The sequence below is a fragment of the Bradyrhizobium sp. Leo114 genome, from assembly GCF_055229415.2.
The window spans coordinates 340433-395291 of the sequence record NZ_JBUYEN020000002.1 but is presented as its reverse complement, the minus strand read 5'-3'; the positions used below and the strand labels follow the sequence as shown (position 1 = coordinate 395291).

The window sequence follows — 54859 nt, the reverse complement described above, 5'->3', positions numbered from 1 at the left end:
GCCGCTGCGGGCGATTGCCGGAACAGCCGATGCCGCGATGCCCGAGGTCGGCCACATCGGCACCGATGCGGAGGCGCGCACCGACGCGCAGAAGCAAGTCGCCGCCTGGCTCTCGCGTTAGTGCCAGGTGAGGGCTCTCTTTCCCCACTGCCGTAGCCCGGGTGAAGCGCCCGCGTAACCCGGGGCCGCTCGCAACGCGGACACAGGTGTCCCGGGTTACGCGTTCCACCCGGGCTACAGGCTAGAACAGGCTGCCCTGGTCGACCGGCTTTACGAGCCGCTTCGGCGCGGGTTTCGACTCGCGCGTGACCGGCTTCGGCTCAGGCGTCGGTGCCGCGATGGCCGGGCGATCGCCATCGGCGGTAGCAGCCACGCGGCCGTCGGCGAATTCGATCGACAGAAGTGCATTCGGCGCGACGCTGGCCGCGGCATGTACCGGATGTCCCGCGTCGTCGCGCACCAGGGCAAAGCCGCGCGCCAGCACGCTGCGATAGGAGAGCGCCGCCAGCAATTTTCCGCTCTGGCCGACGCGTGCATCTAACCGCTGCAGCAATGTGACCATGGCGCGCTGCGCGCGCTCGGCGAGCCGATGGGTGCGTTCGCGCTGCCGTGCGATCGCGTTCCGCTGCGCCTGTGCATTGGCGAGCTTGGACGCCTTGAAGCGAACCTCCAGCCCCGTAAAGCGCTCGCGCCGGCTGCGCAGCAGTGAGCGTGCCGAGAGCGCGATGCGCTCGCCCGAGACGGTCAGGCGCTGCCTGGCATGCGAAATCTGCCCGTGCAGCACGCGCAGCGTCAGCCGGCCGCTGGTGGAGGCGAAGCGGCGGAAATGCGCGTGCGTGTTTGCCTTCAATCCGCGCGGCAATGCTGCGCCGAGATGGTCGAGCCGCTGCCGCGGGATCGCCAACAGCTCGCTCGGCGCCGGCAGCGCGCGCGCCGCGGCCCGCAGTTCGTTGCGGCGGGCTTCCTGGCCGCGCTGCCAGCACACCGAGACACGCCGGGCCAGTGCAGCGACTTCGGTGAGCAGTTCGCTGCGCACCGGCACCGCCATCTCGGCGGCCGCCGTCGGCGTCGGCGCCCGCTTGTCGGCGGCGAAATCGATCAGCGTGATGTCGGTCTCATGGCCCACGGCCGAGATCAGCGGGATCATGCTGTCGGCGGCGGCGCGAACCACGATCTCCTCATTGAAGGACCAGAGGTCTTCGAGCGAACCGCCGCCGCGCGCGACGATCAAAAGATCGGGTCGCGGAATCCTTCCGCCTTCGGGGAGTGCGTTGAAGCCGCGGATCGCGGCGGCGACCTGCTCGGCGGAGCCGTCGCCCTGCACCTTTACCGGCCACACCAGCACGCGGCGCGGAAAGCGGTCTTCCAGGCGATGCAGGATATCGCGGATCACCGCGCCGGTCGGCGAGGTGACGACGCCGATCACTTCCGGCAGCCAGGGCAGGAGCTGCTTGCGCGCCTCGTCGAACAGGCCCTCGGCGGCGAGCTTCTTCTTGCGCTCCTCCATCAGCGCCATCAGCGCGCCGATGCCGGCGGGCTCCAACGCCTCGATCACGATCTGGTATTTGGAGGAATTCGGATAGGTCGTGAGCTTGCCGGTCGCGATGACCTCGAGCCCCTCCTGGGGCTTGAAGCGCATGCGGGCGTGGGCGAACTTCCAGATCACCGCCTCGATCTTGGCGTTCTCGTCCTTCAGCGCGAAATAGCAATGGCCGGAGGAATGCGGGCCCCGGAAGCCCGTGATCTCGCCGCGGACCCGGACATGGCCGAACCGGTCCTCCACCGTTCGCTTCAGCGCGGAGGACAGTTCCGAGACGGTGAATTCGGGCGCGTTGAGCAGATTCGGTGCGGCGGTCATCACTTGTTAGAATCGGGCTTTTTAGGCGCGGGCGCAAGGTCCTGGGATGCCAACCAGCCCGTCAGGCCACATATCCACATCAGAGCGGAGCCATTCCTTGCGGCGGCGTGATGCCGTGCTAAACCGTCGCGCTACGGCGCGGCAACCCTTAATTCTGACTGCAATCGCATGAACATTCTCCTGATCGGTTCCGGCGGCCGCGAACATGCGCTGGCGTGGAAGATCGCCGCCTCTCCATTGGTGACAAAGCTGTGGTGCGCCCCGGGCAACGCCGGGATCGCGCGCGAGGCTGAATGCGTGGCGCTCGATGTCGCCGATCATTCCGCCGTGATTGAGTTCTGCAGGCGCAACGCCGTCGATCTCGTCGTGGTCGGTCCGGAGATCCCGCTCGCCGCGGGGATCGTGGATGATCTCGCTGCCGCCGGCATCAAGGCGTTCGGCCCGAGCAGGCTCGCGGCGCAGCTTGAGGGGTCCAAGGGGTTCACCAAGGACCTCTGCAGCGAGTTCAACATTCCAACCGGTGCCTACCGCCGCTTTGACAATGCCGATGATGCGCTGGCCTATGTGCGGGCGCAGGGCGCGCCGATCGTGGTCAAGGCCGACGGGCTCGCGGCGGGCAAGGGTGTCGTGGTCGCCAAAACGCTGGGCGAGGCGGAAGCCGCCATCGCGATGATGTTCGAGGGTGGATTCGGCTCGGCTGGCGCTGAGGTCGTGATCGAGGAGTTCCTGTCCGGCCGCGAGATCAGCTTCTTCGCGCTGTGCGACGGCGAGACCGCAATCCCGCTTGCCTCCGCGCAGGACCACAAGCGCGTGTTCGATCACGACGAGGGGCCGAACACCGGCGGCATGGGCGCCTATTCGCCGACGCCGTTCGTGACGCCTGAGATCCACGACCAGATCATGGCGCGGATCATCCTGCCGACCGTTGCCGGCATGAAGCAGCGCGGCACGCCGTTCCGCGGCGTGCTCTATGCCGGCGTGATGCTGACGGAGCAGGGCCCGAAACTGTTCGAATACAACGTCCGCTTCGGCGATCCCGAATGCCAGGTGCTGATGCTGCGGATGATGTCCGACATCGTGCCGGCCTTCCTCGCTGCCTGTGACGGGCAGCTCAAGAATTTTGACCTGCGCTGGTTCCCCGAGCCGGCGCTGACGGTGGTGATGGCGGCGAAGGGCTATCCCGGCGATTACAAGAAGGGCACGCGCATCGAAGGGCTCGACGAGGCCGCTCAGATCGAGGGCGTCGAGATATTCCATGCCGGCACGGTCGAGAAGGATGGCGCCATCCTCGCCAATGGCGGCCGCGTGCTCAACATCTGCGCGTCGGGCAACACCGTCACTGAGGCCAAGCAGCGCGCCTACGCCGCCATCGACCGCATCCGCTGGCCGGACGGCTTTTGCCGCCGCGACATCGCCTGGCAGGCGGTGGAGGCCGAGAAGGGCGTCTGACGAACTCGTCATATGCGGGCTTGACCCGCGTATCCATCTTCAAAGAATCTCTTGGTAGGATGGATTGCCGGGTCAGGCCCGGCAATGACACCGCCGCAGGAGTGTTCGCGAATGTCCGATCTCGCCGATCTGTTTCCCGGTTATGCCTCTGAATGGATCAATACGTCCTCAGGCCGCATCTTCGCGCGTGTCGGCGGCAAGGGGCCGCCGCTGCTGTTGCTGCATGGCTTCTCGTCCACGCATGTGATGTGGCATCCGGTGGCGCCAAAGCTCGACGACAAATTTACGCTGATCATCGCCGACCTGCCGGGCTATGGCTGGTCCGACATGCCTGACAGCGACAAGGACCACACGCCCTATACCAAGCGTGCGATGGCCAGGACGATGATCGAGGCCATGGAGAAGCTCGGCCATGTGCATTTCGCACTTTCCGGTCACGACCGCGGCGGGCGCGTCTCCTATCGGCTGGCGCTCGACCATCCGGGCCGGCTATCGAAGCTTGCCGTGCTCGACATCCTGCCGACCTATAATTACTGGGAGCGCATCAACCGGCTCTATGCGCTGAAGATCTATCACTGGACCTTCCTGGCGCAGCCGGCCCCGTTTCCGGAGACGCTGATCCTGGGCGCGCCGGATTTCTTCCTCCGCCACAAGATGGCGAGCCAGACCAAATCGAAGACGCTGGATGCCATCGATCCGCGCGCGCTGGAGCATTATCTGGCGCCGTTCCGCGATCCCTCGCGCGTGCATGCGATGTGCGAGGATTACCGCGCCGGTGCTTATGCCGATTACGAGATCGACAAGGCGGACTTCGAGGCGGGCAAGAAGATCACGATCCCGATGCTGGCGCTGTGGGGCGATGCCGGCATCGCGAGTGCCGCGGCGACGCCGCTCGACACCTGGAAGCAGTGGGCGACCAATGTCAGCGGCGCGCCGGTTGATTCCGGGCATTTCCTGACCGAAGAGAATCCGGAAGCGACGGCGAAGCTGCTACGGGAGTTTTTCCTGGCGGGGTGATCGTCATTGCGAGGAGCGAAGCGACGAAGCAATCCATGCCTCAGCAAGTGGCGGCATGGATTGCTTCGCTCCGCTCGCAATGACGGGCGGGCCCGCTACCGCCGCTCCCTGAAAAACTCCCGCAACAGCGCCGCGGCCTCTCGCTCGCCGATGGCGGGGTAGATTTCCGGCCGGTGATGGCAGGTGGGCTGCGAGAAGAACCGCACGCCGGATTCGACGGCGCCGCCCTTGGGGTCGGCCGCGCCGTAATAGAGCCGGCGGATGCGGGCGAACGAGATCGCGGCGGCGCACATGGTGCAGGGCTCGAGCGTGACATAGAGGTCGCAATCCACCAATCGCTCGGTGCCGATCGCCTCGGCGGCCTGCCGGATCGCCAAAATCTCGGCATGCGCGGTCGGGTCGCGGTCGGTGAGGGTCTGGTTGCCCGCGGTGGCGATCACGTCGTAGCCTCGCACGATCACGCAGCCGATCGGAACTTCGCCGGCGTTTCCGGCGTTTTTGGCGGTTTTCAGCGCCAAATCCATGAAAGAAGGGGCAGTCATGCCTCGTATCATCGCAAGAAACCTGCTACTAGCTGCGCCTTCAGCAACAGTGGACACCCGGCTTTGCAAGAGATGCGGCCCGATAGCGGCGCACGCAAATGCCTTTTTGACCGACATTTGAGAAGCGAGACCTTTCATGCCCCGCGACCGCGACAAACACAACGACTCCCCGCGCGGCCGGCGGGACGGGGCGCCCGGCAAGGGCCGCTCCGGCGCGGCGCGCGGGCCGGAAAAGAAGTTCGCCAAGCGCGGCTATGGGCGGGACCGGGACGAGGGTGAGAAGCGTTCGTTTGGCGGCAAGCGCGAGGAGCGCCCATTCCGCCGCCGCGAAGAGGGCGATGCGCCGCGCCGCGAGTTTGGCGACCGGCCGCGCTTCAAGCGCGACGACCGCCCGCGCGAGGATCGCGGCGAGCGCACCTTCAAGCCGCGCGGCGATCGTCCGAAATTCGGTCGCGATGATCGCGCGCCGCGCGATGATGCCCGACCGGCCGGCCGCTTTTCGGACCGGAAGTTCGGCGACAGGAAGCCATACGCTTCACGCGACCGCGACGGCGAGAAGCGACCGTTCCGCGAGCGCGGTGAGGGTCCTCGCGGCGAACGCTCATTTGGCGAGCGTTCCGAGAGAAAATTTGGTGGCGACAAGAAATTCTCCCGCGGCGGGGATCGCAAGAGCGACCGCGGACCGCGCAAGAATTTCGGCGACCGTCCGCCGCGTGGCGAGTCCAAGCCGTGGGAGAAGCGCGAGCGCGATTTCGACCGGCCGAAGTTCGACAAGCCGCGCTATGACCGGCCGCGCGACGATCGTGGCGGCGACGAGCGCCCGCGCTTTTCGCGCTCGCGCGACGACCGTCAGCAGGGCGATCGTCCATTCCGTGAGCGGCCGAAATTCGATCGCCCGCGCGAGCGCGATGATCGCAAGTTCGATCGTCGCAGCGAGCGCCCCGAGGGGCGGACCGATTGGCAGGAGCATCCGCGCAGCGAAGGCCGTTTCGGCGCTCGTCCGCGCCGCGACAATGAGGATGACAGCAAGATCTTTGCGAAGCGCCCGGCCTTCGGCGGCCGCGGCGCCTATCGCGAACGTCCGGCGGACTTCGAGAGGCGGCCGCGTCCGGAGCCGAAGCCGAAAAAGTCCGGCGAGCGGATTGCAAAAGTGCTGGCGCGTGCCGGCCTGGCCTCACGCCGCGATGCCGAGGAGATGGTGACGCAGGGCCGCGTCACCGTGAACGGCCGCGTCATCAATTCGCCGGCCCTCGACGTCACCGCGAACGATGTCGTCGCCGTCGACGGCAAGCCGTTGCCGCCGCGCGAGCGGACGCGATTGTTCATGTATCACAAGCCGCGCGGCCTGATGACGACCCATGACGATCCCGAAGGGCGTCCGACCGTGTTCGACAATCTGCCCGAAGGCCTGCCGCGGCTGATCAGCGTCGGCCGGCTCGATTTCAACACCGAGGGATTGCTGCTGCTCACCAATGACGGCGGGCTCGCGCGCGTGCTCGAACTGCCCGACACCGGCTGGCTGCGCCGCTATCGCGTCCGCGCCCATGGCGAGGTGACGCAGGCGCAGCTCGATGAACTGAAGAAGGGCGTCGAGGTCGAGGGCGTCAAATACGGTCCGATCGAGGCGACGCTGGAGCGCGACCAGGGCTCGAACGTCTGGCTGGTGTTTGCGATCCGCGAGGGCAAGAACCGCGAGGTGCGCAATGTGATGGCGCATCTCGGCCTCGAGGTGAACCGGCTGATCCGGATCTCCTACGGTCCGTTCCAACTCGGCGAGCTCGAGGAAGGCAAGGTCGATGAGGTCAAGACACGGGTGCTGCGCGAGCAGCTCGGCGAGAAGGTCGCCAAGCTTGCGGGCGCCGACTTCGCCCGGCCAGAGCACCATGCCGGCGGTGACGACGATGCGCCAGGTGACAGGAAGCCGCCCAAAAGCAAGCGCGCGGTGATTGCCGACAGCAAGGGCCGCCGCGTGCTGGTGCAGCGCTCCGGCAGCGAGGAGGCGCGCATTCGTAACGAGGAAGAGAATGCCGGCTACGGCCCGCCGCGCCGCGTCAAGCGCGCCTATCACGGCAAGCGCGACTTCAAGCCGAAGGACGAGTAGGCGGGCCGATGCGTAGCGGCAATCGGTCCGCTCTCAGTGCTTCGTCATGGCCGGGCTTGACCCGGCCATCCACGGCTTTCTCGCGCCGCGGACTGAAGCACGTGGATGCCCGGGTCGAGCCCGGGCATGACGGAGAGTTGTGAATGCGCGTCGTCGGGGGACGATTGAAGGGCCGCAACCTGGCCGCGCCATCTTCGCGCGACATTCGCCCGACCGCGGATCGATTGCGCGAGTCCGTGTTCAACATCCTCGTCCACGCCTATGACGATCCGATTGAGGGCGCGCGGGTGCTGGACCTCTTTGCCGGCACCGGCGCGCTCGGCATCGAGGCGGTGTCGCGCGGCGCGAAGTTCGCGCTGTTCGTCGACAACGGCGCCGAAGCCCGCGCGCTGCTGCGTAACAATGTGGAGTCGCTGGGCCTCGGCGGCGTGACAAAAGTATTCCGCCGCGACGCCACCAATCTCGGGCCTGCGCATCCCGTCGAGCCGTTCTCGCTGGTGTTCCTCGATCCGCCCTATGGCAAGGGATTGGCGGATAAGGCGCTGGCGTCCTTACGCGACGGTACGTGGCTGACGCCGGGCGCGCTCGTGGTGGTGGAAGAGGCGAAGGCCGCCGCATTCGCCGCGCCTGACGGATTCGAGGAGCTGGAGCGCCGCGCCTACGACGACACCGAGTTCGTGTTCTTGAAGGTGCCGTAGGGTGGGCAAAGCGAAGCGTGCCCACCATTGCGAGCGCAGTGCTGATGGTGGGCACGGCGCAAGCGTGCCTTTGCCCACCCTACCGCATCTCACGCCTCATCTTCTCCCGAACAGCTTCTCGATATCCGACAATTTCAATTCCACATAGGTCGGGCGGCCGTGGTTGCACTGGCCGGAGTTCGGCGTGTCTTCCATCTCGCGCAAGAGCGCGTTCATCTCTTCCGGCTTGAGGCGGCGTCCGGCGCGCACTGAGCCGTGGCAGGCCATGGTGGCGGCGACATGCATCAGGCGCCGCTCGAGCGGCAGCGCCTCGTCCCATTCGGCCATGTGCTCGGCGAGGTCGCGCAAGAGCCCGGCCGCGTTGGCCTTGCCGAGCAGCGACGGCGTCTCGCGCACCGCGACCGCGCCGGGGCCGAAGGACTCGATCGCAAGCCCGTAACTGGCAAGCTCCTCGGCGCGATCGAGCAGCTTCTCGACGGTGGATTCATCGAGCTCGACGATTTCAGGAATCAGCAGGATCTGCCGCTGCACGCCGTTTTTGGCCAGCGACGCCTTCAGCCTTTCATAGACGATGCGTTCATGGGCGGCGTGCTGATCCACCACGACGAGCCCGTCGCGGGTCTGCGAGACGATGTAGGTCTCGTGGATCTGCGTGCGCGCTGCGCCAAGCGGGCGATCGAGCAGGTCGGCCGCCAGCTGCGCCTCGAAGCGGACATCGGCGGTGGGCGTGCCGACGTCGAAGGCGGCCTGGCCGGGTTCGGCCAACGCGTTCGCGGCCGCGCCGTCGAATGAAGGCATCGGCCGCACCGGATAGGCCGGCGACTGGCGCCAATCCCAATTGCTCGGCCGTGGCGGCGCGAACGAGGGACGGAAGGCGGAGAGCGCTGCGCCGTCAGTATTGGCCGCGGTGCGCCTTCCCTCGCGCGCGAGGCCTTCTTTGAGCGCATGCACGATCAGGGCGCGGACCAGGCCGGCATTGCGGAAGCGCACCTCGGTCTTGGCCGGATGCACATTGGCGTCGACCTCCTGCGGCGGCAGCGTGACGAACAGCGCCACCACCGGATGGCGGTCGCGCGGCAGGTAGTCGGCATAGGCCGCGCGCACCGCTCCCAGGATCAGCTTGTCGCGCACCGGGCGACCGTTGACGAACAGATATTGGCCGAGCGCATTCGCCCGCGTCAGCGAGGGCGCGGCGGCAAAGCCTTCGACCACGACGCCCTCGCGCTCGGCGCGGACCTCGATCGCGCAGGAGCGAAACTCGCCCCCAAGGATATCACCGAGCCGCGTCAGCCGTCCGGCGACGCCGGGCAGTGCCGCAGCCCAGGTCACGGGCGCGCGCTCCTCGCCGGCGAGGGTGAAGGCGATGTCGGGCCGCGCCATCGCCAGCCGCCGCACCACCTCGCGGATCGCTTCCGCTTCGGTGCGGTCGGTCTTGAGGAATTTCAACCGCGCCGGCGTCGCATAGAAGAGATCGCCGACCTCGACGCGGGTGCCCTGGCCGAGCGCCGCGGGCATGATTTCCGACTTCGCGCCGGCTTCGACCGAGAGCGACCATGCATGCGGCTCGCTCGCATGTCGCGTCACGATGTTGAGCCTTGCCACCGCGCCGATCGAAGGCAGCGCCTCGCCGCGGAACCCCAGCGTCCGGATCCGCAGCAGGTCCTCGTCGTCGAGTTTCGACGTGGCGTGGCGATCGACCGCAAGCGTGAGGTCGGCGCGGGTCATGCCGCCGCCGTCATCGGTGATACCGATCCGCCGCCTTCCGCCGCCATCGGTGAAGATGTCAATCCGGCTGGCGCCGGCATCGATCGCATTCTCCACGAGTTCCTTGACCACGCTCGCGGGACGTTCGACCACCTCGCCGGCGGCGATGCGATTGACGACCTGTTCGGGAAGCTGACGGACGGGCATGGCGTGGGATCGATTCGGGTTAAGGCCGCATTCTAGGCGGGCGCCGCAGCAAATGCATGCGTCCGGTCCGGAAATCCACGCCATGCTGGGGACGGGACCTGCCTATCGTCTTGAAGAGATTGGCATTCGCTGGACGCTGCCTGTGCAGCGCAGGATTGTCGGGTCGCACAGCCGGGTATATCGTTTAGAAAAATTATAATCTGGCGGGAGGATCCCATGTGCCATCTGTTCGCCCATCAGCCGCAACGCGATTACGAATCGCAGACCAGATCGCTGCGACTTGGCGGCCATTGCACCTCGATCCGGCTGGAACTGGCATTCTGGGACACACTGGAAGAGATCGCGGCGAAGGAGGGGATGAGCCTGGCGAAATTCCTCACCACGCTGCATAACGAGGTTCTCGACCATCACGGCGAGGTCAATAATTTCGCCTCGCTATTGCGCTGCTCCTGCCTGATCTATCGCTCCAAGAGCGCCGCATCGCCGGAGTTGCGCGACAGGCCCGCCATTCTCGACGCGGCGGAGTAGGGCGGCTCCCTCTCCCGCTTGCGGGAGCGGGCTGGGGTGAGGGTGTCTCTACGATGGGACTAGCCGTGGGGGGGAGAGCCCCCACCCGCCGCGCTGCGCGCGTCGGCCTCCCCCGCAAGCGGGAGAGGCGGAGCGAGTGCGCGGTTGGAGCGATTCGTCCAACCTAAATCTCCTTCCGCTGCATCGCGCCGGCGATATGGTCCGCCTGCCGGATCGCGAGCGACACGATCGTCAGGGTCGGGTTGCACGCCGCACCGCTGGTGAACTGGCTGCCATCCGAGACGAAGAGGTTCTTGATGTCGTGGGTCTGGCCGTATTTGTTCACCACGCCATCTTTCGCCTTCTCGCTCATCCGGTTGGTGCCGAGATTGTGCGTGCTCGGGTAGGGCGGCGTCGGATAGGTGACGGTGGCGCCGACCGCCTCGTAGACCGCGGCGCCCTGCTTATAGGCATGGGCGCGCATCGCGAGATCGTTCGGATGATCGTCGAAATGCACGCTCGCGACCGGCATGCCGAACTTGTCCTTCGCCTTGGGATCAAGCGTGACACGGTTGGTCTCCTGCGCCATGTCCTCGCCGACCAGCCACATGCCGGCCATCCGCGGATAGCCTTCCATCGCACTGGTGAACGGGCGTCCCCATGCGCCGGGACTGAGGAAGGCCGCCATGAATGGCAGGCCGAGCGACAGCGTCTCCATCTCATAGCCGCCGACGAAGCCGCGTGAGGGATCGTTCTTGGCCTCGTCGCGGATGATGCCGGCCATCGTGGTGCCGCGATACATGTGCACCGATTTCTCGAAGGTCGCATACACGCTGCCAGTCATGTGCCGCATGTAGTTGCGGCCGACCTGGCCGGACGAGTTGGCGAGCCCATCCGGGAACATGTTCGATGCGCTGTTGAGCAGCAGCCGCGGGCTCTCGATCGAATTGCCGGCGACCGCGACCACGCGGGCCTTCTGGCGCTGCATCGCGCCGCTCTCGTCGGCATAGACCACGCCGGTCACCTTGCCGGATTGATCATGCTCGATCTTGATCACCATGCTGCCCGGGCGCACTTCGAGATTGCCTGTGGCTTCGCCCTTCGGGATTTCGGTGTAGAGCGTCGACCATTTCGCGCCCGACTTGCAGCCCTGGAAGCAGAAGCCGATCTGCTGGCAGGAGCCGCGGCCGTCACGCGGCTCGCTGTTGATCGCCATGTTGCCGGTGTGCACGGTCTTGTAGCCGAGCTTCCTTGCGCCGGCCTCCAGCACCTTGAAATTGTTGTTGCCGGGCAGGCCCGGAATGCCGTTGGTCCGCGTGACGCCCATCTTGTTTTCGGCCTTGGCGTAATACGGCTCCATCTCGGCGAGCGTGATCGGCCAGTCCAGCAGATTGGCGCCGGGGATGCCGCCATAGGTGCTCTTGACCTTGAATTCGTGCTCGTCGAAACGGAGAGAGGCGCCGGCCCAGTGCGTGGTCGAGCCGCCCACCGCCTTCACGATCCACGCCGGCAGGTTCGGAAAGTCCTTGGCAACGCGCCAGCTTCCCGACGTCGTGCGCATGTCCGACCAGGCGAGCTGCGCAAAGCTGTCCCACTCGTCGTTGATGAAGTCCTGATTCTCGATGCGCGGTCCGGCTTCGAGGATGACGACCTTCACGCCCTTCTGCGCCAGCTCATTGCCCAGCGTTCCACCGCCCGCGCCGGAGCCCACGATCACCACCACGCCACTGTCATTGAGATCGAATTTTGCCATGTGATCCTCCCAGAGCGTTACTTTGTTTTGAGCATGATCTCCGCGCAAACGCTTCGCGTTTGTCGCAGGGAAAACCGGTACCCACTTTTCCGGATCATGCTCTAAGCTTTCGGGAGCCAGTCGATGTCGGCGAAGCCGCGCTTTATGTAGCCGCCATGTTCGGCGGACGAGCCCTCATAACCGAACTTCGGCCAGACCTCTTTCTGGTTGTAGAGCGAGACGACGAGATCGCCGCGGATCTTCTGGAAGAATGCGCTTTGCTCGATCCCTTGCAACAGCACCACGCGGTCAGCTTCCCAGGGCACCTGGACGTAGGGGACCTTGTGGCGGTCGTTGGCCTCCTGGTCCAGTCTGACGACTCCCTCGTTGATCAGCGACTTGATCGCGGGATCCTTGGCCGCCTTGCCGTCCCAGGGCTTGATCGCGATGATGTAATAGCTGTCACCCAGGAAATCGTGCGGATAGATGTCGCGCGCCATCTTCACCAGTGTCTTCAAGGTCGCCGGCGTCAGCGTGGTGGCGTCATCGGCCCAGGCATCGCTGATGGTCAGTCCCGCGCTGGTGGCAATGGCGACGGTCGGTACCGCCGTCGCCGCGCCCTTCAGGAAGACGCGGCGATCATATTTGCTTCGACGATCGACTTCTCTCATGGGTTTCCTCCGTGGAATGTTTTGTCTTTGTTGATTGCTTGTTATTTCTTCGTCCCGGCTAGCGCTCTAGCCAAACCGGCCGCCGCGCTGGATCACCTCGATCTTGTAGCCATCGGGATCGGCGACGAAGAAGAAGCGCGCCAGCGTCTTGCCGTCATGCTTGAAATCGCGCAGCGGTCCCGGCGCGAGCTTCTCCCGCTCGAACCGCGCATGCTCGGCATCGACATCGTCGACGAGCACAGCGAGATGGCCGTAGCCGTCGCCGAGCGTATAGGGCTCCTTGCGGTCGAAATTGACGGTCAGCTCGACCTCGAAGGGGGAGGACGGGTGGCGCAGGTAGATCAGCGCGAAATCGTCAAACTTGAGATGATCGGCGACCTTAAGGCCGAAGGCGCGCGCGTAGAAATCGAGCGACTTCGCCTCGTCGAGCACGCGGATCATCGAGTGAACGGGTTTTGCCATTCAGTTGAGCTCCTTCAGATAGGCGATGATGGCGGCGCGGGTCTCCGGTTTGGCCTGGCGATAGGCCATGATGGAGCCGGGGATCATCGCCTGCGGGTTGGTGAGCCAGGCGTCGAGCCTGGCGTCGTCCCAGATGAAATCGGCTTGCGCGAAGCCGGACGAATAGTGAAAGCCCTCGGCCTTGCCCGCGGGGCGGCCGACGATCTTGAACAGAGGCGGGCCTTGGCGGACCGGATCGGACAGGTTCGTGGTGTGGCAGGTCCCGCATTGCTGCTTGAACAGCGCAGCACCATCGGGCGGCTTGGCGGCAGGCAATGGCATCTGCGCAGCCGCGATCGTCGCGAGCAACGCACTGCAACATCCAAGCCCGATTGCTGCCGTTGCGCGTAACCTTCTCATCCACATCACCGCCTGTACGCGGTAACTCTAGGTCGCGCACGAAAGGCGGTGGTAGTAGCGGGCTGTTTCACCGCAGAACAAAACGCGTCGATGACCTGCGGCTAGGAAAATCGTGCCGGCCAAACCGCTTGATGCCGCCGCATATGTGAAGCGCAATTTCGCGAAATTGCCCCGAAATCCCTGCACGATCTCCACACGACGCAGATTGCATGGCGCACGCGTCGTTTGCGAGACGTTCAATCCGCGTGAAGGGGAGACCGGCGCAGCAGGCGGCGTATGGAACCGCCGAACCTTCCCGCACGAACAAAATCCAGGAGCAATGGATGAAGCTAGCGAAAACCTCTGTGATCGCGCTTGCCCTCTCGGCTGCACTTGTCGGCCCTGTCCTTGCGCAAGGTGCTGCCACCGGCGGCACGATCCGCGGCGGCGCGCAGGAAAGGGGCGCGGCGCCGGGTGGGATGACGGGCAGCGGCGATGAGGAGATGAACGCGCAGACGGCCGCTCCGACCGGAAAGGCCGGCGCAAAGGCCGGCGCCAAGGGCACGGTGGGTGCAGGCGCCGGATCTGGAGCGCACAAAGGCACGGCAACGGAGCCCGCTGCTCCCGGCAGCAAGCGCTACTAGCCGCGCAACCTCTTCACCTCTCCCGCTTGCGGGAGAGGCATAGGCCGCCTTCGGCGGCCGTTCTCCCAGTGCGGAGACACCTCACCCCAACCCTCTCCCGCAAGCGGGAGAGGGAGCGCAGCATCCGCGCGTTTGGCATCAATCCTCAAACCCTCTTGCGCCGCGCCGTGCCTTGATGTCGCCGCGGCGCTTCTTGCCTTCCAGGCGCCGCTGCTTGGAGCCGAGCGTCGGCTTGGTCGGTCGGCGCGGGGTTGGCCGAACCATGGCTTCGCGCAACAACTCGAGCAGGCGCTCAATCGCGTCGGCGCGATTGCGCTCCTGGGTGCGGAAGCGCTGGGCGTGGATCACGATCACACCATCCTTGGTCATGCGCTGGCCGGCCAATCGGACCAGCCGCGCCCGGACATCCTCGGCGAGCGCGATCTTGTGCGTGTCGAGGCGTAGCTGCGCCGCAGTCGCGAGCTTGTTGACGTTCTGCCCGCCCGGACCCGAGGCGCGCACGAAACCGATCTCGATATCGTTCTCGTCAATGAAGAGGTCGCGGGCAACCCGCAGCATGGCATCACCGGTGGTCGATCAGAGCGAAGCTCTAAGGGAATCGTCCACCGCACCATAGCGGTTTTCCCATGCACATGCTCCGCGAGCACAGACCCTCATCCTGAGGAGCGGCCGTCAGGCCGCGTCTCGAAGGATGGCCGCGGGCGAGACCGGGGCCTCATGGTTCGAGACGGCGCTACGCGCCTCCTCACCATGAGGGACGGATAGTGTAGCTCGCGGGGCGAGCAGCCCGACTCAGTTCGGCGCGGACGGCTTTGCGGCTGACGGCGCGGCGGCAGGTGGGCTTGCGGCCGGCGGCGTTGCGGCTGATGGCGCGCTGGCCGGTTGGGCCGCGGCCTGCGGGGTGCGGCCGACAACGACCGTGAGCAGGCCCTGGCCCCAGAGCCGCTGCGACACCTTCCTGGCGTCGTCCAGCGTCACCGCGTCGACGATGGCGTTGCGCTTCTCGATGTAGTCGATCGGCAGCTTGTCGGTCTGATACTGCAGCATCGCCTGCGCGAGCTTCGAGGAGGTATCGAGCGCCAGCATCTGCGAACCCTTCAAATACGACTTGGCCTCGTCGAGCTCCTTCTGGGTCGGGCCCTCCTCGGCCATGCGGCGGACTTCCTTCTCGATCGCGTCCACCGTTTCGCCGGCGCGATCGGCGCGGGTGCCGGTATTGCCGATGAACAGCGAGGAGTGCTCCATCCAGACCAGCGCTCCATAGACGGAATAAGCCAGCCCGCGCTTCTCGCGCACTTCGCGGTAAAGCCGCGAGGACAATCCGCCGCCGCCGAGGATGTGGTTGACGACGTAGCCCGGCATGAAGTCCGGCTCGTGGCGGCGGATGCCGGGGCCACCGAAGGTCACGACCGTTTGCGGTACGTCGAGCGGAATGAGGGTGCGCTGCGGCGGCTTGGCCGCGACGACGTCGGCGACCGGCGTGAGCGTGGCCTTGGCCGGCAGCCCGCCAAAGGTCTTGTCGAGCAATTTGCCGAGCGTGTCCGGATCGACATCGCCGACCACGGCGACCTTGAGCGTGTCCTTGGCGAGGACGCGGCGGACATAGTCCTTGAGCTCGGCGATCTCGATCGTCGGCACGCTCTCGAGCGTGCCCTGGGCTCCCCGGCCGTAGGGATGGTCGCCGAACGCGACTTCGAGGAACTTGCGGCCTGCAAGCGAACTCGGGTTCGTGGATTCTCTGCGCAGGTTGGACAGCACCTGCGCGCGGATGCGCTCGACATCGCTCGGCTCGAAGCGCGGCGAGGTCAGCGCGGTGCGCAAGAGGTCGAAGGCCTCGTCCTTGTTGTCCTTGAGCATGCGCAGCGAGCCGCGGAAATTGTCGCGCTGCGAGGAAAAGCTCAATTCGATGGCGCGGCGATCGAGCCGCTCGTGGAAGGTCTTGGAATCGAGATCGCCGGAACCTTCGTCGAGCAGGTCGCCGACCAGATTGCCGACGCCGGGCTTGGCGGCGGGATCCTGGCTGGCGCCGCCACCGAAGGCGTATTCCATCGCGATCAGCGGCACGGTCGAATCCTGCACGAACCAGGCCTCGATGCCGCCGGGCGATACAAGACGCTGGATCTTGGTTGCGGCCTGCGACGGGCGCGATGCGAGCATGGTCGTCAGCGCGAGCGCGCTGCCGCCGACCAGGACCGAACGCCGAGTGAGAGAATAAGTCACGAGCGCTTCTCCTCGCGTTTGGGCGCAGTATCCTTGATCAAATAACCGGTCACGGAACGCTTCTTGTCGAGCCAGTTTTGCGCGGCTTCGCGGACCTGTTCGGCGGTGACGGCGCGGATGCGCTCGGGCCAGCTCCTGATATCGTCGACGCTCAAGCCCGTGGTGAGCGCGCCGCCATACCAGCGCGCCAGCGTCGCCTGGTTATCCTGCGCGTAGATCGATTCCGCGATCAACTGGGTTTTGACCCGTTCGAGGTCCTCGGCGCGCGGCGGGTTCTGCGCGATATCGGCAATGACCTTGTCGATAGCGTCCTCGATCTGCGCGAACTCGACGCCGGGCTTCGGTGTTGCGGCGATGATGAATTGCGAGGGGTCGAGCGCGGTGCCCTGGTAATTGGCGCCGGTCGAGATCGCGAGCTGACGGTCGATCACCAGCGAGCGGTAGAGATAGGAATTGGCGCCGCCGCCCATCAGTTGCGCGAGCACGTCGAGCGCGGGGCTTTCGCCCACCGCCGCGGTGGCGGCCGACGGGACGAGGTAGTAGCGGCGCATGGTCGGCTGCTCAACGCGCGGATCGGCCAGCGTCACCGTGCGCGGCGAGACCGGCGTCGGCTCCTGCGGCCGCAGCCGTTTTGCGGGGATCGAGGATTGCGCCGGGATGTCGGCGAAATTCTTCTCCACCATCGGGCGGATCTCGCTCGCCTCGACGTCGCCGGCGATGATCAGGATCGCGTTGTTCGGCGCATAGAAGCGCTTGTAGAAGGCGAGCGCGTCCTCGCGGTCGAGCTTTTCGATTTCCTGGTGCCAGCCGATCACCGGACGGCCATAGGGATGGTTGAGATAGAGCGCCGCCATGATCTGCTCGGTGAGCCGCGCATCCGGATTGTTGGCGACGCGCATGTTGTATTCTTCCAGCACGACATCGCGCTCCGGCAGCACGTTCTCGTCCTGCAGGATCAGGCCGGTCATCCGGTCGGCCTCGAATTCCATCATCTTGCCGAGCTGCTCGCGCGGCACGCGCTGGAAATAGCCGGTGTAGTCGGTGGAGGTGAAGGCGTTCTCATTGCCGCCGACCCGCAGCACCGTCTGGGAGAATTCGCCGGCCGGATGCTTGGCGGTTCCCTTGAACATCAGGTGTTCGAGGAAATGCGCCAATCCCGATTTGCCGGGGGTCTCGTCGGCGGAACCGACCCTGTACCACATCATCTGCGTCACGACCGGAGTGCGGTGATCGGGGATCACCACCACCTGCAGGCCGTTGTTCAGCGTGAAGCTCGCGGGGCGTTCCGAGGTGACCGCGGTCTGGGCAATGGCGCTGGAGGCGGAGAGGGATGCCGTCGAAAGCAATCCGGCAAGAAGCGAAACCACAAGGCGGTGCTTGGACATCAGGACCTATCTAAAAAACCCGGAGCAAGATTGCCCCGGGTATGCCGACATCATATGGCGCGCGTAAAGCCACCAACCTCACGAACGCGAGAGACGAGGTTAATTAATCGCCATACTTGCCCTGCGACGGGTTGTATTCCTTGTTGAGCGATTCCTTCGGGCCGGTGCCATAGGCGAAGTTCGGCGACGGCGTCTGGTAGCCGGGCGGAGGCTGGGTCAGGGATTCCCGGGTTGGCTCGCTCTTGAAGGGGGCCGTCTCAGTCTTGCTGCCGCCGAACAGGCCGCTGAAGCCGCCCTCATAGCCGAGCTGCGAGGGCGAGAGGATCGCGTTGGCGCCGGGGTTGCCGCCGGGCTGGTCGACCGACTCGCCGCCGCTGGACTTTTTGTCGCTCTTCTGAGCGAGCTCGCTCGGCGTCAGGATGCGGCTGGCTTCGCGCGGATCCTTGTTCGTGTTCTTCCGCGCCGCGATTGCCGCCTTGCGGCGCGCCTCGTCGGGATCCTTCGGCCAGTTCGGCACCTTGGCCTCGGCGGAAGCTGCCGGCGCGGGCAGGTTGAGGTTGGGGGGCACGACCAGCGGCGAGCGCTCGCGGTAGTCGATGCCGCGGTTTTCCATGTTGGTGCCGCCGAGGCCCTTCATGATGCCTTCGATGACCTTCTCCTCGAAGGTCTTGTCGTCCTCGTCGTCCCCATCATCGCCGGCCCGCACGGGACCTGCGGCCATCACGAGGCCGATGCCGAAGGCGACCGCGGCGAGCCGCAATCCATGCATCAGCGCTTTCCAGGAAGTCGAGGTATCGGCTTGTGGAGCGTTGGCTTCAGTGTGGCGCATCGCGCTCTTCCCCACTCTTTAAATTCGCTAGGGTGATCACCGGCTTAGGCACGGTTCCGCCCTTGAAATCCTACCCGCTTGCAGAGCCGTATCGGCCGCGATCAGGGCGCTTTTGCGGCGGGGACCCCCAGAAAGGAATCATACAATAGTGCGGCTACCCCGACAACGATCGCCACGTCCGCGAGGTTAAAGACGTACCAATTGAGGGTTTTTTCCCCGATCTGGATGTGAAACAGGGCGAAATCGACCACTGCGCCATAGGCGAAGCGGTCGATGGCGTTGCCGATCGCGCCGCCGATGATCAGCCCGAGCGCAATTGTCGCAAGCAGGGTGCGTGAGTACGCCATCCAGATCGCCAGCGCCACCACCGCGATCGCCTTGACCGCCATCAGCACGAGCTGGGCCGTCGGGCTGTTGCTCTGGAACCAGCCGAAGCTGATCCCGACGTTCCAGGCCAGCACCAGGTCGAAGAACGGCGTCACCTTCACCACGCCGCGCCCGGGGAGGTCGAACACGAACAGCAGCCAGAGCTTCGATGCCTGGTCGAGGATCAGCGTGATGACCGCCGCGATGATGCCGGCGCGCAGGGGAGGGCTCATGCGGGCAGTTACACGGCTACCCCGAGCGCCTTCCACTCCCGCAACGCCTGCGCGTCGCGCGGGGAGACGTCGGGATATTCGGCATCCTCGCCGACGGTGGGCAGGATCTTCCACGAGCGCGCGCATTTGCGGCCGACCGCTTTCTCCACCACCACCGCAACGCCCGGCACCTCGTTGAGGCGGAATGCATGCTCCGGCGCGTCCTGGTTGGTCACCATCGCGTTCGATGTGATGCAGACTTCCGCAAGATCGACGTTGAACAGCGTGTCGAGCATCTCCTGGTCGGAGACATAGACCAGCGGCGAGGCTTCCAGCGAGGAGCCGATGTTCTTGGCCGCACGCTCGATCTCGAGCGCGCCGGTGACGACGCGCCTGATGTCGCGGACGGTCTCCCATTTGGTGGCCAGCCGCTCGTCGCGGAATTTCTCCAGCCCCTCGGGGAACAGCGTCAGGTGCACGGAAGGTTCCGCCTCCGGCCGGTACATCCGCCACGCCTCGTCGGCGGTGAAGCTCAGCACCGGCGCCAGCCATTTCAGGACCGCATCGCAGATCATGTCGATCACGGTCAGCGCCGCCTTGCGCGCGACCGAGGACGGCGGATCGCAATAGAGCGTGTCCTTGCGGATGTCGAAATAGAAAGCCGACAATTCCGTGTTCATGAACGTCGCAAGGCTCGCGACCACGGTCTTGTAGTCGAATTCGGCGTAGGCCTTGCGGATGATCGCGGCCTGGCCGGCCAGCTCATGCAGCATCAGCCGCTCGAGCTCGGGCATCTCGCCATAGGCGACCTTCTCGCTCGGCTTGAAGTGATGCAGCGTGCCGAGCATCCAGCGCACCGTGTTGCGCAGCTTGCGATAGGTCTCGATGGTGTTCTTCAGGATTTCCGGGCCGATGCGCTGGTCGTCGGAATAATCGGTCGCGCAGACCCACAGCCGCAGGATGTCGGCGCCGGAATCCTTGATCACCTTCTGCGGCTCGACGGTGTTGCCGAGCGATTTCGACATCTTGCGGCCGTTCTCGTCCAGCGTGAAGCCGTGGGTCAGCACCACATCATACGGCGCACGGCCGCGGGTGCCGCAGCTCTCCAGCAGCGAGGAATGAAACCAGCCGCGATGCTGGTCGCTTCCTTCCAGATACATCACGGTGTCGTCGCCGCCCTCGATCTTGCGCTTGATGCCGGCAAGCCCCGGGAAGTGCACGGGGTCTTCCAGCACGAAGGCGTGCGTCGAGCCGGAGTCGAACCAGACGTCCAGGATGTCGTCGACCTTCTTCCAATCCTCATTGGCGAGCGAGCCGAGAAAGCGCTCGCGCGCGCCATTGGCGTACCAGGCGTCGGCGCCTTCCTGCTCGAATGCTTCTGCAATGCGCTGGTTGACCGCCTCGTCCCGCAGGATCTCGGCCGAGCCATCGCCTTTCTCGCGCACGAACACGGCGATCGGCACGCCCCAGGCGCGCTGGCGCGAGATCACCCAGTCGGGACGGTTTGCGATCATGCCGTTGATGCGGTTCTGGCCCGCCGGCGGCACCCATTGCGTCACCGAGATCGCCTGCAGCGCGCGGGCGCGCAGCGTATCCCCTGGCTTCGCCTTGCCGTCCGTTGCGATGTCCTTATCCATCGCGATGAACCATTGCGGCGTGTTGCGGAAGATCACCGGCTTCTTCGAGCGCCAGGAATGCGGATACTGATGCTTCAGCCGCCCGCGCGCGAGCAGCATGCCGCGCTCGATCAGGGCCTTGATCACGGCCTCGTTGGCGTCGCCCTTCTCGCCCTTGTCGTTGATCACGCGCTTGCCCTCGAAGCCCGGGGCCTGATGCGTGAAGGCGCCGTTCTCGTCGACGGTATAGGGGATCGTGGGGTTGATGCCGCGGCTTTCCAGTTCGCGCGCATTCGCGGTCCAGACGTCGAAGTCCTCGCGGCCATGGCCGGGCGCGGTGTGCACGAAGCCGGTGCCGGTGTCGTCGGTGACGTGATCGCCCGCGAGCAGCGGGACCGTGAATTCGTAGCCGCCGGCGAGGCCCTTGAGGGGATGCGCGGTCTCCACCGCGTCGAGCGTATCGCCCGGCAGATCGCGCACCTTCTCGTAGGCGGTGACGCGCGCCTGCTTGAACACGCTTTCCGCGAGCGCATCTGCGAGGATCAGGAGATCGCCCGTCTTCGCCCAATTGTCGGCGGGCGCATCGGTGACCTCATAGAGGCCATAGGCGATCTTCGGCGAGAAGCTGATGGCGCGGTTGCCGGGCAGCGTCCATGGCGTCGTGGTCCAGATCACGATGCTCGCCTTCGCCAAGACGCCATGCGCGGGCGAGGTGACCGGAAATTTCACCCACACCGTGTCTGAGGTGTAGTCCTCGTACTCGACTTCGGCTTCCGCCAGCGCGGTCTTCTCCACCACGCTCCACATCACCGGCTTGGAGCCGCGATAGAGCGTGCCGTTGGCCGCGAACTTCATCAATTCGCGCGCGATCTGCGCCTCGGCGGGATAGGTCATGGTCTCATAGGGATGATCCCAGTCGCCGATCACACCTAGCCGCTTGAACTCCTCGCGCTGCACGTTGATCCAGTGCGTCGCATAGGCGCGGCACTCTTTCCGGAACGCCACCATCGCCGCGGAGTCGCGGAAATCCGGCTTCTGCTTGCCCTTGCGGCGGTAGTTCTCCTCCTCGATCTTCCACTCGATCGGCAGGCCGTGGCAGTCCCAGCCCGGCACGTAGTTGGAATCGAAACCCAGCATCTGCTGGCTCTTGGTCACCACGTCCTTCAGGATCTTGTTCAGCGCGTGCCCGATATGGATGTTGCCGTTGGCATAGGGCGGGCCGTCATGCAGGACGAATTTGGCGCGTCCTTTGGCGGATTGGCGTAGCCTGTCGTAGAGATCGATCTCGTTCCAATATTTGAGGATTTCCGGCTCGCGCTGGGGCAGGCCGGCGCGCATCGGGAATTCGGTCTGCGGCAGGAACAGGGTCTTGGAATAGTCTTTGGCGTCGGACTTTTGCGGCTTTTCGGACATCGGACCAGGTTTGACTAGGATGGGCGCGTTTAGCGATCTATCGCGGGAGGAACATGAAAATCCCGGTCTCGCGCCGAGCCTTGAGAGCTCAGGCGGAAGCCGGGCCGCTAATGCCGATGATGCGCCGTATCAACATGGCGCCTTCCATAGCAGCCGGGAGGGGAAATCGCAAAGCCCGGCGAGTGGACCATGCCGACATCATTGCGGATTTTTTTGAGGATACTAATGTATTGATTATTGGAGAGAATTCATGAGTACCGAGCCACCGGCCAAGGTTGCCGCCCTCGAAATCCAAATGCTCGTCGATCGGGTCTTCGGCGAAGCAAAAAAGGGTGAAGTTTGGTTGCAACGGCCCAATATGTATCTGTCAGGCCGAAAACCTGCTGACCTCCTAAACGATGAAGCGGGCGCGATGGTCGTCCGCGAAATGCTCGAGCGAATTGATCACGGAATCTTCGCGTGAGCCTGTGGCGTTCGTCTAGACTCGTGGATCAGCGCACCGACGTTGCCGAACTTCAACTCATCACGGACGTGGCCGGGCCGGGTTTCCGGCGACAATCTGGCCTGCGGCGACGTCCCGCGTGACTACGCTGCCGGCGCCGATTACGGCGTCGTCGCCGATCGAGACGCCGGGCAGGATGATGGCACCGCCTCCGATCCAGACGTCGCGGCCGATCCGCACCGGTCGGCCGAATTCGAGGCCGGTGCGCCGGGTCTCGGCATCGCGCGGATGGTCGGCGGCATAGATCTGCACGGCGGGCCCGATCTGGGTGCGGTCGCCGATAACGACCTCGACGATGTCGAGAATGACGCAGTTGAAATTGAGGAAGACCTCCTCGCCCACGTGGATGTTGTAGCCATAGTCGCAGAAGAACGGCGGACGGATCACGGCGCCCTTGCCGACATGGCCGAAATGTTCCGACAGCAGCGCGTGCCGTTCAGATGCCGGCGCGGCCAGGGCGGCGTTGTAGCGCGCGAGCCAGGCCTTGTTGGCGGCCGCATCAGCCTGCAATTCCGGATCGCCCGGACGATACAATTCGCCCGCCAGCATCTTCTGTTTTTCGGTCTTGCTCAATCGATCGCTCCGAGTTTCGGGAACGCCTCAGGGGCGGCGGCGAGTTGCGCCCTGGCGCGGGCGCTGTCGTCGTCCATCTGCAGGATCAACGCTTCAATGTTGTCGAATTTCAGCTCATCGCGGATAAAGCCGATGAAGGCGACGTCAAGCACATTGCCGTAGAGATCGCCCTTGAAGTCGAACAGGAACACTTCAAGCAATGGCGCGCCATTGTCGAAAGTCGGGCGGCGGCCGAAGCTGGCGACGCCGTCGATGCGCTCCGAACCGCGGCCGACGCGCACCGCATAGATGCCGTGCTTCAGGCCGCAATTCTTGTCGAGGCGGATGTTGGCGGTGGGATAGCCGAGATCGCGGCCACGTTTCTCGCCATGGATCACCTCGCCGGTGACGAACCAGGGACCGCCCAGCATGGCGTTGGCGTCCGCGATCTGGCCTTCCGCGAGCGCCATGCGGATGGCGCTGGAGGAAACCGGCCGCTCCTCGATATCGACATGCGCCTGGACATCGATCTCGATGCCGAGCCGCGGCGCCTCGGCAACCAGGAGGCTCGGTGAGCCGACGCGGCCCTTGCCGAAATGGAAGTCGTAGCCGACCGCGATCCCGCTGATGCCGAGCCGTTCGATCAGGTCATGGTGGATGAAATCCTGCGCGCTGGTGCCGGCGCGGCCCTTGTCGAAGGTCATCACCACTGCGCCCGCAAGCCCGGTGCCTGCGAGCAGGCGCAGCTTGTTGGTCTCATTGGTCAGGCGGAACTGCGGCGTGTTCGGGCTGAAAAAGCTGCGCGGATGCGGCTCGAAGGTCAGCGCCAGCGCAGGTTTCCCATGCGCCTCGCCCATTCGCAGGGCGGCCTCGATCACGGCGCGGTGGCCGAGATGGACGCCGTCAAAATTGCCCATCGCCACCACGGCCCCCCTCGGGATCGCGCTCTGCGGGGTATTGTCGCGAATAACGGTAAAACCGGTCGTCATTTTTTCTTGCGTTCTTCAGGAATTCTTAAGGTCGATTGATGCCGGCGGACGGTGGCTTGTTGGCCCCACAGAAGTCAAGCGGGCGAAATCGCGTCAAAACGGATGCAATCCGTCCCCGGCCGGTTAACGCGCTGTTTAACGCCTGATGCTACTGCTTGGGGTGAGGAATGCGGGCCGCGCAGGCCTGTCGGTTTTTCTTGCAAGCGTCAGTCGCGTGTTTTGGGGGAGAGAAGATGGCGGTTGATTTATCCATGTCGGTCCTGGTGGTTGATGACTACAGCACCATGATCCGCATCATCCGGAATCTTCTGAAACAGCTCGGTTTCGAGAACATCGACGACGCGTCCGATGGTTCCGCGGCGCTGAACAAGATGCGCGCCAAGAAATATGGTCTCGTGATCTCCGACTGGAATATGGAGCCGATGACCGGCTACGATCTGCTCAAGGAAGTCCGCGCCGATCCCAACCTCGCCACCACGCCCTTCATCATGATCACGGCGGAATCCAAGACCGAGAACGTGATCGCGGCCAAGAAGGCCGGCGTGAACAATTACATCGTCAAGCCGTTCAACGCGGCGACGCTGAAGACCAAGATCGAGGCGGTCTTCCCGGACATGGCAACGGCGTAAGTCCAAGCCTCCGCTTTATCAGTTTCGTCATGCCCGGGCTTGTCCCGGGCATCCACGTTCTTGGGCCGCGTGCGCGGAGACGCGTGGATGGCCGGGACTAGCCCGGCCACGACGGCGGAGAGAGGGCGCGCCCTCTCAACTCACTACCACCTCAACTCCCGGATCAGCGCCTTCGGCGGGTGGCCGAACAGCTCCGTCACCGAGGCCGGATCGAGCTGGTCGACGCCTTCGAACTCTTCGGAATGGATGCCGCGGGTCACGAACAGGCAGTCGATGCCAAAGCCCTTGGCGCCCGCAATGTCGGTGCGCACGGAATCCCCGATCGCCAGCACGCGATTGAGTTCGACCGGATGGCCAGCCCGTTCGGCCGCCAGTTGCATCGCGCGCTCGTAGATCGGCTGGTGCGGCTTGCCGTAGAAGATCGCTTCGCCGCCAAGCTCGCGATAGAGCTCGGCGATCGCGCCCGCGCAATAAATCAGCCGGTCGCCGCGCTCGACCACGATATCGGGATTGGCGCAAATCAGTGAAAGCTTGCGTTCGCGCGCCTTCAGGAGCATCGCGCGATAGTCTTCCGGAGTCTCGGTCTCGTCATCGAACAGGCCGGTGCAGATGATGTAATCGGCCTGTTCCAGCGGCGTCAGCGGCGCATCGAGGCCGCGGTGGATCGAGGAGTCGCGCTCCGGGCCGACCCAGTGGATCTTCTTGCCGGGATGCTCGGCGACGAAATGCCGGGTCAGGTCCCCGGACGAGACGATCGCATCATAGGTCTCGTCGGCCACGCCCAATTTGCGCAATTGGCGCTGCACCGAGTCGGCCGGCCGCGGCGCGTTGGTGATCAGGATGACGGTGCCGCCCCGCTGGCGGAACGTGTGCAGCGCCTCGCAGGCCTCGGGAAAGGACTCGAGCCCGTTATGCACCACGCCCCAGACGTCGGAGAGCACCACGTCGACGTCGCCAACGACATCGCGCAGCCGCTCGACAAAGTGAAGTGAGGTCATGATCGCGCGTTGCCTAGAGTGAAGTGATTGTTGCGTCGAGTGCCGTGGCCGCGGGCTCCCACCTCTCCCCAGCGGGGAGAGGTCGATTTGCTCCTGGCGATGCGAAGCATTGTCCAGCGCAAATCGGGTGAGGGGGTACAGGTTCCACGAGAGAGTGTAACCCCTCACCCGCGCCTTCGGCGCGACCTCTCCCTGTGGGAGAGGTGGGCACCTCCGAGGCGGCAACACGTTGCTCTAACTGCATCATGCCCTAGCCCGGGCCCACGACGCGGCGCGCAAGCGCGGCATTGCCGGTAACCCGCTGTGGCGGGTCGATGGTCGGGCTATTCTGGGGGAGGGGAGTGTTGGCGCCATTGGCTTCCTGCGGCTTGGGCGGCGAGGCCCCGGCGGTAGCAGATGCGCCTTCGGGCCGCAACGGCCGCGGCGGCGCGAACAGGAACCCCTGGCCGAACCGTACGTCGTAGTCGAGCAGGTCGACGACGGCGCGCTCGCCTTCGATCTTCTCCGCGATCAGATCGATGCCGTAGCGGCCGAGCAGGTCGGACAGATCTGAGGGGTGAATATCCGAGGTCGAGCTCTGCCTGGGATCGAGCAACAATGCCGCCGGCACCTTGATGAAGCGCACGCCGCGGTCGGCGAACTCGCGCGGCTCGAAACGGAGGTCGCCGACGTTATCGATCGAGAAGCGATAGCCGCGCTGCGACAGCGCGGCGAGATGCTCGCTCTCGGTCGGGCCGAGATTGCGGAAGGTCGACTGCTTGAATTCGAGCACGAAGGATGGGGCCAGCGCCCGATTGGCTTCGAGGAAATCCAGGCACTGGGTGAAATTGACGGCGTTGCCGAGCGTCGCTGCGGAGACGTTGCAGAACACGCCGACATCCTTGTTGCGGACCATCAGCCGGCGCAGCACCTGCACACAGCGCAGCATCACCATGTGGTCGATGCGCCCGATCAGGCCGCCGGCTTCCGCCGCGCCGATGAAATCGTCAGCGGCGATGATCTGGTCGCGCTCGTCGCGCAGCCGCGTCACCGCTTCATAGTAGCGCACCTTGCGCTGCGGCAGCGTCACCATCGGCTGCAGGTAGAGGTCGAGCCGGTTGGCCTCGATCGCATTCTTGATGGTGGTGAGGAACTGACCCTGGCTGCGCGAGGCCTCGATGGCCTCGGCCGGAGTGGATACCGCCGGTGCCGGCGCCGCTGAGAAAACCTGTGGGGCCGTCGTCAGAGCTGCGGCCCTCCACACGGTGCCAGCTACCGGAGCTGGAGCGGTAGCGCGTGGCTCCGGTTCCGGCTCTGCCGCGGGCCCACTCGAAGGCGCGCCCGCAGCGGTTGCCAGCATGTCTTCATGGCTGGCGACGGAGGCCGCAAGCTGCTTCACCAGATTGCCGAGCTCGTTGATTTCGCCGACCACGGCCTGCAGGCGGTCCGCGCTGGCGGAATTGGCCGACACCACGCGGCCCTCGACGGCGGCGAGCCGGCGGCCGAATTCGGCAACCTGGCGGGCGAGATCGGCGGTGCCGCGGGAGAGGTCCGCGATCTGGCCGCCGACATCGGAGCGGTCGCGCAGCCGCAGCGACACGGCATTGTAGAGGATCATGAAGGTCAACGCGGTCAGCGCCACGATGGCCGATTCGGTACCGCTGATGCCAGCGACCGAATAGAGCACAAGGCCAAGCGAGGCCGCGACCAGAACCATGCAGATGGCGATGAAGATCGTCGAAATGCGAATCATGTCCGCGCGTTACGCCCTTAAGTTTGGCTGTCCACCTCGGCTGTCCCACCCGGGAAAACACGGGCCTCTTAGGCGCGGTCTTGTCTGCGTTCCCCCAAGCGGGACTACTGTACCATCAAGTTTGATTCGGCAGGCTAGCGTTCTTTGGGAGGCTTACGAAACCGCCGGTCCAACCGTGTCGGCGACCTCGGCCTTGCGGGTGCCAAGCGGCTTCGGGCGGCCTATGGTTGTGTCCACCGCGGTCTGGTGCTCGATCTCCGCATTCAGCTCCGCACCCAGCAACATGATGCTGGTCGACATCCACATCCACATCATCAGCCCGATGGCCGCGCCAAGCGATCCATAGGTAGCCGTGTAGTTTCCGAAATTCGATAGATACCAGGACAGCGCCGCTGAGCCGGCGATCCAGAGCAGCGCGGAAGCCAGCGTCCCGATGCTGAGCCATTCCCAACGCGGCGCGCGGCGACTCGGTCCATACCGGTAGAGCACCGCGAGCCCGGCCGCCAGGATCAGGAACAGCAGCGGCCATCGCCCAAGGCTGACGAGAAGCTGGCTTTCGGGCTTCAGCCCAAGACGATCGAGCAGCAGGGGAAGCATGACCACCGCGCTCACCATCACCAGGAGGGCTGCGATCGCGCTGAGGGTGAGGGCGAGCGAGATCAGGTTCAATCGAATGAAGCCGCGTGTCTCGCGCTCGTCATAGGCGACATTGAGCGCATCGATCACGGCCTTCATTCCGGCATTGGCGCTCCAGACCGCGAGCGCCAGCCCGAACAGGAAGGTCGCGCCCAATTCTCCGGTGCCCTTCGCGAGCACCCGGCCGATCTGATCCTGCACGATCTGGAACGAGCCTTCCGGCAGCATCAGCGCCAATGTCTGAAGATTCCTGGTGATGGTCGAAGGATCGGCATAGAGCCCGTAAAACGAGACCAGCGCGGTGATGGTCGGGAACACCGCCAAGAGGCCGTAGAACACGACGCCTGCGGCGGTGGCGAGCAGGCGGTCGTCATTGATGCGCTGATAGCAGCGCCACAGGATGTCCTTCCAGCCCGCGAGCGGGATCTGGAGCGGGCTCTCCGCGCGGCGTCCCCTGCCGGGTTCGGCCAGTTCGCGGGCGAGACGGCCAGGCGCTCTCGCCGGGTCTATAGCGTTGTGGGCGGGCGCGGGCTTCGGATCGGGTTGAAGAAAGCGATGGACGAGAAGGAGCAGGATCGTCGTCGCCGCGATCAAGAGCCAATTCTCGCCCGGTCCGGGGCGCGCGTCGGACATCGGATTCCTCCAGCGAGGAGTTGTCCCTGTTCGGGATGAACGTGAGCCGGATTTGAATGTTCCGGAACGACGACCCCCTCCGTCATTCCGGGGCGCGCCTCTTGGCGCGAGCCCGGAATCCATTGCGCCGCATGTTCTGTGGTTGGATGGATTCCGGGCTCATCGCTTCGCGATGCCCCGGAATGACGGAGAAAAATTCGCGAGCGATTTCAACCTGATTTGCCCCGCCCTCGCGCGAAAAACATTTCGCTTCCGTCGTCGGGCAAATCAGTGATTTAACTCCGCGCGTCTCACGCGAATGAGGGGCGGGTCGCGATCGTCACGAATGTTGCGGTGAGATGCGGTGGACGGGAGTGTCACGACTGACGAGCGTGGCATTCACGGACGGCGAAGTCGTGTGGTCCTGGCGCCCCGACGCTGGCGCTAAGTTTTTTTGCGCGAAGAAATCCGCGCGAGAGGCGATGGTGGCAAGAAAGCCCGGTCACCAAGGAGAGCACGAAGGAAACCGTAACACCATCGCGCAGGGAAAGCCGGAATGCTTCGGTTGAACCTGTGGTCCTACCCCCGTGCTTTTTGTTGCACGGGACCCATGGGTGCAACCAGCACCCGGCTTTCCCTGCGCCCTCTGTTCAATGAGGGTGGAACGAGACGCAAAGCTCGGACGCAACGCGCCGCGAGAATGCGGATTCACATCCTCTCCCTCACACTCCGTCGTCATGCCCGCCAACGGGTCGGCGCGTACGCGCCGCCCGATGACAGGCTCCGGCGGGCATCCAGTATCCCGCGGCCTCTGATTCAATCTCTGACGCCTCTGGAATACTGGATCGTCCGCCTTCGCGGACGATGACAACGGAGAGCTGTTTGAAAATTGAATCAGAATCGTAGGATGGGTAGAGCGTAAGCGAAACCCATTCGCGCGGCTTGCTCCATCGCGATGGGTTTCGCTTCGCTCCACCCATCCTACGAAGCCGCTGTTTGCGTCGAACCTTACGCCACCGCGCGGATGATCTTGCCGACCTTGTCGACGATCTCGCCGATCTGGTCCTCGCTGACGATCAAGGGCGGCGTCAGGCACAGCGAGTCGCCTGCGATCCGCAGCATCAGGTCGTTGTCGTGGAAGGCGCTGTTGAGTGCGGCGAAGCCGCGCTTGCCGGGGCCATCCGCGATCGGGGCGAGATCGATGCCGGCGGTGAGGCCGACGGTGCGGATATCGACCACGTTCGGCTGGTCGCGCAGCGACATCACGGCGTCGGCGAATTTCGGCTCGAGCTTGCTTGCGCGTTCGAACAGCTTCTCCTCGCGATAGATGTCGAGCGTCGCAAGGCCGGCGGCGCAGGCCAGCGGATGGGCCGAATAGGTGTAGCCATGGGTCAGCTCGACCACATGCTCAGGGCCATTCATGAAGGCGTCGTGGATGGCGCCGCGCACGATCACGCCGCCCATTGGAGCCGCGCCATTGGTGATGCCCTTGGCGAAGGTGATCATGTCGGGCGTCACGCCATAGCGCTCCGCAGCGAAGGCAAAGCCGAGCCGGCCATAGCCGGTGATGACCTCGTCGAAGATCAGGAGAATGCCATGTTTCTCGGTGATCTCGCGCAGCCGCTTCAGATAGCCCTTCGGCGCCGGCAGCACGCCGGTCGAGCCGGCCATCGGCTCGACGATCACGGCGGCAATCGTGTTGGCGCCGTGCAGGTTGACGAGGCGCTCCAGCTCATCGGCGAAATGCACGCCATAGTCCGGCTCGCCCTTGGTGAAGGCCTGCTTCTCGCGGTCATAGGTCGCCGGCAGATGATCGACGCCGGTGAGCAGCGAGCCGAACAGCTTGCGGTTGCCGACGATGCCGCCGACGGAGGTGCCGCCGAAGCCGACGCCGTGATAGCCGCGTTCGCGGCCGATCAGGCGGATGCGGCTGCCCTGGCCGCTGATCTGGTGATAGGCCAGCGCGATCTTCAGCGCGGTGTCGGCCGCTTCCGAGCCCGAATTGCAGAAGAACACGTTGTCGAGTCCTTCGGGCGCGAGGTCGGCGATGCGGCTGGCAAGCTCGAAGGCTTGCGGGATGCCGAACTGGAACGGTGGCGCGTAGTCCATCGCCGCGGCCTGCTTGGTGATTGCTTCGGCAATCTGGGTGCGGCCATGGCCGGCATTGCAGCACCACATGCCGGCGGCTGCGTCGATGATCTGGCGGCCGTCGACGGTGAAATAGTGCATATCCTTGGAGCCGGCGAGCAGCCGCGGCTGCTTCTTGAAGGCGCGGTTGGCGGTGAACGGCATCCAATGCGCGGCGAGGTCATTGGGAACGTTGACGGCGGCGGGGCGGGGGCTCTTGTCCAGCATGGGGGCCTCGTTGATGGCGGTGAGCTGATTTGCCTTGAAAGTATCAGCTTCGCTGGGCGAGGTGAACGGCGCGAGCTGCGATATTTCCGCCGCGTTGCACTGCGTCACGCGGCGTCATCGCGCGAAGCGGACACTCGTTGCGAAGAAAAGCGTCAAACCGACGAGAGATCGGATGCACTGATCCAGAACACTTCGCCTTCGGAATCCTCGGTATCGAGCCAGAGCAGCGGCAATTGCGGATAGGCGGCTTCCAGGACCTCGCGCCCGCGGCCGATCTCGCAGAGCAGCCCACCTTCCGGAGTCAGATGCTGCGGCGCCTCGTCGAGGATGCGCCTGACAATGTCGAGCCCGTCGGCGCCGCCGTCGAAGGCGAGTTTTGGCTCGGCGCGGCATTCGCGCGGCAGCGAGGCCATGCCGAGCACATCGACATAGGGCGGATTGGAGATGATGAGATCGTAGCGCCTGCCCACGAGCGGTTTGAACAGGTCGCCCTGGTGCAGCGTCAGCCGATCCTCGAGTCCATAATCCCGGACGTTGCGCGCGGCGACCGCCAGCGCGTCCTTGGAGATATCGACGGCGTCGATATCGGCATTCGGGAAGCTTTGGCTGGCGAGGACCGCAAGGCATCCGGAGCCGGTGCAGAGGTCGAGCACGGTCACGACGGACAAGGGATCGTCGATCAGCGAGCCGCCTTCCTCATCGCCGGCGAAATGCGAATCCAGCAGCTCGCCGATGAAGGAGCGCGGCACGATGGTGCGCTCGTCGACATAGAAGGGAAGGCCGCGCATGTAGATCTTGTTGACGAGATAGGCGGCCGGCTTCCGCGTCGCGATGCGGCGCTCGATCAGATCGAGGATCCGCTTGCCCTCATGCGCGGTGACGCGTGCGCCGGCGAACTGGTCGAACTGATCGGGATGCAGGTGCAGGGTTTCGCAGACCAGGAAAGCAGCCTCGGCCACCGGATCGGTGGTGCCGTGCGCGAACACGAGCTTTGACTCGGTGAAGCGGCTCACCGCATAGCGGACGAAATCGAGCAGGGTCTTGAGCTCGCGCGCGGCAACCTTGGGGGACTTCGCTGCAGATCGGCCGCGCTTGGCGGCCGGCGTGGGACGCTTGGCCATCAGGATTTGGTCCAGCGCGCGGCTGCCGCGTCATCATGGTCGCGCGCCTCGATCCAGCTCGATCCCCGCGCGCTTTCCTCGCGCTTCCAGAACGGCGCGCTAGTCTTGAGGTAGTCCATCAGGAATTCGGCGGCCTGGAACGCGGCCTGCCGGTGCTGCGACGCCGTTACCACCAGCACGATGTTCTCGCCCGGCGTGATGCGACCGACGCGGTGAATGACGGTAAGACCGGACAGCGGCCAGCGCGACATGGCTTCTTCCGCGTGACGCCTGATCTCGGCTTCCGCCATGCCGGGATAGTGCTCCAGCGTCAGCGCCGCGATCGGCTCGCCGTTCTCGCTGCCGCGGCAGATGCCACTGAAGCTGACAACGGCGCCGATATCGGTGCGGCCCTTGCCGAGCGCGGCAATCTCCTGCGCGATGTCGAAATCGGCGTCCTGGATGCGGATGGTCGCAATCGCGGTCATGCTGTGGCTCAGCCGCCTGTCATCGGCGGAAAGAACGCGATCTCGCGCGCGCCCGATATCGCGGCGTCCTGCTGGACATGGGCGTGGTCGATCGCGGCGCGGATCACCTTCGGCTTCTCGAAGGCATAGGCGGAGGCCTCGTCGCGCCCGGCAAGCCAATCGATCAGCTCGCCAATGGTGCGGATATCGGCCGGCGGCTCGATGGTCTCCTCGGCCCTGCCGATGCGCTCGCGGACCCAGGCGAAATATTTCACCTTCATCCTTCATCCTCCTTGATGAGATGATGGATGCCGGCGCGGAAATAATCGTAGCCGGTGTAGATCGTGACGATCGCGGAGATCCACAGCAGCGCCAACCCGATCAACGTCACTACCGGGACCATCTGATCGCCGGCCTCGCCCGCCAGCAGGAAGCCGATCGCGACGAGCTGCACCGTGGTCTTCCATTTGGCGAGCTTGGTCACGGGAACGCTGACGCGCAGGCCGGCGAGGTATTCGCGCAGGCCCGACACCAGGATCTCGCGGCAGAGGATCACGATCGCCGCCCACAGCGTCCAGCCGTGGATGATGCCGTCCGCGGCCAGCATCAGCAGGCAGGAGGCAACCAGGAGCTTGTCGGCGATCGGGTCCAGCATCCGGCCGAACGCCGACTGCTGGTTCCAGATCCGGGCATAATAGCCGTCGAGGTAATCGGTGATCCCGGCGGCAATAAAGATCGCGACCGCCACCCAGCGCAGCCAGAGCGGGCCGTCCATGATCGCCTGCACATAGATGCAGCCGACCACCACCGGGATGGCGGCGATGCGGGCGTAGGTCAGGATATTCGGGAGGGACAGGGTCTTGGGCTGCCCCCTTGTGGTCGCCATGTTCATCCGTCTTACCAATACCGCTGAAGCGTCGAGGTCAACCGTGCGCGCATAAGATGGTCCGCTGCAGGCGACGCCTTGATGACTCCATCTCTCTAGCCCCCCGGCTGGGAGTGGAAAAACTCGAAGATCTTCCGCGCACTCTCCGCGCTGACACCGGGAACCTTGCCAAGGTCGGCGATCGAGGCGCGCTCGATCTCCTTCAGCGTTCCGAAATGATGCAGCAGCGCGCGCTTGCGCGAGGGGCCGATACCGGGAATTTCCTGTAAGCCGGCCTCACGGATGTCCTTCTTGCGCAGCTTGCGGTGCGAGCCGATCACGAACCGGTGCGCCTCGTCGCGCAGCCGCTGGATGAAATACAGCACGGGATCGCGCGGCTCCAGCTTGATGGCCTCGCGATCGGGCATGAACAGCGTTTCGCGGCCGGCGTCGCGGTCCGGCCCCTTGGCCACCGCCATCAGCGATACCTGGGTCAGCCCGAACTGGTCGAAAATCTCCTTCACCGCGTTCAACTGCCCACGGCCGCCGTCGATGATGACGAGGTCCGGCCATTGCGGGAAGGAATCGTCGTCAGCCTTGACCTTGGCCTCCTCGCCCTCGGCGGGCTTCAGCAGCCGCTTGAAGCGCCGTTCCAGCACCTCGCGCATCATCGCGTAGTCGTCGCCAGGCGTAAGCCCTTCCGACTTGATGTTGAACTTGCGGTACTGGTTCTTCATGAACCCGTCGGGACCCGCCACGATCATGGCGCCGACCGCGTTGGTGCCCTGGATGTGGCTGTTGTCGTAGACCTCGATGCGCTTCGGCGCCTGGGGCAGGCCGAGCGTCGTGGCCATGCCTTCGAGCAGCCGGCCTTGGGTCGCGGTGTCCGCGAGCTTGCGGCCGAGCGCCTCGCGGGCATTGGTCAGCGCATGGGTGACCAGCTCTTTCTTCTCGCCGCGCTTGGGAACTGAAACCTCCACCTTGCGACCCGCCTTGACCGACAGCGCGTCGGCGAGCAGCTCGGCGTCCTCGACCTCGTGCGAGAGCAAAATGAGCTTCGGCGGCGGCTTGTCGTCGTAGAACTGCGCGAGGAAGGAGGAGAGCACCTCCTCCGGCGTGAACGATTTTTCCGCGCGCGGGAAATAGGCGCGGTTGCCCCAATTCTGGCCGGTGCGGAAGAAGAATACCTCGACGCAGGAATAGCCGCCCTCCTGATGGATGGCGAACACGTCGGCTTCCTCCACCGTGCGCGGGTTAATGCCCTGCTGCGACTGGATCGCCGACAGCGCGGCGAGGCGATCGCGGTAGAGCGCGGCGGTCTCGAATTCGAGCTCGGCGGAAGCCTTCTCCATTTCGCCGGCAAGCTCCTGCTTCACCGCATGGCTGCGGCCCGACAGAAACTCGGTCGCCTCGCGCACCAATTCGCCATAGCCGGGGAAATCGATCTCGCCGGTGCAAGGACCGGAGCAGCGGCGGATCTGGTAGAGCAGGCAGGGGCGGGTGCGGCTCTCGAAGAAGCCGTCGGTGCAGGAGCGGATCAGGAACGCGCGCTGCAGCGCCGTGATGGTGCGGTTGACGGCGCCAGCGGAGGCGAACGGGCCGAAATAGCGCCCGGGCCGCGTCTGCGCGCCGCGATGCTTGAGGATCTGCGGCGCCCAATGGTCGCCCGTGATCAGGATGTAGGGAAACGATTTGTCGTCGCGTAGCTGCACGTTGAAGCGCGGCCGGAGCTGCTTGATGAGGTTGGCCTCGAGCAGCAGCGCCTCGGTCTCGGTGGTGGTCGAGACGATCTCGACATTCACCGTCGCCGCGATCATGCGCAGAATGCGCGCCGGCAGCGGCGCGTTGGGCCGGGCATAGGACGAAAGCCGTTTGCGGACGTTCTTCGCTTTGCCGACATACAGCACGTCGTTGGCCGCGTTGAGCATGCGGTAGACGCCCGGCGAGGTCGGGGCGAGCCGCACCGCATTCTCGATCGCGGCATGGCCGACCGCGAGCGTACCTTCGGCGACGGCCTCCGCCGGTTCCTCGGGAACCTCGGGCAGCCGCGCGTCCTCGTCCTCCTCCGCGGCCGACGTCGCCGGATCGACGTCGCCGGTGACGAGCGCGAGGTCCTGCGGCGGCAAGTCTGGGTTTCCGCCGTGGCGCGCTCCTTTGGGCACGGACGCCTTCGGATGGTCGGTAGAATCGTGATCCATGGGCCTAAACTAGGCGCTGCCGGCCGCCATCGCCAGCATCGGGCTCCGAGTGGAAAGCCTTGCGCCGGTAACGCTTCATTAAGATTGATGAGGGGGCGGTAACCGCCCTTAACAAGGCTTTAACTTAAAACTTTCGATAAATCTTCCCGAAAAACCAGTGAATTCCGTAACCACGCCGGCCTTCGCAACCGGCAGGTCGCGGCTGTTGCGTTCTGGAGTGGTTGCGATGAAGCGGTTTGTCGTCTTGCGCCTGCTGGCGCTGTTGGTCGGGGGATGGACGACGTCGTCAGCAGCGGCCGATTATCGCGGGCCCTATACCGTCAACCAGCCGCTCAACGCCATGAGCTGGGCAGGGCCCTATCTCGGCGGCAATTTCGGCTATGCCTGGGGCGGCGTAAACAACAACCCGACCAAGCCGTCGGGTTTCGCGGGCGGCGCGCAGATCGGCTACAACTGGACCAACGGCCCGTGGGTGTTCGGCGCCGAAGGCGACATCCAGGCCACCGGCGCGGAAGAAACCTTTGCGCCGTGGAAGTTCTCGAATCCCTGGTTCGGCACCATCCGCGGCCGCGGCGGCTACGCATTCCAGAACGTGCTCTTCTACGCCACCGCCGGCCTGGCGTTCGGCGAACTGCGGGCCGAGACTTTCGGCCTGTCGGAGTCCCAGACCAATGTCGGCTGGACCGCAGGCCTTGGCGCCGAGATGGCCTTTGCACCGAACTGGAGCGCCAAGCTCGAATATCTCTATGTCGATCTCGCCAGCAGCAACTTCATCATCACGGGCGCGTCGAACGGCTACCATTTCGGCGTCATCCGTGCCGGCGTGAACTATCACTTCTAGAGTTTTCGGTTCTGATTGAATCAGAACCGAAGCTCTAGATTCTAGTTGTGACGCGTTTTCTTCACGCGAACCGGTGTCCACTTCGCTCGAAAACGCTCTAACCAATCACTTCGAAGAATAAGAAAACGATCGACGACAACCTTCCGGCCGTCGCAGGCGGCCGGAATTTTTTTATGCCGAGCTGACGCGCGAGATCGCGCACATGCCTGTGCGAGCGGGGCGCCGCCCGGCAAATCGTTACCCGAGACTTCAGTCCGCTTCAGCGTGAGCGCAAGGGCTCACGATGAAATCACCAGATTGACCGCCTTGGGGCCTTTGCCCTTCTTGTCTGGTTCGACGTCGAACGTAATACGCTGTCCTTCGGTCAAATCCTTTAGTCCTGCGCGTTCGACTGCGGTGATGTGAACGAACACATCGCGACCGCCGTCGTCAGGCTTGATGAAGCCGTAGCCGCGCTCTCCATTGAAGAATTTGACTGTCCCAGTCATGGCCATCGGGAAACTCCTCCCCCGCATTGCACAGCCGCTACGCGCAACTCACGTAGCGGGTGACCGGACATTCGCTGCCGGAAGCTTGGCCACCTCAGCGGACCTGTGTCACGCCACCGACCCGCCTGGATTTTTCTTCGGCCTCGTCACTCCGCCGCAACCATTCGCGGAAGCGGAACGTAAAGCCAGTCCTAACGTGACAAGCATAATACGGTTCCGGGCAAGTTGCCTATGGTCGAGTGGGAGTTTTCAGCAACGGCGTTGGTTAAGGTTTGGGCGTCTCCAGCCTGAATCGGCCGGCGCCGCCTTGGCCCAAGGGCTTTTCCAACTCGGGCAGGATCATTCTGAGTTCACCGGCAAGCGTCCAGGGCGGATTGACGATCAAGAGCCCGGTCGAGACCAGTCCGCTCTCGGCTTCGCGAGGCGCGACGCTGAATTCGAGTCGCAGGCATTTGCCGGCCGGCTTGCTGTTGCCTGTCTCGAAAGCGACATGCCGTGCGAGATCGTCGGTCACGCGACGGCTTTTGACCGGATACCACAGCAGATAGCTGCCGGTCGGCCATTTGGCGAACGCCTCCGAAAAGCCTTGCGCCAGCCGCTCGAACTCGTCCTTGGCTTCAAAGGGCGGGTCGATCAGGACCAGGCCGCGCCTTTCTTTCGGCGGGACGAAGGCCGGCAGCGCGGTCCAGCCATCGAGGTCGACCACCCGCGCCTGGGCGTCGCGGCGCAGCGCGTCGATCAGGCGTTTGCGCGCCTCCGGCTCGAGCTCGCAAGCGGTGAGGCGATCCTGGGGCCGGAGCAGCGCCCGTGCGATCAAGGGCGAGCCCGGGTAGGCCTTCAGTTCGCCCGGCGGGCTGAAGGCTCTCACAATGTCGAGATAAGGCAGTACCAGCGGCAGCGCTTCGTTGGAGAATCGCGCCTGCATCACGCGCGCGATTCCGGTCAGCCATTCGCCGCCGCGCCGTGCCTCGTCGGAGGTGAGATCATAGAGGCCGGCGCCGGCATGGGTGTCGATGAGGCGGAGCGCCGCCGGCTTTTCCTGCAGATAGAGCAGGATTCGCACCAGCACGATGTGCTTGATGACGTCGGCAAAGCCGCCGGCGTGAAAGGCGTGACGGTAGTTCATGAGATATCTGCTGGTCTGTACACCGCACTTCTACTCGTCATGGCCGGGCTTGTCCCGGCCATCCACACGGTCGCCGCTGTCAAGAAGAGCGTGGATGCCCGGGTCAAGCCCCGGGCATGACGATGGAGAGACTGTCTAGCCGCCCCGGATCGGCGGCATCACCACCTGGTCTCGGCGGCAGGCGCGGCGATCGGTTTCCTCGCAGGCACGGAACTGCATGTCCTTGCTCATGCAGATCCTGACCTCGCTGAGTCGCTTGCTGTCGCAGGTCACCGAGATTGCCGAGCTGCTGAGGCCCGGATTGGCCTTGATGAAGGCTTCCTCGATTTCGCCGGGTGCGACCGTCTTCGGCTCCGACAATTGCAGGAATTCCTCAGGGATCTTTACCGCGGCGCGGGCCTTGCGGATGCTCTCGAAATAAGCGCGTGCGGGGAGGCCCGAGCAGGTGCCGTGCTTGTCCCATTCGTTGTAGATCAGCCCGGGCGCCGGCATCAGGTCGAGCATCGAGCTCATGACATTGCGGGCAAGGCGTGGCGCCGGCCGCTGGCAATATTCCGGAAAGCCGCGCTCATATTGCGGCCAGAGCCCATGCACCACGAAGGAGTAGGGGCGTCCGCCGCATTGGACCTGCGCCCGCCGGCCATCGCCGCGCTCGGAGGCGGCTTCGCAGAACGACGGCGACCAAGACAGCGCAAGCACGTAGAAATCGAACTCGCCCGGCGCGTTTTGTCGGCGGTCCTGGGCGCTGACCGGGCCAATCGCGGCAAAAAAGGCAAGGACGGAAATCAGCAGGCGGGAAACCAAGGCCAATCGAAACATCAAGCACCCCTCACACTCGACCGCGGGCGAGCCTAGCAGGGAGATGGAACATTTCAAGAACAAAGTGTGATGCGACGCATTGCTCGATAACAAGCATCGCCACACCAGCCCTAAGGATCAGGGCCGGGCCGACTTGCAGGCGGGATTATAGGCCCAGTTGCGGTCCAGTCCGACCACGCACCATTCGACGCCCTGGCCGATGCTGGCAAATCCGCCATCCTCGATGATCGAGAAATGCACGGTGCGCACCTTGCCGTCGCTCAACACCGCGTCGCCCGAGCAGTAGCGGCGCGGGATGTTGTCGGACTGCCAGGGACGGAAGGCAGTCTCGTGGATGCGCGAATAGCCGGTGATCACCAGCGGGGAATTCCAGAACTGGTTCTCTTTTTCCTGGAACTGAGACGCGATGGTCTGCAGCGCTGCCTCGCAGGGCGCCACCCGTCCTTCGTACTTCGGTCCGGACAGCCAGAAATTCAGCTCGAGCGGATTGGCGGCGTGGGCAGTCTGGGCGGACGCCAACAGGCCAACCAGCAGGCCGAATGCGGCGCAGAGGCCAGTTTTGGTCGAGGAACGAACAGAGTTGCGCATGAGAATCCGCCGGACAATCCAATGCGCCGGACGGTGCCGCGAAGGCCGGGCGAGGTCAAGTGCAACGCGGCAACACTGGCGGAGAACTCCGCAAATCTCCGGCCCACGATTCTTTTCACGGTCGCCCGCGCACTTTATGGTGCGGCCCGAGGATTTGAGGAGAGTCTGCAGATGCGAAAAATTCTGGCCGCTGGCATGGTTGCCGCAAGCGCAATGCTGGCCGTTGCACCGGCCAAGGCCGACTGGGTGCCCCCGTTCAAGGGCAACGATACCGGCGGCATCATTGCCTATTCGCTGGCCCAGCAGGCGGACGCCCGCCAGCTCGCGGTCGATCACTGCGCTTCCTACGGCAAGGTGGTGAAATTCCTCGCGGTGCAGCCCTATGAGGGTGGCTACGTCTCCTTCTCCTGCCGCTGGGTGCCTTGGGGCGCCGCCGAGCGGCCGCTGCGCACGCTTTATTGATCGGCACCGGTACCGGCATCGCCGCATGACGCGATATTTCGTTCTGCTCGGATCGGCCATCGGCCTGGCTGCGCTGCTGCCCGGGGCGGCCGGCGCCGTCGATCTGCCGGTCCGCAAGGCGGGCCTGTGGGAGATGAAGATCGCGCGCACGGGCTCGACCACGCCCGAAATGACGATGCAGCATTGCACCGACGAGACCACCGACAAGGACATGAGCACGGCGGTCTCGCCGATGGCGAAGGATATCTGCTCCAAGCAGGATATCCAGAAGACCGCGACCGGCTATGTCAGCGATTCCGTGTGCGGCGTCGCCGGCGTCACGGTGACCTCGCATGCCGAGATCACCGGCGACTTCAACTCCGCCTACACGGTCAAGACGACCTCGCACGCCGATCGCGGCTCGGCCGGTGCGGCGCACGATACTACCGGCACGATCGAAGCTAAATGGCTCGGCCCCTGCAAGGCGGACCAGAAGCCCGGTGACATCATCATGGCCGGCGGCATGAAGATGAACATCAAGGACATGGAAAAGCTGAAGGGCATGATCCCCAAGCTGCCGAAGTAAGTTCTTTTTGTAGCCGCATGCGCTTCAAGCGTCCGAGCTAGCTCAGCCTTGTGATGCCAATTGTTGTGGCCTCTCCCCTTGTGGGAGAGGGCTGCTTAGCTACTTGCAGCGGGCTCGCTTGGGTGAGGGGTTCTCTCCACCAACACCACCGCCCGTGGAGAGAACTCCTCATCCGGCGCTTCGCGCCACCTTCTCCCACAAGGGGAGAAGGGAAGAATTGTTACACTGGTACCCTTACCGTCGCACGCAGGCCGCCCATCGGGCTGTCGCCGAGCATGATGTCGCCGCCATGTGAGCGGGCGATGTCGCGGGCGATGGCCAGTCCGAGGCCGGTGCCGCCCTCGTCCTGATTGCGGGCGTCGTCGAGCCGCAGGAATGGCTTGAACACCTCCTCGCGCATATCAGCCGGAATGCCCGGGCCGTCGTCATCGACGGTGACCGTGAGATAGCGGTGGTCGCGGTGGCCGGTGATCGAGATCGTGTTGGCGTGCCGCGCCGCATTGGAGACGAGGTTGCCGAGGCAGCGCTTGAACGAGGCCGGCTTCACCGTCACGACAGGCAATCCGTGGAAGGCGACGGTCGCGGTATGGCCGTGGCGTTCGGCATCGTTGCGCAATTCCTCCAGCGCCATCGTCATGTCGGTCGGCTGTGCGACCTCGCCGGAGTCGCCGCGGGCGAAGGCGAGATAGTCCTCGAGCATCATCGACATCTCGTCGACGTCCTTGCGCATGGCGTCGATTTCGGGGCCTTCGCCGAGCAGCGCGAGCTCCAGCTTGAAGCGGGTCAGGATGGTGCGCAGATCGTGCGAGACGCCGGCGAGCATCGCGGTGCGCTGCTCGATCGTGCGCTCGATGCGCGCCTTCATCTCCAGGAAGGCGTGCGCCGCACGCCGCACCTCGCGCGCGCCGCGCGGCCGGAAATTCGGTGCCTCCCGGCCCTTGCCGAAGCTTTCGGCGGCGTCCGCCAAACGCAGGATCGGCTTGATCTGGTTGCGCAGGAACAGCACCGCGACGATCAAAAGGATCGTGGAGGTGCCGAGCATCCAGAAGATGAAGATTTCCGAATTCGATGCATAGGCGGCGCTGCGCAGCGCGAAGATGCGCATGATCGCGTCGTCGAGTTGCACGCGGATCTCGACCAGGTTGGACCTGCCGACGGTGTCGATCCAGAACGGACGGCCGATCTGGCGGCCGAGTTGCACCGACAGCGACTGGTCGAGCAGCGAAAAGAATGGCTTTGGCCCGGGTGGCGGCATGTCGCCGGGAGGCAGGAAATCGACCACGAGCTGGAGCCGCTGCGCGATCCGGCGCACCTGCGCGCGGTCCTTGTCCTGCGGATAGGTCTTGTAGACGTCGATGAGGGCGGCGATGTCCTGCACCACAGCGGTGGAGAGGCGGCGCGTCACCGTGTTCCAGTGCCGTTCCATGAACACGAAGGCCACCACGGTCTGCAGCACCACCATCGGCACGATCATGATCAGCAGCGCGCGGGCATAGAGGCCGGTCGGCATCCAGCTCTTGAACGCGTTTCCCATCCGGCCATTGGCTCTGGAGACGCGCTGCGAGGCGTTGCGGATCAGGCTCAGGCCCGTGTCGATCGTGCTCATGGCGGATAAGGCTTAAGGCGAGGCCACCAGGCGATAGCCGATGCCGCGCACCGCCTGCAGGAACAAGGGATTGGCGGGATCGCGCTCGATCTTGCGGCGCAGGCGGTTGATCTGGACGTCGACGGCGCGCTCGTTGACGGTGCCGCCTCCGGTCAGCGCGCCGCGCGGCACGGTTTCGCCGGGGCTCGCGGCGAGGATGCGCAGCATGTCCCGCTCGCGGTCGGTCAGATGGATGATCTCCTCGCCCTGGCGCAATTCGCCGCGGTCGAGATGGAAGACGTAGGGGCCGAAGGCGATCTGCTCCAGCGTCTGCGCCGGCGGCGGCGCGGTCCGCTTGAGGATGTTGCCGATCCGCAGCACCAGTTCGCGCGGCTCGAACGGCTTTGCCACATAGTCGTCGGCGCCGATCTGCAGGCCCTCGATGCGTGCTTCCGCCTCGTGGCGCGCGGTGAGCATGATGATCGGCACCGACGAGGACGAACGGATGAAGCGCGCGAGATCGAAGCCGTTCTCGCCGGGCATCATCACATCAAGGATCAGCAGGTCGAAATTGAGCCCGAGCAGTTTGGCACGCGCGTCGCTGGCGCTCATGGCGGTCGTGACGCGGTAGCCTTCGCCGCAGAGGAAGCGCGAGAGAAGATCGCGGATGCGGCGGTCGTCATCGACCAGCAGCAGGTGCGGCGCGTCGTCGGCCGGTTTCATCGGCATGCGTGCCGTCGCCGCGGCGATGGTTGCTCCCTGCGTCACGTTCACTCCCTCGTCTTCTTGGCCGCGCCGCCGAAGATCGTCTCCAGCACCTTGTCGGGGTCGTCGCGGTCGATCATCGCACGGAGGAACGCCCGCACGGTCTCGATGCCGCCCGGATCGAGGCCGGCGACCGCACGGTTGATGCGGTCGGTCTGCAGTCCCGCCAGCTTGGCCACCAGCGCTTCGCCCTTGGCGGTGGCGTAAAGCAGCCGCTGCCGCCGGTCATTGCTGCCGGTCTTCTGCAGGATGTAGCCTTCGTCGAGCAATTGCTTCAGCACGCGGCCGAGCGATTGCTTGGTGATGCGCAGGACGTCGAGAAGGTCGGCGACCTTGAGCCCGGGATAGCGCGTGACGAAGTGCATCACCCGGTGGTGGGCGCGGCCGAAGCCGAACGCCTCCAGCTCCTGATCGGCATCGCCGACGAAGTCGCGATAGGCGAAGAACAGGAGCTCGATGATGTCCCAGCGCAAATCGCCCGTCCGCGGCCCGGGGGCGGATACGTCCGTTCCCGGAGAATCGGGCTGCGCTGCTGCCGTTGAGAAATTTATGTCAGCCATATTGACGTATCTTGGGTTCAATGTTACAAAACTGCCAGTCACGACGAAATTTTAAATCGTTTCGTCCCTGGCAAAGTTTAGATCGGCCACGAGCAGACCAGTGATGGAGGCTTGGGCCGCAAATTGGGACTACCGTGTGATTGTCGAGCGGCATTTCGACAAAACATACTGGACTTCAGCATCCGGCAAAAGCATGTCCTTTCGGACATGAGGGCCATGGAAACCGGCCGTAAGGCTGGCGGTGAAGTCCAGGCCGACGAAGCCAGTTCGGCCCGGCGAGACCGGCGCCAGCAATCGCGCGGATTCCGACAGCGGGAAGCAAGGGTATGAGTTTGAAATTCGAAATCCAGCCTGCGGCGAATGCGACCTCCGACAAGGAGCGCGCGGCAAGGCTCGTGGACCCGGGCTTCGGCCGGATTTTCACCGATCACATGGCTATCGTTCGCTACAATCAGGCGAAGGGCTGGCATGGCGCGCGCGTCGAATCCCGCGCGAATTTCCCGCTCGATCCGGCCGCCGCCGTCATGCACTACGCGCAGGAGATTTTCGAAGGCCTCAAGGCCTACAAGCGCGACGATGGTGGCGTGAACCTGTTCCGCCCCGACGCCAATGCCCGCCGCTTCTGGAATTCGGCTGAGCGCATGGCCATGGCGCCGCTGCCCGAGCCCGTGTTCATCGAAGCGGTCGAACAGCTCGTGCGCATCGACCGCGCCTGGATTCCAGGCGGCGAGGGTAGTCTCTATCTGCGACCCTTCATGATCGCGAGCGAGGTCTTCCTCGGCGTGAAGCCATCAGCGGAGTACATCTTCGCCGTCATCGCCTCGCCGGTCGGCTCCTATTTCAAGGGCGGGCCCGCGCCGGTGTCGATTTGGGTGTCGGAGCACTACACGCGCGCGGCGATCGGCGGCACCGGTGCCGTCAAGTGTGGCGGCAATTACGCCGCGAGCCTGCGGGCGCAGGCCGAGGCCATCGAGCACGGCTGCGATCAGGTGGTTTTCCTCGATGCGATCGAGCGCCGCTATATCGAGGAACTCGGCGGCATGAACGTTTTCTTCGTGTTCGACGACGGTTCGCTGCTGACGCCGCCGCTCGGCACGATCCTGCCGGGCATCACCAGGGATTCGATCATCGCGCTCGCGAAGGATGCCGGCACGCCCGTGCGCGAGGAGACCTACACGATCGACCAGTGGCGCGCGGATGCCGCCAGCGGAAAGCTGAAAGAGGCCTTCGCCTGCGGCACGGCCGCCGTCATCTCGCCGATCGGCAAGGTGTGTTCCACGAAGGGCGAGTTTCTCATCAATGGCGGTGCGGCCGGCCCTGTCGCCATGGGGCTGCGGAAGCAACTGGTCGACATCCAGTATGGTCGCGCGGCCGATCCGCACAACTGGATCAGAAAGGTGCTGTGACCGGCGGCGGAATTATTCCGCCGCTTCGGCGTGACGGTTGCCGCATTCTCCATCCGCTGGTAAACGCGCGCCCATGGCCGACAAACCCAAAAAACCGCAGAAGCTGAAGGCGCGCTTGCCGCGCGGACTGGAAGATCGCGGCCCGACCGCGATCGCCGCGACGCGCCGCATGACCGAGACCATCCGCGAAGTGTTCGAGCGCTACGGGTTCGAGCCGGTGGAAACGCCGGCGATGGAATATACCGACGCGCTCGGAAAATTCCTGCCGGATCAGGATCGCCCCAACGAGGGCGTGTTCTCGTTCCAGGACGACGACGAGCAGTGGATCTCGCTGCGCTACGACCTGACCGCGCCGCTTGCCCGCTACGTCGCCGAGAATTTCGATCACCTGCCGAAGCCCTATCGCAGCTACCGCGCCGGCTACGTCTTCCGCAACGAGAAGCCGGGCCCCGGCCGCTTCCGCCAGTTCATGCAGTTCGATGCGGATACGGTGGGCTCGGGCTCGCCGGCCGCTGACGCAGAAATGTGCATGATGGCGGCGGACACGATGGAGGCGCTGGGCATTCCGCGCGGCAGCTACGTCGTGAAGGTCAATAACCGCAAGGTGCTTGACGGCGTACTGGACGCAATTGGCCTCGGCGGCGAAGACAATGCGGGCCGACGGCTCACGGTGCTGCGCGCGATCGACAAACTCGACAAGTTTCCGGCCGACGAAGTGCGCAAGTTGCTCGGTCCCGGCCGCTGGGACGGCGGCGAGGAGGGCAAGGGCGACTTCACGAAAGGCGCCGGCCTCAACTCGGCGGATGCTCATGTTGTCCTGAGCGTCACGGAAAAACGCGAAGATTGGAAAGAGTCGATTGCAGCGGCGGACATCTATTTGGCCAAAAGTGAGATCGGCCAAGCTGGCGTCAGTGAACTCGAAGAGATCGCCAAGTTAGTCACGGCATCTGGCTACGGATCGGATCGCATCCGCATCGATCCCTCCGTCGTGCGCGGCCTCGAATATTACACGGGTCCCGTTTACGAAGTAGAACTGCTCCTCGAAACGAAGGACGAGAAAGGCCGTCCTGTTCGCTTTGGCTCCGTCGGCGGCGGCGGTCGTTACGATGGCCTCGTCTCGCGCTTCCGCGGCGAGCCGGTGCCGGCGACGGGATTTTCCATCGGCGTGTCGCGGCTGCAGGCGGCGCTGACGCTGCTTGGCAAGCTCGACACGCGGCCGCAATTCGGGCCCGTCGTGGTGACGGTGTTCGATCGCGAGCGGGTCGCGGATTATCAAAAGATGGTCGCGCAGTTGCGTAGCGCCAACATCCGCGCCGAGCTCTATCTTGGCAATCCCAAGAACATGGGCAACCAGCTCAAATATGCCGACCGCCGCAATTCGCCTTGCGTCATTATCCAGGGCTCCGATGAAAAGGCGCGTGGCGAGGTGCAGATCAAGGACCTCATCGAAGGCGCCAAGGCCGCCGCGGCGATCGCGTCGAACCAGGAATGGCGCGAGACCCGGCCGGCGCAGTTCTCCTGCGCGGAAGCCGATCTCGTCGCGAAGGTCCGCGAAGTGCTGGCGCGGCATGACGTGAGGTGGGGATAGCCATTCGCGCGAGGTGTCATGCCCGGGCTTGTCCCGGGCATCCACGTCTTGTTTGATAGAGAAGAGCGTGGATGGCCGGGACAAGCCCGGGCATGACCGTAACAGGGAGAGACAAAGATGCCTGAGATCACCATCAGCATGGCTGCCGGCCGCACCGAAGAGCAGAAGAAGGGCATGATGCTCGACATCACCCAGGCGCTGGTCAAGAATCTCGGCGTCGACGCCGAAGCCGTCGTGATCCAGATCAATGAGGCGCCGCTCACCCACAAGATGAAGGGCGGCAAGACCTTTGTTGAGCGCGCCGCCGCGGCGAAGAAGTAGTCAAGAAAAGTAGGGTGGGCAAAGGCGCACTTGCGCCGTGCCCACCATCAAGCACTCCGCTCGTAATGGTGGGCACGCTGCGCTTTGCCCACCCTGCAGAGCTTGGCTACTTCGCCAGCTCCCTCGAGCGCTTGGCTGCGGCTGCGATCGCGCGGATCATCAGTGGACGCAGTCCGTCACTAGCCATCAGCACGTCCAGTGCGGCGGCGGTGGTGCCGCCGGGCGAGGTGACGTTCTGACGCAGCGTTGCCGCCGGCAAGTCCGAGCGATGCAACAATTCGCCGGAGCCCGCGACGGTCGCGCGCGCCAGCTTGGTGGCGAGGTCTTCCGGCAATCCGGCCTCAACGCCGGCACGCGCGAGCTCTTCGGCGAGCAGGAACACGTAGGCCGGGCCGGAGCCGGAGACCGCGGTCACGGCGTCGATCAGGCCCTCGTCGTCGACCCATTCCACCGCGCCGGTCGCGCGTAGCAGCGCGTCCGCGGTCGCGCGCTGCGCGGCACCGACGCTGTTCGCGGCGACTGCGACCGTGATGCCGCGGGCGATCGAGGCCGGCGTGTTCGGCATCGCCCGCACTGCCGCGCCGCCGCAGACTTCTTCAAGCGAGGCGATGGTGGTTCCGGCCATGATCGAGACGACAAGCGTCGATGGCGCGACCAGCGACTTGAGGGCGACCCCGGCATCCCGGAACAATTGCGGCTTGACCGCGACCACCAGCGTATCGACCTTGCCCGCGTCTTTGGGATTGAGACGGACGCCCTTGGCGGCCAGCGCACTGATCTCGGCCGAAGGCTGCGGGTCGATCACGGCGACGCGCGAGGCATCGAGGCCTCCGGCGAGCCAGCCGGTCAGCATCGCCCCGCCCATCTTGCCTGCGCCGGCCAGCGCGATGGTGCCGGTGATGTCTTGCAAAGCGTTGCTGTTACTCAAGGGGGCCACCATGATCGTCGTCCCGGCGAAGGCCGGGACCCATAACCACAGTCGGTTCTAGTGAGGTGCAGAACGCGCGACAAGCACGAACCGTCATGCCCGGGCTTGACCCGGCAATCCATCAAGCCAAAGATCCTTTGCGGATGGATGCCCGGGTCAAGCCCGGGCATGACGAGTGGGGAGCCTAAGCCTCGCCCTCGGTGTCGAACATCGCGGCGTTCATCGCCTCCTGGGCGGTCTTGCCGGCCCACACCACGAACTGCAATGCCGGGTAGTAGCGCTCGCAGGCATGGATGGCGCCGACCAGCATGCTCTCGCATTGCGCGGTCGATGCGTTCAGGCCGCCGGGCAGCACCAGCGCCTGACGGTGCATGATCATGCCGGTGTGGGTCCACAGATCGAAATGGCCGATCCACAATTGCTCGTTGATGGCGGCGATCAGCCGCTGCGCTTCGGGGCGGCGCGCCGGCGGAATCTTCATGTCGAAGGCGCAGGCCAGATGCAGAGCCTCGATCTCGCTCATCCAGGTGAAGGAGAGCTGATAGTCGGTCCAGTCGCCTTTGGAGACGATCGTGACCTCGTCGCCAGCGCGCTCGAACGCCCAGTTGTTATCGGCCGCAATGTCTTCGACCACCGCAAGCGGATGGTTTTCGGAATCGATTATGCCTTCGAGGAGGGACATGCCGTCTCGACCCTTGTTCTTCTGACTTTCTTGGTACGCATCCGGAAGGCCGGCCTGCACCAGATAACGCATGGTTGCCGACTGCAGGCCCCCGTGGCCTTCCCGATCGCTCCGAGGCTTGCCAGGATGAAGTGATGTGATTTGCGGAATCCGCGCAACCGGGCCCCGAGTCCGTCCACAGCCAAAGGCGCGCTCGTCCACAGCTCATCTCCGCCACAATTATTAACGCGAGAACAAACCGGAATCGGATTTGCGCGATCGTCGCAATCGTTAACGCGCGCGCCGCGCGTTTCGGCTCAGCGAAGCGGTCGCCAGGTCGTCAAGGCTCGCGTCGGGCACATGGGGAACATGCCGATTCGCCATGCCAAGGCGCTTGCCGCGTCCCTCGGTTTGGCAATAACTTTGGGATAGGTCGTCCATTCCGGGCGGCCGATGTTCTCAGGGCGGGGTGAAAGTCCCCACCGGCGGTAAGGGCCCGATGGCCCAAGCCCGCGAGCGCCTTTCTCCCCCCAGGAGGAAGGGTCAGCAGATTCGGTGCAATTCCGAAGCCGACGGTCAAAGTCCGGATGAAAGAGAACGGTTGCGGCAGCCTCGCCATCGCGCGTGGCTAGAGTCGTTTTCCGTATGCCCTGATTCTGGTCCTGAAAGAGGAAAGCCATGAATCAGATGTTGCAAGAAGCCGAAGTCCAAACTCCTGAAGCCGAGGAAGTCCAGTCGCCCGCGGATGCCACGCCGGCAACGCCAGAGCCTCCGCCGGCGCCCACGCATCCGCGGTTCGCCAAGCCGCAGCGGGTTGCATTCGTGCAATCGTCCTGGCACCGCGACGTCGTGGAGGAATGCCGCATCGCCTTCCTCGCCGAGATGGAGGCGCGGCATGTCACGAACATCGACGTGTTCGAGGTACCGGGCTCATTCGAGATCCCGCTGCACGCGCAGATCCTGGCCAAGACGCGCCGCTACACGGCGATCGTTGCCGCGGGCCTTGTCGTCGACGGCGGCATCTATCGCCACGAGTTCGTCGCCGACACCGTGATCAAGGCGCTGATGGACGTGCAGTTGCGCACTGAGGTGCCGGTGTTCTCGGCCGTGCTGACGCCGCAGCAGTTCCACGAGACGGAGGTGCATTTCGATTTCTTCCGCAAGCATTTCGCCATCAAGGGCGTCGAGGTCGCGGAAGCCTGCGCCAACACCCTGCACAGCCTCGAGCGTCTGCGCGGCCAGGTCGCCGCGGGGATCGTGGGGTAACGAACACCGTCATTCCGGGATGCGCGCGAAGCACGCCAGGCCCGGAATCCATTTGACCCGCGGTGGGACGGATTCCGGGCTCGCGCGGAGCCTGTCATCGGGCCGCGCTTTGCGCGGACCCGGTGGCGCGCCCCGGAATGACGATGCAGATGAATGTCAGTCGAACAGGCTCGACACCGACTCTTCGGCGGCGGTGCGGGCGATGGCCTCGGAGATCAGGCCGGCGATCGAGAGGGTGCGGATGTTGGCGGAGTTTCTCACGGCCTCGGTCGGCAGGATCGAGTCGGTGATGACGAGCTCTTTCAGCTTGGACGAGGCGATGCGGGCCGCGGCGCCACCGGACAAGACGCCATGGGTGATATAGGCGAACACTTCCTTGGCGCCGTTGGCGATCAGGGCATCGGCCGCATTCACCAGCGTGCCGCCGGAATCCACGATGTCGTCGACGAGGATGCAGGTGTAGCCGGCGACATCGCCGATCACGTTCATCACTTCGGACTCGCCCGGCCGCTCACGACGCTTGTCGATGATCGCCAGCGGCGTATTGATGCGCTTTGCGAGGCCGCGTGCGCGCACCACGCCGCCGACGTCGGGCGACACCACCATCACATTGCTCAGCGCGAAGCGTTCGCGGATGTCGCGCACCATCACCGGCGAGGCGAAGAGATTGTCGGTCGGGATATCGAAGAAGCCCTGGATCTGCATGGCATGCAGGTCGAGTGTCATGACGCGGTCGGCGCCGGCATGCGTGATCAGGTTGGCGACCAGCTTCGCCGAGATCGGGGTGCGCGAGCCCGATTTGCGATCCTGCCGCGCATAGCCGAAATAGGGCACGACCGCCGTGATGCGGCGGGCGGAAGCCCGGCGCAGCGCGTCGGTGATGATCAGAAGTTCCATCAGGTGGTCGTTGGCCGGAAACGACGTCGACTGCAGGATGAAGACGTCGGAGCCGCGGACGTTTTCCTGGATCTCGACGAAGATCTCCATATCGGCGAAGCGCCGGACCACCGCTTTGGTCAAGGACATCCCCAGCCCATCGGCGATCTCTTGCGCCAGCACGGGATTGGAATTGCCAGCTACCAGCTTGATCGCGCCGTTCTTGGCCGACATGGACGGTTCTCCCCGAGGTTTGCTCGATACCATGTCCAACATCTCAAGTACCTACAGAACCGGCGGGTTTCGATGCGCGACGAGATATCAGGCGAGGCAGGCAGCGGCAACCCGTCACACCCGTTATCCCGGCGAAAAAATGACAGGTTTTTGACTATCCCGAACGTTTAGTTAGCGCTGTAGCCGAGCGCGACGACGCCGGATTCTTCCGGTTCAGGCGCGCTTGCGACCGCAGGTCCCTGCCGGCTGGGCGCCGAGGCCGGTGCAGGCGCATCGGTCGGGCCACCATTGATCATGCTGCTGAGCCCGCTCAGGCCCGCTTGTGCGATCTTGCGCAGGACCAGGTCGTCCGCGGCAGCCCAGGCGTCACGGCCGGTCTTGCCGGCTGGTTCTTCGCCGGAGAGGCGCAGGGCGCGCTGCTGGTTGGCGTCATAGACGTCCCAGACCCAGGCGATGGCGGTCTTGCCGCGCACGACCTGCGCCGAGAGATAGCCGCGCACGCGGTAGGCGGCCGCGCCCTCGCGCGAGACGATTGCGATGTCGCGGAGTTTGGCTTCACTGTCCAGCACACCCACCATGCGGTCGAACACCTGCGGCGGCGGGCCGTCGATCGATTCGAATGCGATTGTCGGTCCACTGGCGCTGTTTCCGGCCATGGCATAGGCGTTGCTCGCCGCGCCACCATTGGCGCAGCCGCCGAGCGCACAGGCTGCCATCAGCAACGTTGCGGCCACCGCGGCGCGCGCAATTCGGGAAAGGGTGACGATGGTGTCGCTCATCATCACCCCGATATCGTTAAAATACGTTAAGGTCTAGGGCAGTGAGGCCACGGCGCCGGTTCGATAGATTCCGGGCGGTGATCGAAATTTTTCTTTGAAGTTTAAGCACTTCCCCTGGAAGCGGTTATTTCTCCAGGGCGATGGCGTGAACGTGCCGGCCATAATCGCCCTCTTTCCGATGCACCGAGCGTCGGTAACTATAAAAGCGTTCGTCGGAATAGGTATCGATCCCGATGTCGTCGATCATCAGGATACCGGCGTTCTCCAGCCGCATCCGGATGTAGCCGCCGAGGTCGAACATCGCGTGCCCTTCGCGTTCACCCGGCAGGAAGAACAGGGCGTTGTCCGCATCGGCCTCCAGAAAACGCGCCACGAATTCGGGCCCCACTTCATAGGAGTGCTGGCGGATCAAAGGCCCGATCGCGGTGACGATGCCGCTGCGGTCGGCGCCGAGCTTCTCCATCGCCTCGACGGTCGATTCCAGCACGCCGGTCAGCGCGCCCTTCCAGCCGGCATGCGCCGCGCCGATCACGCGCGCATTGGGATCGACAAACAGGATCGGGCCGCAATCGGCCGCGGTGACGCCGATCGCAAGGTTCTCCGTGCGGGTGACAATGGCGTCGGCTTTCGGCCGCGCATCGCTCGCCCACGGTGTGGTGGCGACCACGACATCGGGGGAATGCACCTGATAGAGCGTCAGCAGGCGGTTGGGCGCGACCCCCAAGCGCTCCGCCATGCGCCGGCGGTTTTCCGTGACATTATCGGCAGCGTCATTGGAGCCGATGCCGCCGTTGAGGCCGGCATAGATGCCCCCGGACACGCCGCCTTCGCGCGAGAAAAAGGCGTGGCGCAGGCCGGGAATGGCTGAGAGCAGCGGGGAGGCCAGGGTCATGAACGTTCCGCGTCGTTTGGGTGATCGCTCAGGCCCGCGATCGAGGTGAGCTCCGGGTGGGAGATCGCCATTGCCTTGAACATCGAGCCCATTCCGCCGCGGCCGCTGTCGGTCAATCGTTTCAGTGCGCCGGCGATCTCGGCGCCGATCTCGGGCGTGGCCTTTGCCATCAATCCCGCGGCGCGCGCCTCGATGCCGAGGCGCTTCAGGAATTCACCCTGCGTCACCGGGCCGTGGACGCGTGCGCCGACGTCTTCGGCGGCGCGTGCCAGCGCCTGGAAGTCGACATGGGCGGTGACGTCGGCCTGGCCCGGATTCTTCAGCGGATCGGAAAAGCTGTGGCGGGCGATGGCCTGGAAGGTGTCGCCGGCGTCGCTGCGCATGTGGCCATAATCGATGATCAACGCCGCGCCGTCCTGGTCGCGCACGCGGCGGGCGAGCTTCATGATCTCGGTATCGGGCCGCCATTCGAACACGGCACCTAAGGGAGCTGCGCGCACCAGCGGCGGCAGCAGCACGTCGAAACGCGGCATCGGCTCCGGCGCGGTGCCGAATGCGAGCTTGCCATTGCTGTCGAGCTCGATCACGCGTTCGTGCCAGCCGTTCTCGTGCCGCACCACCTGGTGGATCGGCAGCACGTCGAAATATTCGTTGGTGAGGATCACCGCCGGACCCTCGGGCACCTCGTCGATGCTCTCGTGCCAGGTGATGTCGCGGACGTTGCCCAAGGTTGCGCGCTGCTTCTCGCGCAGCACCGGATTGATCTCGACCAGATGGACGCTGAGCGACTGATAGAGCGGCGGCAGCACCCGCAGCGCCCGCAACGCGTCCGCCATCATGGTGCCGCGGCCTGGGCCGATCTCGATGAGCCGCAGCGAGTCAGGCGAGCCGATCGCGCGCCAGATCGACGCTGACCACAGGCCCAGCAGCTCGCCGAACATCTGGCTGACTTCGGGCGCGGTGGTGAAATCGCCCTCACGGCCCAGCGGGTCGCGCGACACGTAATAGCCGTGCTGGGGATGCATCAGGCATAGTTCCATGTAGCGCCAGACCGGCATCGGGCCGGATGATTTGATCAGTTTCTTGATCTCGGACAGCAGCGGCGAAACTTCGGTCACATCCAGCCTTAAATCGAATTCGGCACCGGCTGTGGCGCCCTGCGGCGCCAAGCCATCACAACCATGATACTGCCGACAATAACCATCGGCACCGACAACAGCATTCCCATGGTTGGACCGCCCCACAGGAATCCGAGCTGCGGGTCGGGCTCGCGGAAGTGTTCGCCGATGATGCGGGCGATGCCGTAGATCAAAATGAAGCTGCCGAGCACGAGGCCGGGCCGCTTCAACGCACCCATCCGGATCATCACCGCCAGGATCGTGAACAGGAGGATGCCCTCGAGCCCGGCTTCATAAAGCTGGCTCGGATGCCGCGGCAGCGGTCCGCCGTTGGGAAACACCATCGCCCAGGGCAGGCTCGGATCGGCGGGCCGGCCCCACAATTCGCTGTTGATGAAATTGGCGAGCCGGCCGAGGAACAAGCCAATCGGCGCCACCGCGGTGGTTAAGTCGCCGAGCGATAGGATCGGGATGCGATTCCGGCGCGCAAACCACATCACTGCGACGACGCAGCCGAGAAAGCCGCCATGGAACGACATGCCGCCCTTCCAAAGCTCGAAGATCTCAGCGGGATGCTGGATGAAAAACGGCAGGTTGTAGAACAGCACATAGCCGGTGCGGCCGCCGACGATGATGCCGAGGGTGACCCAGAGGATGAAGTCGTCCATCTGGGTCAGCGTGATCGGCGCGGGACCGCCCCACAATTTTTCGTTCTTGATCATCTGCCGCGCGTAGATCCAGCCGATCACGATGCCGCAGATGTAGGCGAGTGCGTACCAGCGGATCGCGATCGGTCCGATCGAGATGGCGATCGGATTGAACACGGGGAAATCGATCAAGAGGAAGGGCATCGCGCCTCGGGCTATGCGGAAAGATTGCGGCGATAGAGCGCCAGCAGACGCTCCCAGTGCCGCTCGGCGGCGTCGCGGTGATAGACCGGGCGCTTCGGGAAGGCGAAGCCGTGATGGGTGGCGGGATAGATCTCGACCTCGTTGTTCGATCCCTTCATGCCGGCCTGCACTTTTTCGATGATCTCCATCGGCGCGTAGATGTCGGTCTCGGCGCAGGCGAAATAGAGCTCGGCCTTGGTCTTCTCGGCTGCCAGATGCGGGCTGTCGGGCTGGTCGGTCGCCAGATGCGTGCCGTAGACCGAGGCGGCGGCTTTCACGCGATCGGGGAAATGCGTCGCTGCGTTGATCGCGTAGCGCCCGCTCATGCAATAGCCGACGGTGCCGACGAGGCGCGTATTCGCGGCGGCCTCGCCCTCGGCATAGGAGAGCAGGGCCTTGGTGTCTTCCATCACCATGGGGATGTTGATCGAGTGCATCAATTCGAACATGCGCTT

The 54859-nt window shown here is 64.7% G+C and carries 56 protein-coding genes and 1 riboswitch (2 of these 57 cut by a window edge); of the genes, 17 read left to right on the top strand and 39 right to left on the bottom strand.

Features of this window, described 5'->3' with window-relative positions:
* Positions 1-121 carry the end of a dienelactone hydrolase family protein gene (locus tag ACZIRK_RS04170; protein ID WP_165435386.1) on the top strand. It extends 722 nt beyond the left edge of the window, so the window shows 121 of its 843 coding nt (coding positions 723-843); its start codon lies off the left edge, out of view; it ends in the stop codon at positions 119-121.
* A gap of 120 nt (positions 122-241) precedes the next feature.
* Here the strand turns inward: ACZIRK_RS04170 and xseA are convergent, their stop codons facing one another.
* The gene (xseA, locus tag ACZIRK_RS04165; RefSeq protein ID WP_456645895.1) at positions 242-1858 is read right to left on the bottom strand and encodes an exodeoxyribonuclease VII large subunit; all 1617 of its coding nucleotides are present in this window, start codon (positions 1856-1858) and stop codon (positions 242-244) included.
* 168 nt (positions 1859-2026) lie between these two features.
* Here xseA and purD point away from each other — a divergent pair, with 168 nt between their 5' ends.
* Both purD and ACZIRK_RS04155 read left to right on the top strand, forming a co-directional pair.
* On the top strand, positions 2027-3307 hold the full coding sequence (purD, locus tag ACZIRK_RS04160) for a phosphoribosylamine--glycine ligase (protein ID WP_130231638.1): 1281 nt from the start codon (positions 2027-2029) through the stop codon (positions 3305-3307).
* 111 nt (positions 3308-3418) lie between these two features.
* Positions 3419-4324: an alpha/beta fold hydrolase gene (locus ACZIRK_RS04155; RefSeq protein ID WP_463326980.1), complete on the top strand. Its 906-nt coding sequence runs from the start codon at positions 3419-3421 to the stop codon at positions 4322-4324.
* A 95-nt stretch (positions 4325-4419) separates the two neighbouring features.
* On the opposite strand, the gene ACZIRK_RS04150 is transcribed toward ACZIRK_RS04155, so the two are convergent.
* Complete coding sequence (locus ACZIRK_RS04150; protein WP_130231642.1) at positions 4420-4878, bottom strand: nucleoside deaminase; 459 nt, start codon at positions 4876-4878, stop codon at positions 4420-4422.
* Positions 4879-5002: 124 nt separating this feature from the next.
* Between ACZIRK_RS04150 and ACZIRK_RS04145 the strand changes: the two genes are divergently transcribed.
* Complete coding sequence (locus ACZIRK_RS04145) at positions 5003-6967, top strand: pseudouridine synthase (RefSeq protein WP_463326979.1); 1965 nt, start codon at positions 5003-5005, stop codon at positions 6965-6967.
* A gap of 143 nt (positions 6968-7110) precedes the next feature.
* On the top strand, positions 7111-7665 hold the full coding sequence (gene rsmD / locus ACZIRK_RS04140; RefSeq protein ID WP_130230603.1) for a 16S rRNA (guanine(966)-N(2))-methyltransferase RsmD: 555 nt from the start codon (positions 7111-7113) through the stop codon (positions 7663-7665).
* 96 nt (positions 7666-7761) lie between these two features.
* On the opposite strand, the gene mutL is transcribed toward rsmD, so the two are convergent.
* Entirely contained in the window at positions 7762-9576 is a 1815-nt protein-coding gene (gene mutL / locus ACZIRK_RS04135; RefSeq protein ID WP_130230605.1) for a DNA mismatch repair endonuclease MutL, read from the bottom strand.
* Positions 9577-9792: 216 nt separating this feature from the next.
* Between mutL and ACZIRK_RS04130 the strand changes: the two genes are divergently transcribed.
* Positions 9793-10104: a ribbon-helix-helix domain-containing protein gene (locus ACZIRK_RS04130; protein ID WP_130230607.1), complete on the top strand. Its 312-nt coding sequence runs from the start codon at positions 9793-9795 to the stop codon at positions 10102-10104.
* Positions 10105-10267: 163 nt separating this feature from the next.
* On the opposite strand, the gene ACZIRK_RS04125 is transcribed toward ACZIRK_RS04130, so the two are convergent.
* The 4 genes from ACZIRK_RS04125 to ACZIRK_RS04110 all read right to left on the bottom strand — a co-directional run bounded on the left by ACZIRK_RS04125 (position 10268) and on the right by ACZIRK_RS04110 (position 13269).
* Complete coding sequence (locus ACZIRK_RS04125) at positions 10268-11836, bottom strand: GMC family oxidoreductase (RefSeq protein WP_130230609.1); 1569 nt, start codon at positions 11834-11836, stop codon at positions 10268-10270.
* Positions 11837-11937: 101 nt separating this feature from the next.
* A complete protein-coding gene (locus ACZIRK_RS04120) occupies positions 11938-12486 on the bottom strand; it encodes a gluconate 2-dehydrogenase subunit 3 family protein (RefSeq protein ID WP_456645901.1) in 549 nt (182 codons plus the stop codon).
* 66 nt (positions 12487-12552) lie between these two features.
* Entirely contained in the window at positions 12553-12948 is a 396-nt protein-coding gene (locus tag ACZIRK_RS04115; protein WP_130230613.1) for a VOC family protein, read from the bottom strand.
* Complete coding sequence (locus ACZIRK_RS04110) at positions 12949-13269, bottom strand: c-type cytochrome (RefSeq protein ID WP_130230615.1); 321 nt, start codon at positions 13267-13269, stop codon at positions 12949-12951.
* Positions 13270-13670: 401 nt separating this feature from the next.
* Between ACZIRK_RS04110 and ACZIRK_RS04105 the strand changes: the two genes are divergently transcribed.
* Positions 13671-13970, top strand: coding sequence for a hypothetical protein (locus ACZIRK_RS04105; protein ID WP_028163933.1), 300 nt, complete (start codon positions 13671-13673; stop codon positions 13968-13970).
* 138 nt (positions 13971-14108) lie between these two features.
* Here the strand turns inward: ACZIRK_RS04105 and arfB are convergent, their stop codons facing one another.
* The 6 genes from arfB to ileS form a co-directional block, all read right to left on the bottom strand.
* Positions 14109-14528: an alternative ribosome rescue aminoacyl-tRNA hydrolase ArfB gene (gene arfB / locus ACZIRK_RS04100; protein WP_028163932.1), complete on the bottom strand. Its 420-nt coding sequence runs from the start codon at positions 14526-14528 to the stop codon at positions 14109-14111.
* Between the two features lie 234 nt (positions 14529-14762).
* Complete coding sequence (locus ACZIRK_RS04095; RefSeq protein ID WP_463326990.1) at positions 14763-16127, bottom strand: M16 family metallopeptidase; 1365 nt, start codon at positions 16125-16127, stop codon at positions 14763-14765.
* A gap of 59 nt (positions 16128-16186) precedes the next feature.
* Positions 16187-17575 (bottom strand): M16 family metallopeptidase, encoded by a 1389-nt coding sequence (locus ACZIRK_RS04090; RefSeq protein WP_130229842.1) that lies wholly within the window; start codon positions 17573-17575, stop codon positions 16187-16189.
* A 103-nt stretch (positions 17576-17678) separates the two neighbouring features.
* Positions 17679-18404 carry a hypothetical protein gene (locus ACZIRK_RS04085; RefSeq protein WP_130229843.1) on the bottom strand — a complete coding sequence of 242 codons (726 nt, stop codon included), beginning with the start codon at positions 18402-18404 and terminating at the stop codon, positions 17679-17681.
* A gap of 101 nt (positions 18405-18505) precedes the next feature.
* Positions 18506-19003 (bottom strand): signal peptidase II, encoded by a 498-nt coding sequence (gene lspA, locus ACZIRK_RS04080; protein ID WP_130229844.1) that lies wholly within the window; start codon positions 19001-19003, stop codon positions 18506-18508.
* An 8-nt stretch (positions 19004-19011) separates the two neighbouring features.
* Complete coding sequence (ileS, locus tag ACZIRK_RS04075) at positions 19012-22011, bottom strand: isoleucine--tRNA ligase (RefSeq protein ID WP_130229845.1); 3000 nt, start codon at positions 22009-22011, stop codon at positions 19012-19014.
* A gap of 53 nt (positions 22012-22064) precedes the next feature.
* Here ileS and ACZIRK_RS04070 point away from each other — a divergent pair, with 53 nt between their 5' ends.
* On the top strand, positions 22065-22265 hold the full coding sequence (locus ACZIRK_RS04070; protein WP_130229846.1) for a hypothetical protein: 201 nt from the start codon (positions 22065-22067) through the stop codon (positions 22263-22265).
* Positions 22262-22474, top strand: a complete 213-nt coding sequence (locus ACZIRK_RS04065) for an MbcA/ParS/Xre antitoxin family protein (RefSeq protein ID WP_028163927.1) — start codon at positions 22262-22264, stop codon at positions 22472-22474. Before ACZIRK_RS04070 ends, ACZIRK_RS04065 begins: the two co-directional genes overlap by 4 nt.
* A gap of 60 nt (positions 22475-22534) precedes the next feature.
* Here ACZIRK_RS04065 and ACZIRK_RS04060 read toward each other — a convergent pair whose 3' ends face one another.
* On the bottom strand, positions 22535-23086 hold the full coding sequence (locus ACZIRK_RS04060) for a sugar O-acetyltransferase (RefSeq protein WP_130229847.1): 552 nt from the start codon (positions 23084-23086) through the stop codon (positions 22535-22537).
* Positions 23083-24054, bottom strand: coding sequence for a bifunctional riboflavin kinase/FAD synthetase (locus ACZIRK_RS04055; protein WP_130229848.1), 972 nt, complete (start codon positions 24052-24054; stop codon positions 23083-23085). The genes ACZIRK_RS04060 and ACZIRK_RS04055 overlap by 4 nt, the downstream gene beginning before the upstream one ends.
* A gap of 233 nt (positions 24055-24287) precedes the next feature.
* Here ACZIRK_RS04055 and ACZIRK_RS04050 point away from each other — a divergent pair, with 233 nt between their 5' ends.
* A complete protein-coding gene (locus ACZIRK_RS04050; RefSeq protein WP_028163924.1) occupies positions 24288-24683 on the top strand; it encodes a response regulator in 396 nt (131 codons plus the stop codon).
* A gap of 143 nt (positions 24684-24826) precedes the next feature.
* Here the strand turns inward: ACZIRK_RS04050 and ACZIRK_RS04045 are convergent, their stop codons facing one another.
* The 9 genes from ACZIRK_RS04045 to uvrC all read right to left on the bottom strand — a co-directional run bounded on the left by ACZIRK_RS04045 (position 24827) and on the right by uvrC (position 35646).
* Positions 24827-25681, bottom strand: a complete 855-nt coding sequence (locus ACZIRK_RS04045) for a TIGR01459 family HAD-type hydrolase (RefSeq protein ID WP_028163923.1) — start codon at positions 25679-25681, stop codon at positions 24827-24829.
* Between the two features lie 250 nt (positions 25682-25931).
* Positions 25932-27413: an EAL domain-containing protein gene (locus ACZIRK_RS04040; protein ID WP_130229850.1), complete on the bottom strand. Its 1482-nt coding sequence runs from the start codon at positions 27411-27413 to the stop codon at positions 25932-25934.
* Between the two features lie 153 nt (positions 27414-27566).
* Positions 27567-28682, bottom strand: a complete 1116-nt coding sequence (locus tag ACZIRK_RS04035; protein ID WP_130229851.1) for a YihY/virulence factor BrkB family protein — start codon at positions 28680-28682, stop codon at positions 27567-27569.
* A gap of 987 nt (positions 28683-29669) precedes the next feature.
* Positions 29670-31016 carry an omega-aminotransferase AptA gene (gene aptA, locus ACZIRK_RS04030; protein ID WP_130229538.1) on the bottom strand — a complete coding sequence of 449 codons (1347 nt, stop codon included), beginning with the start codon at positions 31014-31016 and terminating at the stop codon, positions 29670-29672.
* A 152-nt stretch (positions 31017-31168) separates the two neighbouring features.
* On the bottom strand, positions 31169-32137 hold the full coding sequence (gene prmB / locus ACZIRK_RS04025) for a 50S ribosomal protein L3 N(5)-glutamine methyltransferase (RefSeq protein WP_130229536.1): 969 nt from the start codon (positions 32135-32137) through the stop codon (positions 31169-31171).
* Positions 32137-32604, bottom strand: a complete 468-nt coding sequence (locus tag ACZIRK_RS04020; RefSeq protein ID WP_130229535.1) for a molybdenum cofactor biosynthesis protein MoaE — start codon at positions 32602-32604, stop codon at positions 32137-32139. Before ACZIRK_RS04020 ends, prmB begins: the two co-directional genes overlap by 1 nt.
* Positions 32605-32612: 8 nt before the next feature.
* Entirely contained in the window at positions 32613-32864 is a 252-nt protein-coding gene (gene moaD, locus ACZIRK_RS04015; protein WP_028163917.1) for a molybdopterin converting factor subunit 1, read from the bottom strand.
* On the bottom strand, positions 32861-33475 hold the full coding sequence (gene pgsA / locus ACZIRK_RS04010; protein WP_130229534.1) for a CDP-diacylglycerol--glycerol-3-phosphate 3-phosphatidyltransferase: 615 nt from the start codon (positions 33473-33475) through the stop codon (positions 32861-32863). Before pgsA ends, moaD begins: the two co-directional genes overlap by 4 nt.
* An 89-nt stretch (positions 33476-33564) precedes the next feature.
* On the bottom strand, positions 33565-35646 hold the full coding sequence (uvrC, locus tag ACZIRK_RS04005) for an excinuclease ABC subunit UvrC (RefSeq protein ID WP_463326978.1): 2082 nt from the start codon (positions 35644-35646) through the stop codon (positions 33565-33567).
* Between the two features lie 226 nt (positions 35647-35872).
* Between uvrC and ACZIRK_RS04000 the strand changes: the two genes are divergently transcribed.
* A complete protein-coding gene (locus ACZIRK_RS04000; RefSeq protein WP_028163914.1) occupies positions 35873-36487 on the top strand; it encodes an outer membrane protein in 615 nt (204 codons plus the stop codon).
* Between the two features lie 278 nt (positions 36488-36765).
* On the opposite strand, the gene ACZIRK_RS03995 is transcribed toward ACZIRK_RS04000, so the two are convergent.
* The 4 genes from ACZIRK_RS03995 to ACZIRK_RS03980 form a co-directional block, all read right to left on the bottom strand.
* The gene (locus ACZIRK_RS03995; RefSeq protein WP_027581161.1) at positions 36766-36981 is read right to left on the bottom strand and encodes a cold-shock protein; all 216 of its coding nucleotides are present in this window, start codon (positions 36979-36981) and stop codon (positions 36766-36768) included.
* 259 nt (positions 36982-37240) lie between these two features.
* Positions 37241-38101, bottom strand: a complete 861-nt coding sequence (locus ACZIRK_RS03990; RefSeq protein ID WP_130229533.1) for a 23S rRNA (adenine(2030)-N(6))-methyltransferase RlmJ — start codon at positions 38099-38101, stop codon at positions 37241-37243.
* 135 nt (positions 38102-38236) lie between these two features.
* On the bottom strand, positions 38237-38920 hold the full coding sequence (locus ACZIRK_RS03985; protein WP_130229537.1) for a ribonuclease T2 family protein: 684 nt from the start codon (positions 38918-38920) through the stop codon (positions 38237-38239).
* Positions 38921-39037: 117 nt separating this feature from the next.
* Positions 39038-39508 carry a hypothetical protein gene (locus ACZIRK_RS03980; RefSeq protein ID WP_130229532.1) on the bottom strand — a complete coding sequence of 157 codons (471 nt, stop codon included), beginning with the start codon at positions 39506-39508 and terminating at the stop codon, positions 39038-39040.
* Between the two features lie 171 nt (positions 39509-39679).
* On the opposite strand from ACZIRK_RS03980, the gene ACZIRK_RS03975 reads away from it, so the two are divergent.
* Positions 39680-39970, top strand: coding sequence for a hypothetical protein (locus ACZIRK_RS03975; RefSeq protein WP_456645914.1), 291 nt, complete (start codon positions 39680-39682; stop codon positions 39968-39970).
* 25 nt (positions 39971-39995) lie between these two features.
* Positions 39996-40535 carry a DUF3617 domain-containing protein gene (locus ACZIRK_RS03970; RefSeq protein WP_130229530.1) on the top strand — a complete coding sequence of 180 codons (540 nt, stop codon included), beginning with the start codon at positions 39996-39998 and terminating at the stop codon, positions 40533-40535.
* Between the two features lie 220 nt (positions 40536-40755).
* Here the strand turns inward: ACZIRK_RS03970 and ACZIRK_RS03965 are convergent, their stop codons facing one another.
* Genes ACZIRK_RS03965 through ACZIRK_RS03955 form a run of 3 tightly spaced genes read right to left on the bottom strand, consistent with a single transcriptional unit; the run spans position 40756 to position 43445 of the window.
* Positions 40756-42141 carry an ATP-binding protein gene (locus tag ACZIRK_RS03965; protein WP_130229529.1) on the bottom strand — a complete coding sequence of 462 codons (1386 nt, stop codon included), beginning with the start codon at positions 42139-42141 and terminating at the stop codon, positions 40756-40758.
* Between the two features lie 12 nt (positions 42142-42153).
* Positions 42154-42849 carry a response regulator gene (locus ACZIRK_RS03960; RefSeq protein WP_035690117.1) on the bottom strand — a complete coding sequence of 232 codons (696 nt, stop codon included), beginning with the start codon at positions 42847-42849 and terminating at the stop codon, positions 42154-42156.
* Positions 42850-42890: 41 nt separating this feature from the next.
* Positions 42891-43445 (bottom strand): MarR family winged helix-turn-helix transcriptional regulator, encoded by a 555-nt coding sequence (locus tag ACZIRK_RS03955; RefSeq protein ID WP_130229528.1) that lies wholly within the window; start codon positions 43443-43445, stop codon positions 42891-42893.
* 326 nt (positions 43446-43771) lie between these two features.
* On the opposite strand from ACZIRK_RS03955, the gene ACZIRK_RS03950 reads away from it, so the two are divergent.
* The 3 genes from ACZIRK_RS03950 (at position 43772) to ACZIRK_RS03940 (ending at position 46760) form a co-directional block, all read left to right on the top strand.
* Entirely contained in the window at positions 43772-44851 is a 1080-nt protein-coding gene (locus tag ACZIRK_RS03950; protein WP_028163905.1) for a branched-chain amino acid aminotransferase, read from the top strand.
* Between the two features lie 73 nt (positions 44852-44924).
* Entirely contained in the window at positions 44925-46439 is a 1515-nt protein-coding gene (gene hisS, locus ACZIRK_RS03945; protein ID WP_130229527.1) for a histidine--tRNA ligase, read from the top strand.
* Positions 46440-46556: 117 nt separating this feature from the next.
* Positions 46557-46760, top strand: coding sequence for a tautomerase family protein (locus ACZIRK_RS03940; RefSeq protein WP_027581150.1), 204 nt, complete (start codon positions 46557-46559; stop codon positions 46758-46760).
* 106 nt (positions 46761-46866) lie between these two features.
* On the opposite strand, the gene proC is transcribed toward ACZIRK_RS03940, so the two are convergent.
* Positions 46867-47700 carry a pyrroline-5-carboxylate reductase gene (gene proC, locus ACZIRK_RS03935; protein ID WP_463326977.1) on the bottom strand — a complete coding sequence of 278 codons (834 nt, stop codon included), beginning with the start codon at positions 47698-47700 and terminating at the stop codon, positions 46867-46869.
* Positions 47701-47872: 172 nt separating this feature from the next.
* On the bottom strand, positions 47873-48370 hold the full coding sequence (locus ACZIRK_RS03930; RefSeq protein WP_028163901.1) for a type III secretion system chaperone family protein: 498 nt from the start codon (positions 48368-48370) through the stop codon (positions 47873-47875).
* Positions 48371-48800: 430 nt separating this feature from the next.
* Positions 48801-48952: riboswitch (FMN riboswitch) on the top strand.
* Positions 48953-49027: 75 nt separating this feature from the next.
* Between ACZIRK_RS03930 and ACZIRK_RS03925 the strand changes: the two genes are divergently transcribed.
* Entirely contained in the window at positions 49028-49615 is a 588-nt protein-coding gene (locus ACZIRK_RS03925; RefSeq protein ID WP_028163900.1) for a 6,7-dimethyl-8-ribityllumazine synthase, read from the top strand.
* A gap of 156 nt (positions 49616-49771) precedes the next feature.
* Here the strand turns inward: ACZIRK_RS03925 and ACZIRK_RS03920 are convergent, their stop codons facing one another.
* The 6 genes from ACZIRK_RS03920 to ACZIRK_RS03895 all read right to left on the bottom strand — a co-directional run.
* Positions 49772-50725, bottom strand: coding sequence for a ribose-phosphate pyrophosphokinase (locus ACZIRK_RS03920; RefSeq protein ID WP_028163899.1), 954 nt, complete (start codon positions 50723-50725; stop codon positions 49772-49774).
* A 167-nt stretch (positions 50726-50892) separates the two neighbouring features.
* Positions 50893-51504, bottom strand: coding sequence for a hypothetical protein (locus ACZIRK_RS03915; RefSeq protein WP_051396707.1), 612 nt, complete (start codon positions 51502-51504; stop codon positions 50893-50895).
* A 124-nt stretch (positions 51505-51628) separates the two neighbouring features.
* On the bottom strand, positions 51629-52396 hold the full coding sequence (pgeF, locus tag ACZIRK_RS03910; RefSeq protein WP_130230657.1) for a peptidoglycan editing factor PgeF: 768 nt from the start codon (positions 52394-52396) through the stop codon (positions 51629-51631).
* The gene (locus ACZIRK_RS03905; RefSeq protein WP_130230659.1) at positions 52393-53514 is read right to left on the bottom strand and encodes a class I SAM-dependent methyltransferase; all 1122 of its coding nucleotides are present in this window, start codon (positions 53512-53514) and stop codon (positions 52393-52395) included. The genes pgeF and ACZIRK_RS03905 overlap by 4 nt, the downstream gene beginning before the upstream one ends.
* An 8-nt stretch (positions 53515-53522) precedes the next feature.
* Complete coding sequence (gene lgt, locus ACZIRK_RS03900) at positions 53523-54365, bottom strand: prolipoprotein diacylglyceryl transferase (RefSeq protein WP_130230661.1); 843 nt, start codon at positions 54363-54365, stop codon at positions 53523-53525.
* Positions 54366-54376: 11 nt separating this feature from the next.
* Positions 54377-54859 carry the 3' portion of a dienelactone hydrolase family protein gene (locus ACZIRK_RS03895; RefSeq protein WP_130230663.1) on the bottom strand. It continues 252 nt past the right edge of the window, so the window shows 483 of its 735 coding nt (coding positions 253-735); the start codon falls outside the window, past its right edge — the gene reads right to left on this strand; its stop codon occupies positions 54377-54379.

Coding starts and splice junctions, on each gene's coding strand:
- xseA (WP_456645895.1), bottom strand. CDS start 1,858: ATGACCGCCGCACCGAATCTGCTCAACGCGCCCGAATTCACCGTCTCG.
- purD (WP_130231638.1), top strand. CDS start 2,027: ATGAACATTCTCCTGATCGGTTCCGGCGGCCGCGAACATGCGCTGGCG.
- ACZIRK_RS04155 (WP_463326980.1), top strand. CDS start 3,419: ATGTCCGATCTCGCCGATCTGTTTCCCGGTTATGCCTCTGAATGGATC.
- ACZIRK_RS04150 (WP_130231642.1), bottom strand. CDS start 4,878: ATGATACGAGGCATGACTGCCCCTTCTTTCATGGATTTGGCGCTGAAA.
- ACZIRK_RS04145 (WP_463326979.1), top strand. CDS start 5,003: ATGCCCCGCGACCGCGACAAACACAACGACTCCCCGCGCGGCCGGCGG.
- rsmD (WP_130230603.1), top strand. CDS start 7,111: ATGCGCGTCGTCGGGGGACGATTGAAGGGCCGCAACCTGGCCGCGCCA.
- mutL (WP_130230605.1), bottom strand. CDS start 9,576: ATGCCCGTCCGTCAGCTTCCCGAACAGGTCGTCAATCGCATCGCCGCC.
- ACZIRK_RS04130 (WP_130230607.1), top strand. CDS start 9,793: ATGTGCCATCTGTTCGCCCATCAGCCGCAACGCGATTACGAATCGCAG.
- ACZIRK_RS04125 (WP_130230609.1), bottom strand. CDS start 11,836: ATGGCAAAATTCGATCTCAATGACAGTGGCGTGGTGGTGATCGTGGGC.
- ACZIRK_RS04120 (WP_456645901.1), bottom strand. CDS start 12,486: ATGAGAGAAGTCGATCGTCGAAGCAAATATGATCGCCGCGTCTTCCTG.
- ACZIRK_RS04115 (WP_130230613.1), bottom strand. CDS start 12,948: ATGGCAAAACCCGTTCACTCGATGATCCGCGTGCTCGACGAGGCGAAG.
- ACZIRK_RS04110 (WP_130230615.1), bottom strand. CDS start 13,269: ATGCCATTGCCTGCCGCCAAGCCGCCCGATGGTGCTGCGCTGTTCAAG.
- ACZIRK_RS04105 (WP_028163933.1), top strand. CDS start 13,671: ATGAAGCTAGCGAAAACCTCTGTGATCGCGCTTGCCCTCTCGGCTGCA.
- arfB (WP_028163932.1), bottom strand. CDS start 14,528: ATGCTGCGGGTTGCCCGCGACCTCTTCATTGACGAGAACGATATCGAG.
- ACZIRK_RS04095 (WP_463326990.1), bottom strand. CDS start 16,127: ATGCTCGCATCGCGCCCGTCGCAGGCCGCAACCAAGATCCAGCGTCTT.
- ACZIRK_RS04090 (WP_130229842.1), bottom strand. CDS start 17,575: ATGTCCAAGCACCGCCTTGTGGTTTCGCTTCTTGCCGGATTGCTTTCG.
- ACZIRK_RS04085 (WP_130229843.1), bottom strand. CDS start 18,404: ATGCGCCACACTGAAGCCAACGCTCCACAAGCCGATACCTCGACTTCC.
- lspA (WP_130229844.1), bottom strand. CDS start 19,003: ATGAGCCCTCCCCTGCGCGCCGGCATCATCGCGGCGGTCATCACGCTG.
- ileS (WP_130229845.1), bottom strand. CDS start 22,011: ATGTCCGAAAAGCCGCAAAAGTCCGACGCCAAAGACTATTCCAAGACC.
- ACZIRK_RS04070 (WP_130229846.1), top strand. CDS start 22,065: ATGAAAATCCCGGTCTCGCGCCGAGCCTTGAGAGCTCAGGCGGAAGCC.
- ACZIRK_RS04065 (WP_028163927.1), top strand. CDS start 22,262: ATGAGTACCGAGCCACCGGCCAAGGTTGCCGCCCTCGAAATCCAAATG.
- ACZIRK_RS04055 (WP_130229848.1), bottom strand. CDS start 24,054: ATGACGACCGGTTTTACCGTTATTCGCGACAATACCCCGCAGAGCGCG.
- ACZIRK_RS04050 (WP_028163924.1), top strand. CDS start 24,288: ATGGCGGTTGATTTATCCATGTCGGTCCTGGTGGTTGATGACTACAGC.
- ACZIRK_RS04045 (WP_028163923.1), bottom strand. CDS start 25,681: ATGACCTCACTTCACTTTGTCGAGCGGCTGCGCGATGTCGTTGGCGAC.
- ACZIRK_RS04040 (WP_130229850.1), bottom strand. CDS start 27,413: ATGATTCGCATTTCGACGATCTTCATCGCCATCTGCATGGTTCTGGTC.
- ACZIRK_RS04035 (WP_130229851.1), bottom strand. CDS start 28,682: ATGTCCGACGCGCGCCCCGGACCGGGCGAGAATTGGCTCTTGATCGCG.
- aptA (WP_130229538.1), bottom strand. CDS start 31,016: ATGCTGGACAAGAGCCCCCGCCCCGCCGCCGTCAACGTTCCCAATGAC.
- prmB (WP_130229536.1), bottom strand. CDS start 32,137: ATGGCCAAGCGTCCCACGCCGGCCGCCAAGCGCGGCCGATCTGCAGCG.
- ACZIRK_RS04020 (WP_130229535.1), bottom strand. CDS start 32,604: ATGACCGCGATTGCGACCATCCGCATCCAGGACGCCGATTTCGACATC.
- moaD (WP_028163917.1), bottom strand. CDS start 32,864: ATGAAGGTGAAATATTTCGCCTGGGTCCGCGAGCGCATCGGCAGGGCC.
- pgsA (WP_130229534.1), bottom strand. CDS start 33,475: ATGAACATGGCGACCACAAGGGGGCAGCCCAAGACCCTGTCCCTCCCG.
- uvrC (WP_463326978.1), bottom strand. CDS start 35,646: ATGGATCACGATTCTACCGACCATCCGAAGGCGTCCGTGCCCAAAGGA.
- ACZIRK_RS04000 (WP_028163914.1), top strand. CDS start 35,873: ATGAAGCGGTTTGTCGTCTTGCGCCTGCTGGCGCTGTTGGTCGGGGGA.
- ACZIRK_RS03995 (WP_027581161.1), bottom strand. CDS start 36,981: ATGGCCATGACTGGGACAGTCAAATTCTTCAATGGAGAGCGCGGCTAC.
- ACZIRK_RS03990 (WP_130229533.1), bottom strand. CDS start 38,101: ATGAACTACCGTCACGCCTTTCACGCCGGCGGCTTTGCCGACGTCATC.
- ACZIRK_RS03985 (WP_130229537.1), bottom strand. CDS start 38,920: ATGTTTCGATTGGCCTTGGTTTCCCGCCTGCTGATTTCCGTCCTTGCC.
- ACZIRK_RS03980 (WP_130229532.1), bottom strand. CDS start 39,508: ATGCGCAACTCTGTTCGTTCCTCGACCAAAACTGGCCTCTGCGCCGCA.
- ACZIRK_RS03975 (WP_456645914.1), top strand. CDS start 39,680: ATGCGAAAAATTCTGGCCGCTGGCATGGTTGCCGCAAGCGCAATGCTG.
- ACZIRK_RS03970 (WP_130229530.1), top strand. CDS start 39,996: ATGACGCGATATTTCGTTCTGCTCGGATCGGCCATCGGCCTGGCTGCG.
- ACZIRK_RS03965 (WP_130229529.1), bottom strand. CDS start 42,141: ATGAGCACGATCGACACGGGCCTGAGCCTGATCCGCAACGCCTCGCAG.
- ACZIRK_RS03960 (WP_035690117.1), bottom strand. CDS start 42,849: ATGCCGATGAAACCGGCCGACGACGCGCCGCACCTGCTGCTGGTCGAT.
- ACZIRK_RS03955 (WP_130229528.1), bottom strand. CDS start 43,445: ATGGCTGACATAAATTTCTCAACGGCAGCAGCGCAGCCCGATTCTCCG.
- ACZIRK_RS03950 (WP_028163905.1), top strand. CDS start 43,772: ATGAGTTTGAAATTCGAAATCCAGCCTGCGGCGAATGCGACCTCCGAC.
- hisS (WP_130229527.1), top strand. CDS start 44,925: ATGGCCGACAAACCCAAAAAACCGCAGAAGCTGAAGGCGCGCTTGCCG.
- ACZIRK_RS03940 (WP_027581150.1), top strand. CDS start 46,557: ATGCCTGAGATCACCATCAGCATGGCTGCCGGCCGCACCGAAGAGCAG.
- proC (WP_463326977.1), bottom strand. CDS start 47,700: ATGGTGGCCCCCTTGAGTAACAGCAACGCTTTGCAAGACATCACCGGC.
- ACZIRK_RS03930 (WP_028163901.1), bottom strand. CDS start 48,370: ATGTCCCTCCTCGAAGGCATAATCGATTCCGAAAACCATCCGCTTGCG.
- ACZIRK_RS03925 (WP_028163900.1), top strand. CDS start 49,028: ATGAATCAGATGTTGCAAGAAGCCGAAGTCCAAACTCCTGAAGCCGAG.
- ACZIRK_RS03920 (WP_028163899.1), bottom strand. CDS start 50,725: ATGTCGGCCAAGAACGGCGCGATCAAGCTGGTAGCTGGCAATTCCAAT.
- ACZIRK_RS03915 (WP_051396707.1), bottom strand. CDS start 51,504: ATGAGCGACACCATCGTCACCCTTTCCCGAATTGCGCGCGCCGCGGTG.
- pgeF (WP_130230657.1), bottom strand. CDS start 52,396: ATGACCCTGGCCTCCCCGCTGCTCTCAGCCATTCCCGGCCTGCGCCAC.
- lgt (WP_130230661.1), bottom strand. CDS start 54,365: ATGCCCTTCCTCTTGATCGATTTCCCCGTGTTCAATCCGATCGCCATC.